This is a genomic window from Bacillus sp. AFS041924 (genome assembly GCF_002577195.1).
Classification (GTDB): domain Bacteria; phylum Bacillota; class Bacilli; order Bacillales; family Bacillaceae_G; genus Gottfriedia.
Genome location: NZ_NULG01000015.1, coordinates 1 through 57,671 on the forward strand (window position 1 = coordinate 1; position 57,671 = coordinate 57,671).

Annotated in this window: 44 protein-coding genes, 4 tRNA genes and 1 pseudogene (1 of these 49 running past the window's edge); 42 read left to right on the top strand and 7 right to left on the bottom strand. The window is 34.0% G+C overall.

The features are described 5' to 3' along the window. Positions 1 to 412: 412 nt before the first annotated feature. From gyrA to dnaA, 6 genes are all read right to left on the bottom strand, one after another. On the bottom strand, positions 413 to 2,926 hold the full coding sequence (gene gyrA / locus COC46_RS04820) for a DNA gyrase subunit A (RefSeq protein WP_176545059.1): 2,514 nt from the start codon (positions 2,924 to 2,926) through the stop codon (positions 413 to 415). A gap of 69 nt (positions 2,927 to 2,995) precedes the next feature. Beyond that, on the bottom strand, positions 2,996 to 4,918 hold the full coding sequence (gyrB, locus tag COC46_RS04825; protein WP_098808695.1) for a DNA topoisomerase (ATP-hydrolyzing) subunit B: 1,923 nt from the start codon (positions 4,916 to 4,918) through the stop codon (positions 2,996 to 2,998). Between the two features lie 98 nt (positions 4,919 to 5,016). After that, entirely contained in the window at positions 5,017 to 6,138 is a 1,122-nt protein-coding gene (recF, locus tag COC46_RS04830; protein ID WP_098808619.1) for a DNA replication/repair protein RecF, read from the bottom strand. 17 nt (positions 6,139 to 6,155) lie between these two features. Beyond that, positions 6,156 to 6,374: a S4 domain-containing protein YaaA gene (yaaA, locus tag COC46_RS04835; RefSeq protein WP_098119093.1), complete on the bottom strand. Its 219-nt coding sequence runs from the start codon at positions 6,372 to 6,374 to the stop codon at positions 6,156 to 6,158. 224 nt (positions 6,375 to 6,598) lie between these two features. Continuing rightward, positions 6,599 to 7,744, bottom strand: coding sequence for a DNA polymerase III subunit beta (gene dnaN, locus COC46_RS04840; protein WP_098808620.1), 1,146 nt, complete (start codon positions 7,742 to 7,744; stop codon positions 6,599 to 6,601). Between the two features lie 156 nt (positions 7,745 to 7,900). Further along, positions 7,901 to 9,247 carry a chromosomal replication initiator protein DnaA gene (dnaA, locus tag COC46_RS04845; protein ID WP_098808621.1) on the bottom strand — a complete coding sequence of 449 codons (1,347 nt, stop codon included), beginning with the start codon at positions 9,245 to 9,247 and terminating at the stop codon, positions 7,901 to 7,903. Positions 9,248 to 9,995: 748 nt separating this feature from the next. On the opposite strand from dnaA, the gene rpmH reads away from it, so the two are divergent. From rpmH to COC46_RS04895, 10 genes are all read left to right on the top strand, one after another. Then, positions 9,996 to 10,130, top strand: coding sequence for a 50S ribosomal protein L34 (gene rpmH / locus COC46_RS04850; RefSeq protein ID WP_000831901.1), 135 nt, complete (start codon positions 9,996 to 9,998; stop codon positions 10,128 to 10,130). Between the two features lie 142 nt (positions 10,131 to 10,272). Continuing rightward, positions 10,273 to 10,653: a ribonuclease P protein component gene (gene rnpA / locus COC46_RS04855; protein WP_098808622.1), complete on the top strand. Its 381-nt coding sequence runs from the start codon at positions 10,273 to 10,275 to the stop codon at positions 10,651 to 10,653. A 60-nt stretch (positions 10,654 to 10,713) separates the two neighbouring features. Further along, the gene (spoIIIJ, locus tag COC46_RS04860; protein ID WP_098808696.1) at positions 10,714 to 11,478 is read left to right on the top strand and encodes a YidC family membrane integrase SpoIIIJ; all 765 of its coding nucleotides are present in this window, start codon (positions 10,714 to 10,716) and stop codon (positions 11,476 to 11,478) included. Next, positions 11,475 to 12,113 (top strand): RNA-binding cell elongation regulator Jag/EloR, encoded by a 639-nt coding sequence (gene jag, locus COC46_RS04865; RefSeq protein ID WP_098808623.1) that lies wholly within the window; start codon positions 11,475 to 11,477, stop codon positions 12,111 to 12,113. The genes spoIIIJ and jag overlap by 4 nt, the downstream gene beginning before the upstream one ends. Positions 12,114 to 12,279: 166 nt before the next feature. After that, on the top strand, positions 12,280 to 13,656 hold the full coding sequence (gene mnmE / locus COC46_RS04870) for a tRNA uridine-5-carboxymethylaminomethyl(34) synthesis GTPase MnmE (protein WP_098808624.1): 1,377 nt from the start codon (positions 12,280 to 12,282) through the stop codon (positions 13,654 to 13,656). 20 nt (positions 13,657 to 13,676) lie between these two features. Continuing rightward, a complete protein-coding gene (mnmG, locus tag COC46_RS04875; protein WP_098808625.1) occupies positions 13,677 to 15,563 on the top strand; it encodes a tRNA uridine-5-carboxymethylaminomethyl(34) synthesis enzyme MnmG in 1,887 nt (628 codons plus the stop codon). A gap of 21 nt (positions 15,564 to 15,584) precedes the next feature. After that, on the top strand, positions 15,585 to 16,304 hold the full coding sequence (gene rsmG, locus COC46_RS04880; RefSeq protein WP_098808626.1) for a 16S rRNA (guanine(527)-N(7))-methyltransferase RsmG: 720 nt from the start codon (positions 15,585 to 15,587) through the stop codon (positions 16,302 to 16,304). An 85-nt stretch (positions 16,305 to 16,389) separates the two neighbouring features. Continuing rightward, on the top strand, positions 16,390 to 17,247 hold the full coding sequence (gene noc, locus COC46_RS04885; protein WP_098808627.1) for a nucleoid occlusion protein: 858 nt from the start codon (positions 16,390 to 16,392) through the stop codon (positions 17,245 to 17,247). Between the two features lie 123 nt (positions 17,248 to 17,370). After that, the gene (locus tag COC46_RS04890; RefSeq protein WP_098808628.1) at positions 17,371 to 18,132 is read left to right on the top strand and encodes a ParA family protein; all 762 of its coding nucleotides are present in this window, start codon (positions 17,371 to 17,373) and stop codon (positions 18,130 to 18,132) included. Next, positions 18,125 to 18,961 carry a ParB/RepB/Spo0J family partition protein gene (locus tag COC46_RS04895; RefSeq protein WP_098808629.1) on the top strand — a complete coding sequence of 279 codons (837 nt, stop codon included), beginning with the start codon at positions 18,125 to 18,127 and terminating at the stop codon, positions 18,959 to 18,961. Before COC46_RS04890 ends, COC46_RS04895 begins: the two co-directional genes overlap by 8 nt. A 71-nt stretch (positions 18,962 to 19,032) precedes the next feature. On the opposite strand, the gene yyaC is transcribed toward COC46_RS04895, so the two are convergent. Continuing rightward, complete coding sequence (gene yyaC, locus COC46_RS04900) at positions 19,033 to 19,620, bottom strand: spore protease YyaC (RefSeq protein ID WP_098808630.1); 588 nt, start codon at positions 19,618 to 19,620, stop codon at positions 19,033 to 19,035. A 193-nt stretch (positions 19,621 to 19,813) separates the two neighbouring features. Here yyaC and COC46_RS04905 point away from each other — a divergent pair, with 193 nt between their 5' ends. The 32 genes and pseudogenes from COC46_RS04905 to COC46_RS05060 form a co-directional block, all read left to right on the top strand. Continuing rightward, the gene (locus tag COC46_RS04905; protein ID WP_098808631.1) at positions 19,814 to 20,710 is read left to right on the top strand and encodes a mechanosensitive ion channel family protein; all 897 of its coding nucleotides are present in this window, start codon (positions 19,814 to 19,816) and stop codon (positions 20,708 to 20,710) included. Between the two features lie 37 nt (positions 20,711 to 20,747). Then, positions 20,748 to 20,945, top strand: a complete 198-nt coding sequence (locus tag COC46_RS04910) for a DUF951 domain-containing protein (protein WP_098808632.1) — start codon at positions 20,748 to 20,750, stop codon at positions 20,943 to 20,945. 156 nt (positions 20,946 to 21,101) lie between these two features. Further along, a complete protein-coding gene (gene ychF / locus COC46_RS04915; protein WP_098808633.1) occupies positions 21,102 to 22,202 on the top strand; it encodes a redox-regulated ATPase YchF in 1,101 nt (366 codons plus the stop codon). Between the two features lie 128 nt (positions 22,203 to 22,330). After that, positions 22,331 to 22,621, top strand: coding sequence for a 30S ribosomal protein S6 (gene rpsF, locus COC46_RS04920; RefSeq protein WP_098808697.1), 291 nt, complete (start codon positions 22,331 to 22,333; stop codon positions 22,619 to 22,621). A gap of 35 nt (positions 22,622 to 22,656) precedes the next feature. Then, positions 22,657 to 23,142 carry a single-stranded DNA-binding protein gene (ssb, locus tag COC46_RS04925; protein WP_098808634.1) on the top strand — a complete coding sequence of 162 codons (486 nt, stop codon included), beginning with the start codon at positions 22,657 to 22,659 and terminating at the stop codon, positions 23,140 to 23,142. Positions 23,143 to 23,221: 79 nt separating this feature from the next. Next, positions 23,222 to 23,455, top strand: a complete 234-nt coding sequence (rpsR, locus tag COC46_RS04930; protein WP_025568960.1) for a 30S ribosomal protein S18 — start codon at positions 23,222 to 23,224, stop codon at positions 23,453 to 23,455. Between the two features lie 132 nt (positions 23,456 to 23,587). Next, the gene (locus COC46_RS04935) at positions 23,588 to 24,517 is read left to right on the top strand and encodes a YybS family protein (RefSeq protein ID WP_176545060.1); all 930 of its coding nucleotides are present in this window, start codon (positions 23,588 to 23,590) and stop codon (positions 24,515 to 24,517) included. An 85-nt stretch (positions 24,518 to 24,602) separates the two neighbouring features. Continuing rightward, positions 24,603 to 26,579 (top strand): DHH family phosphoesterase, encoded by a 1,977-nt coding sequence (locus tag COC46_RS04940; protein ID WP_098808636.1) that lies wholly within the window; start codon positions 24,603 to 24,605, stop codon positions 26,577 to 26,579. Further along, positions 26,576 to 27,019, top strand: coding sequence for a 50S ribosomal protein L9 (gene rplI, locus COC46_RS04945; protein WP_098808637.1), 444 nt, complete (start codon positions 26,576 to 26,578; stop codon positions 27,017 to 27,019). Before COC46_RS04940 ends, rplI begins: the two co-directional genes overlap by 4 nt. Positions 27,020 to 27,046: 27 nt before the next feature. Further along, complete coding sequence (gene dnaB / locus COC46_RS04950; protein WP_098808638.1) at positions 27,047 to 28,408, top strand: replicative DNA helicase; 1,362 nt, start codon at positions 27,047 to 27,049, stop codon at positions 28,406 to 28,408. A 219-nt stretch (positions 28,409 to 28,627) separates the two neighbouring features. Next, positions 28,628 to 29,917: an adenylosuccinate synthase gene (locus COC46_RS04955; protein WP_098808639.1), complete on the top strand. Its 1,290-nt coding sequence runs from the start codon at positions 28,628 to 28,630 to the stop codon at positions 29,915 to 29,917. 141 nt (positions 29,918 to 30,058) lie between these two features. Next, positions 30,059 to 30,131, top strand: a tRNA-Lys gene (locus COC46_RS04960). Between the two features lie 18 nt (positions 30,132 to 30,149). After that, a tRNA-Glu gene (locus tag COC46_RS04965) sits at positions 30,150 to 30,221 on the top strand. A gap of 22 nt (positions 30,222 to 30,243) precedes the next feature. Further along, positions 30,244 to 30,319 (top strand) — tRNA-Asp (locus COC46_RS04970). Positions 30,320 to 30,325: 6 nt separating this feature from the next. Next, positions 30,326 to 30,398 (top strand) — tRNA-Phe (locus COC46_RS04975). Positions 30,399 to 30,746: 348 nt separating this feature from the next. Then, the gene (yycF, locus tag COC46_RS04980) at positions 30,747 to 31,451 is read left to right on the top strand and encodes a response regulator YycF (RefSeq protein WP_088012660.1); all 705 of its coding nucleotides are present in this window, start codon (positions 30,747 to 30,749) and stop codon (positions 31,449 to 31,451) included. After that, complete coding sequence (walK, locus tag COC46_RS04985) at positions 31,451 to 33,286, top strand: cell wall metabolism sensor histidine kinase WalK (RefSeq protein WP_098808640.1); 1,836 nt, start codon at positions 31,451 to 31,453, stop codon at positions 33,284 to 33,286. The genes yycF and walK overlap by 1 nt, the downstream gene beginning before the upstream one ends. Beyond that, positions 33,283 to 34,641: a YycH family regulatory protein gene (locus COC46_RS04990; RefSeq protein WP_098808641.1), complete on the top strand. Its 1,359-nt coding sequence runs from the start codon at positions 33,283 to 33,285 to the stop codon at positions 34,639 to 34,641. Before walK ends, COC46_RS04990 begins: the two co-directional genes overlap by 4 nt. Then, complete coding sequence (locus COC46_RS04995) at positions 34,628 to 35,425, top strand: two-component system regulatory protein YycI (protein WP_176545061.1); 798 nt, start codon at positions 34,628 to 34,630, stop codon at positions 35,423 to 35,425. Before COC46_RS04990 ends, COC46_RS04995 begins: the two co-directional genes overlap by 14 nt. Before the next feature lie 2 nt (positions 35,426 to 35,427). Beyond that, positions 35,428 to 36,222 carry an MBL fold metallo-hydrolase gene (locus COC46_RS05000; protein WP_098808643.1) on the top strand — a complete coding sequence of 265 codons (795 nt, stop codon included), beginning with the start codon at positions 35,428 to 35,430 and terminating at the stop codon, positions 36,220 to 36,222. A gap of 73 nt (positions 36,223 to 36,295) precedes the next feature. Next, positions 36,296 to 36,487 carry a CxxH/CxxC protein gene (locus tag COC46_RS05005; protein ID WP_098808644.1) on the top strand — a complete coding sequence of 64 codons (192 nt, stop codon included), beginning with the start codon at positions 36,296 to 36,298 and terminating at the stop codon, positions 36,485 to 36,487. Positions 36,488 to 36,546: 59 nt separating this feature from the next. Continuing rightward, positions 36,547 to 37,026 (top strand): 23S rRNA (pseudouridine(1915)-N(3))-methyltransferase RlmH, encoded by a 480-nt coding sequence (rlmH, locus tag COC46_RS05010; protein WP_098808645.1) that lies wholly within the window; start codon positions 36,547 to 36,549, stop codon positions 37,024 to 37,026. Positions 37,027 to 37,432: 406 nt separating this feature from the next. Next, positions 37,433 to 37,720: pseudogene (locus COC46_RS05015) on the top strand (family 4 glycosyl hydrolase); the annotation flags it as partial. 452 nt (positions 37,721 to 38,172) lie between these two features. Next, positions 38,173 to 38,859, top strand: a complete 687-nt coding sequence (locus COC46_RS05020) for a response regulator transcription factor (RefSeq protein ID WP_098808646.1) — start codon at positions 38,173 to 38,175, stop codon at positions 38,857 to 38,859. Continuing rightward, a complete protein-coding gene (locus COC46_RS05025) occupies positions 38,834 to 40,912 on the top strand; it encodes a HAMP domain-containing sensor histidine kinase (RefSeq protein WP_098808647.1) in 2,079 nt (692 codons plus the stop codon). The genes COC46_RS05020 and COC46_RS05025 overlap by 26 nt, the downstream gene beginning before the upstream one ends. Positions 40,913 to 41,071: 159 nt before the next feature. Further along, a complete protein-coding gene (locus COC46_RS05030) occupies positions 41,072 to 42,523 on the top strand; it encodes a WD40/YVTN/BNR-like repeat-containing protein (RefSeq protein ID WP_098808698.1) in 1,452 nt (483 codons plus the stop codon). A gap of 550 nt (positions 42,524 to 43,073) precedes the next feature. Next, on the top strand, positions 43,074 to 51,302 hold the full coding sequence (locus tag COC46_RS22995; RefSeq protein ID WP_098808648.1) for a S8 family serine peptidase: 8,229 nt from the start codon (positions 43,074 to 43,076) through the stop codon (positions 51,300 to 51,302). 566 nt (positions 51,303 to 51,868) lie between these two features. Beyond that, a complete protein-coding gene (locus COC46_RS05040; RefSeq protein WP_098808649.1) occupies positions 51,869 to 53,368 on the top strand; it encodes a malate:quinone oxidoreductase in 1,500 nt (499 codons plus the stop codon). 400 nt (positions 53,369 to 53,768) lie between these two features. After that, a complete protein-coding gene (locus COC46_RS05045) occupies positions 53,769 to 55,019 on the top strand; it encodes an ABC transporter substrate-binding protein (protein WP_098808650.1) in 1,251 nt (416 codons plus the stop codon). 91 nt (positions 55,020 to 55,110) lie between these two features. Continuing rightward, positions 55,111 to 56,049 carry a carbohydrate ABC transporter permease gene (locus COC46_RS05050; protein WP_176545063.1) on the top strand — a complete coding sequence of 313 codons (939 nt, stop codon included), beginning with the start codon at positions 55,111 to 55,113 and terminating at the stop codon, positions 56,047 to 56,049. An 86-nt stretch (positions 56,050 to 56,135) separates the two neighbouring features. Further along, positions 56,136 to 56,894, top strand: coding sequence for a carbohydrate ABC transporter permease (locus tag COC46_RS05055; RefSeq protein ID WP_098808699.1), 759 nt, complete (start codon positions 56,136 to 56,138; stop codon positions 56,892 to 56,894). Positions 56,895 to 56,921: 27 nt separating this feature from the next. Beyond that, a protein-coding gene (locus tag COC46_RS05060) for a Gfo/Idh/MocA family protein (protein WP_098808652.1) crosses the window boundary here: on the top strand, positions 56,922 to 57,671 show its 5' portion. The gene runs 510 nt beyond the window's last position; 750 of the gene's 1,260 nt are visible here — the first part of the coding sequence; it begins with the start codon at positions 56,922 to 56,924; its stop codon lies beyond the right edge, outside the window.

Here is a 57,671-nt window from a genome sequence, read left to right on the forward strand (position 1 = left end):
TTCAAAGTTCACTTTGTCGCCTTGTCTCTTGGCGACTTCTATATAATATCAAACGTTTAACTGTTGGTCAATAGTTTTTATAAAATAATTTCAAAAAAAAATACGCTAACTATAATTTAGTAGTATTTCTCTCCATTCGAGCTATTACTGTATTGGATAGAATATGAATATCATAAATACATTTGTCTAAATACTATCAAAAGAATCATAATCTAGTTCAACACATATATTATCATTATATAATTCCTCCCGATCGTATTTGAAACGTAATCGATTAAAAGAATTAATACTATTCTATATCCTACAGTATGATAGAAACGACTAATACACACATGTAGCAGTTTCAATTAGAACTTCCATTAGATAATAACAAAAAAAGAGAGAACATATTTGTTCTCTCTTTACTAATCATCTATTCTTCTGTTGTTTCAGTCACATCTTTGCTTTCTAGAGTTGATGATTCAGCTTCGTTGTCTGCTTCATCTTCAGTTTCAACTTCCTCTTCTTTAGCTGCAATAGCAACAGTAGCAACATGACCTTCTTGATCTAATTTAATTAATTTTACACCTTGTGTAACTCGTCCTAAACGTGAGATTTGACTAATTGGCATACGAATGATTACGCCAGATTCAGTGATTAGCATTAAATCCTCTTCATCGCTAACACATTTTAAAGAGATCATCTTACCGTTTTTCTCTGTAACATTTAGTGTTTTTAAACCTTTTCCACCACGGCTCTGAATACGGTACTCTTCTTGAGCAGTTCGTTTACCAAATCCGTGTTCTGTAACAACTAAAATATCTAAGTGTTCCTCAACTACTTCCATCCCTACAACATAATCATCGTCTGAAAGTGTAATTGCTTTAACACCTGTAGCTGTTCTTCCCATAGATCTAACGTCTTCTTCATTAAAACGGATAATCATCCCTTTTGATGTACCTACCACTATATCTTTAGTACTATCAGTTAAACGTACAGAGATTACATCATCATCTTCTTTTAAATTAATGGCGATTAATCCGTTTGTACGAATATTTGCGAAAGCAGATAATGGAACACGCTTTGCAATTCCCTGTTTAGTAGTAAAGAATAAATACCAGTCATCTAAAAATTCACTAACTGGAATTATAGCATTTATACTTTCATCCTTATCAATTTCTAGTAAGTTTACAATTGGAAGTCCTTTAGCAGTACGGCTAAATTCAGGGACTTCGTAACCTTTAGAACGATATACTTTTCCTTTGTTTGTAAAGAATAATATCGTATCATGAGTTGAAGTAGTCAGTAAGTGTTCTAGGAAATCATCATCATTTGTTCCCATTCCTTGAATACCTCGGCCACCTCTACGTTGAGAACGATAAGTAGAAATTGGTAATCGTTTGATATATCCATTATGGGTTAAGCTAACGATAATGTTTTCTACTGGAATTAAATCTTCATCTTCAATCATTTCAACTCCACCAGGAACAATTGCAGTTCTGCGTTTATCATTATATTGTTCTTTTAACTGTGTTAACTCTTCACGAATAATTTCAAGAACACGCTCTTCATCTGCAAGAATAGCTTTCAATTCTGCAATTAATTTAACTAATTCTTGATATTCTTCTTCAATTTTTTCACGTTCTAATCCAGTTAAACGTTGTAATCTCATATCTAAAATTGCTTGAGCTTGTTTTTCTGATAAAGAAAATGTCTCCATTAATCCATTCTTAGCAATTTCTCCAGTTTGCGAAGCTCTAATTAGGCTAATTACTTCATCTAAATGATCTAAAGCTACTTTTAAACCTTCTAAAATATGTGCACGAGCTTCTGCTTTTTCTAATTCAAATTTAGTTCTACGTTTAATAACTTCAATTTGATGATCTAAGTAATGTTTTAGGCAGCTTTTTAAAGATAATACTTTAGGTTCACCGTTAACTAGCGCTAAAAGGTTTATGCCAAAGCTTGTTTGTATAGCAGTTTGTTTATATAAATTATTTAATAATACATTTGCATTTGCATCTCTTCTTACTTCAATGACAATACGCATACCATTTCTGTCAGATTCATCTCGAAGATCTGTAATACCATCAATTTTTTTGTCACGAACTAGTTCTGCTATTCGCTCTACTAACTTCGCTTTATTTACTTGGTATGGTAATTCAGTAACGATTATTGTTTGTCTTCCGTTAGCTTTTTCTTCAATTTCAACTTTACCTCTGATAATAATAGAGCCTTTACCAGTTTCATAAGCTTTGCGAATCCCAGATTTACCTAAAATCATTCCTGAAGTAGGGAAGTCAGGTCCCTGAACATATTCCATAAGTTCCTGTGTAGTAAGTTCAGGATCTTTACTTAGAGCAAGAACACCATCGATTATCTCGCCTAATTGGTGTGGTGGAATATTCGTAGCCATACCAACCGCAATACCTGTAGCACCGTTAACCAGTAAGTTAGGAAAACGAGCTGGTAAAACAATTGGTTCTCTTTCAGATCCATCATAGTTATCTTGAAAATCAATTGTATTTTTATTAATATCACGGATCAATTCCATTGAAATTTTAGACATTCTAGCTTCCGTATAACGCATTGCTGCTGCAGCATCTCCGTCTACTGAACCAAAATTCCCATGGCCATCTACAAGCATATAGCGGAAGTTAAAATCCTGTGCCATTCGTACCATCGTTTCATAAACCGCAGAGTCACCATGTGGATGATACTTACCAATTACTTCACCAACAATACGAGCTGATTTTTTATAAGCTTTTTCTGCCGTCATGCCTAAATCGTTCATCGCATATAAGATTCTTCGGTGTACAGGCTTTAAGCCATCTCTAACATCGGGTAATGCACGTGAGACAATTACACTCATTGCATAATCTAGGAAGGAATTACGCATCTCATTGCTTATGTTAATTTCTTTAATTTGTTGATTTTCATTCAACATCGGCACCTCCCTTTATTTTACGTTACTACGTAGGAAAAGGAGCATGATTGCTCCTTTTATATTTACTTATTAGATATCTAAATTCTTAACATACTTAGCATTGTCTTGAATAAAATTTCGTCTTGGTTCTACTTTTTCACCCATTAATGTTTCAAACGTTTCGTCCGCTTCAATAGCATCTTGAAGATTAACTTGAAGTAGAGTTCTTGTTTCAGGGTTCATTGTAGTTTCCCATAATTGTTCAGGGTTCATCTCTCCTAAACCTTTATATCGTTGGATAACTGGCTTTGGTACTGCAGATAAATTTGAAAGTATTTCTTCCATTTGCTTATTATTATAGGCGTACTGAACTTTTTTACCTTGCTGAATTTTAAATAAAGGTGGTTGGGCAATATATATATATCCACTCTCAATAATTTGACGCATATATCGATATAAGAACGTTAACAATAAGGTACGGATATGCGCTCCATCAACATCAGCATCTGTCATTATGATAATTTTATGGTAACGTGCTTTTTCTATATTGAATTCTTCACCAATTCCTGTACCAAAAGCAGTAATCATTGAACGTACTTCATTATTTGATAAAATTTTATCTAGACGAGCTTTTTCAACATTTATGATTTTTCCACGTAACGGTAATATTGCTTGGAAATGACGATCACGACCTTGTTTTGCGCTTCCTCCAGCTGAGTCACCCTCTACGATATAAATCTCACTAATAGATGAATCTTTTGAAGAACAATCAGCTAATTTCCCGGGCAAACTTGAAACTTCTAATGCACTTTTTCTTCTTGTTAGTTCGCGTGCTTTTTTTGCAGCCATACGTGCTCTAGCAGCCATTAAACCTTTTTCAACTATTTTTCGGGCCTCAGTAGGGTTTTCTAATAAGAATTTATCTAACTTTTCACCAAAAACTTGCTCAGTGATAGTTCGGACCTCACTATTACCTAACTTTGTTTTTGTTTGCCCTTCAAATTGAGGATCTGGATGTTTAATAGAAACGATTGCTGTTAAACCTTCACGTACATCTTCACCAGATAAATTACTATCTTGTTCTTTAATTAATCCGTTTTTACGTCCATAATCATTTATTACTCTTGTTAAGGCAGTTTTAAATCCAACTTCATGTGTACCGCCTTCATGTGTATTAATATTATTTGTGAATGAGTAAATATTACTTGTATAGCTCTCGTTATATTGAAGAGCAATCTCAACAGTTATACCATCTTTTTCACCGATAACAAAAATCGGTTCTTCATGAATAACTTCTTTTGAACGATTTAAATGTTCAACATAAGATTTAATTCCACCTTCATAGTGGTACTCTTTCTTTTGTTTATTTTCTCTACGGTCTTCGATTGTTAAACGTAGACCTCGATTTAAAAAGGCAAGTTCTCTTAAACGATTTGCTAGAGTATCAAATTCATACACTGTCGTTTCAGTAAAAATCTCTTCATCTGGTTTGAAATGTGTAATTGTACCTGTTATTTCTGATTCACCAACGATGCTCATATCAGCCACAGGAACACCTTTTGCAAACTGTTGGTAGTAAATATTACCCTCACGATGAACATGGACTTCTAATAAAGTAGAAAGAGCATTAACAACTGAAGCACCAACCCCGTGTAATCCACCTGATACCTTATATCCGCCACCGCCGAATTTACCTCCAGCGTGTAGTACTGTCATAATTACTTCTAATGCAGGTCTTCCCATTTTCTCATGTATACCTACTGGAATTCCACGACCATTATCTTTAACAGTAATACTGTTGTCCTCTTCTATAATGACATTGATTTCATCACAATATCCTGCTAATGCTTCATCAATACTATTATCAACAATTTCCCAAACTAAGTGATGTAATCCTTTTCCGCTTGTTGAACCAATATACATTCCCGGTCTTTTACGAACAGCTTCTAGGCCTTCGAGAACTTGTATTTGGCTTTCATCATAATTTTGTTCTTGCATTTGCTTCTGATCCATTGTCATGAACACTCACCTACTTTTCTTATTTTACATAAAAAAATCTATAAATTTTAGCTATGCTTATTAGGCGGCTTAGTAGATTTTAAAAATATTACTTATTGAGAATCATTTACTATTGTTCCATGTGAAACATTTATAATATTAGCTTGCTTTATCGTTTCGTGCTGAATCCCGTCGACACTTGTCGTTGTAACAAAAGTCTGCACTTTATTCTGAATTGCATTTAATAAATGTGTTTGACGATAGTCATCTAGCTCTGAAAGAACATCATCTAATAAAAGTATAGGATATTCTCCAACTTCCTCTTTAATCAGTTCAATTTCTGCTAGTTTCAATGAAAGAGCTGTTGTCCGCTGCTGTCCCTGTGACCCAAAGGTCTGAACGTTTTTATCATTTACCATAAAAACTAAGTCATCTCTATGCGGACCGAGCAATGTTGTACCTCTGGATACTTCACGCTCTTTTTCAGCTTCGAATTGTTTTATGTACTCATCTTCCATTTTCGTCAAATCTGTTAAATCTGATACATTAATGCTTGGTTTATATATAATTTCTAGTTTTTCGGTCTCTCTAGAAATTTGACTATGAATAGGCGATGCCCAATCTTGTAGTAATTTTATAAACGAAATTCGTTTCTCAATTATTTTTACGGCATGTTTTACAAGCTGAGATGTTAGGACTTCAAGCATTAAATAGTTCCGGTCTCGGCTAGTTTGTAATGTTCTTAGTAGTGAATTTCGCTGTTGGAGGATTCTCTGATACTGACTTAGATCATGTAGGTAAACAGGCGAAACTTGTCCTAGTTCCATATCTAGGAATTTACGACGCACTTGTGGACTACCTTTTACTAAATGTAAATCTTCCGGTGCAAACATAACGACATTCATTACGCCTATATATTGGCTTAACTTCATCTGTTCAAGATGGTTGAGCTTTGCTTTCTTGCCTTTCTTTGAGAGGATTAATTGTAGTGTTACTTGCTGGTTTTTCTTTTGTAACGTACCTTTTATTGTACCATATTCTTCGTCCCAACGTATCATTTCTTTGTCATTGCTTGTACGATGGGACTTTGTTAAAGCTAGCACATAAATGGATTCCATTAAATTTGTTTTACCTTGGGCATTTTCACCAATAATGACATTAACATTGTTTTGGAAATTTAACTCAAGGTTTTCATAATTACGATATTGTTTTAGTTGTAAATCTTTAATATACAATGGGATTCCCCCAAAACTTAAGAAGTTATAATATATGAACCTATTCCGGTGATCGAAACTGTATCATTTAAAACTAATTTTTTTCCTCTTCTATTTTCAGGCTCATTGTTTACAAAGATTTCATGCTCCGCTAAAAACCATTTAGCCATTCCACCCGTATCAATTACTCCTGCAAGCTTTAAAAATTGACCTAATGTAATATATTCTGTTTTGATTTTAACTTTTTCGTTTTTCATTTTTTACCACCCTCAGATATCCATTCCTTAATTGTACTAAACTTCTGTAAGAAAAAAAACAGTTAACCCTTATTTTGTCTATTAAGTAAAAAAAAGACTGACCTAAATGAACTATGCATTCCCCAAACTAATTTGTAGAATAAATTTTTTATTTATTCTCTAGATTCATTGGAGATTGCTAGTCCATTCCGTTTAGGTCAGCCCCTTTCTTTAGAATTTACTAACTAGTATGTGCGAACAGGTAAAATTAATTGCAATGTTCTCGAATCATTAACAGTGCGAATTAAAAATGGTCTCATAGCACCCGTAAATTGAATATAAATTTCAGGGCTTTCAATTGCTTTTAATGCATCCATTACATATTTCGCACTAAAAGAAATTTTCAATTCTTCACCTTTAATATCTTCACAAACGATTTCATCTACTACTTTACCAATTTCAGGTGAATAAGAAGAAACATTAATAACTGAGTTACCTACTGTTTCTAAGTGAACAACGTTATTTCTTCCTTCTCTTGCTAATAAAGAAGCACGGTCGATTGCTTGTAAGAACTCTTTTGTCATTACAGTAAGTTCCGTTTTACTTTCACTCGGAATCAGTTTTGATGTATCTGGATAATTTCCTTCTAATAATCGAGTAAAGAATAATAAATGTTTTGTTTTAAATAATGCTTGATGTTCTGTTAAGACAATTTCTACTTTTTCGTTATTATCATCAAGAATTTTACTTAACTCGTTTAAACTTTTCCCAGGAATTACAACACTAGCTTTAAACTCACTTGATAATGAACCATTATCAATTTTAGCTTGTCTTAAAGCAAGTCGATGGCTGTCAGTTGCTATACAAGTTAGCTCTCCATTTTCAATTCTCCAATTAACGCCTGTTAAAATTGGCCTAGTTTCTGAAGTCGATACGGCAAAAACTGTTTGACGAATCATAAATTTTAATAAATCTGCAGAAATAGAAATTGTTTCATGTTCTTCAATTTGAGGAAGTAGTGGATATTCCTCTGAATCAAAGCCATTCAAGCTAAATTCAGTTTTTCCAGCTCTTATTGTTGTTACATAATTGTTATCTGACTCCAATTCGACAAAATCAGATGGTAATTTTTTTACAATATCACTGAAATATCGAGCATTTAATACAATGCTTCCAGTTCGTTTAACATCAACTAATTGCTGATCATCTAATATTGTTGGTAAATAAGATTCTATTGATATATCTGAATCACTGCCTGTGAATGTTAATCCTTCATTTGTAACGACTAATTTAATACCAGTTAAGATTGGGATCGTTGTTCTTGATGAAACAGCTCTCATTACATCTTGTACAGCTTTAACAAGATAATCTTTTTGTACTGTAAATTTCATTGTTTGTACTCCTTATATAATTTATAAAATAATATAGTAATAGTAGTAGGGCCTGTGAATTTGTGGATAACTGTATTTTATTAAAGAAAAATAAGTCTATCAACATGTGGATAGACTGTGTAAAAAAGATAGAAAGTTATGCACAGGTAAATAACTCTACTGATTTAATTTTTCGTTGATCTCTTTAATTTGAGACTGCAGCTGTGAGTCCGTTTCAACTAGTTTTGAAATTTTTTCATGTGCATGAATAACAGTTGTATGGTCTCGGCCTCCAAACTCTTCTCCTATTTTAGGTAAAGAATGGTCTGTAAGCTCTCTTGAAAGATACATTGCAACCTGTCTTGGGAATGCGACAGATTTTGTACGCTTCTTAGCTTTAAAATCCTCTAATTTAATATTAAAAAATTCTCCAACTGTTCGTTGAATATCGTGTATTGATAATGTCTTAGGCTTCGTCGCTGTAATTAAATTCTTTAAGGCTTCAGCGGCTACGCTAGCATTTATATCTTTATTAATTAACGATGAATAAGCAACTACGCGAATAAGTGCTCCTTCTAATTCACGAATATTTGTATCGATTTGATTTGCTATATATAACATTACCTCATTTGGAATATCTAACCCTTCAGCTTTAGCCTTTTTACGTAAGATTGCAATCCTAGTTTCTAAATCTGGTGGTGTAATATCCGTAATAAGGCCCCATTCAAATCGTGAACGAAGTCGATCTTCTAATGTAGGAATTTCTTTAGGTGGTCGGTCACTCGAGATAATGATTTGTTTACTTTCTTCATGAAGTGTATTAAACGTATGGAAAAACTCTTCCTGTGTTTGTTCTTTTCCAGCTAAGAACTGAATATCATCTATAAGTAGCACGTCTACATTACGGTACTTATTTCTAAATTCAATTGCCTTATTATCACGTATGGAATTAATGAACTCATTTGTAAATTTTTCTGATGATAAATAAACGACTTTGGCGTTTGGATTATGCTCAAGTACATAGTGTCCAATTGCGTGCATTAAGTGGGTTTTTCCTAATCCAACGCCCCCATATATAAATAATGGGTTATAGGCTTTTGCAGGTGCCTCAGCAACAGCTAATGATGCTGCGTGGGCAAAACGGTTCCCTGAACCAATTACGAATGTATCAAAAGTATATTTAGGGTTTAACATACTTTGGTTGAACTCTACTGGTTCCTCAAATTTAACTTTAGCCTTAACTGCCGGTATATTCATTTCTATTTCTTCTACATGGTTTTGAGGAAGGATAAATTTGATTTCTAATTCCGCTCCAGTTATTTCTAATACTGTATCCATTATTAAAGAAGAATACTTTGACTCAAGCCAATCACGAGCGAATTCATTCGGGGCAATTATTGTTAGCGTATCATTCTTTAAAGAAAATGCCTTTGTTGATTTTAGCCATGTTTCAAAGCTTGGCTTACTTATCTTTTTTTCTATCTCTGCTAGAACCCTAGACCACAGATCCCCTATATTCTCCAAACAGTAATCCCTCCTTACAAAGCTTGTATAACTTTTGTACAAGCATATAAATTAAGTATTTATTTTTATTCATTCTCCTGAATATGCGGTATTTTATAAATCTGCAAAAATCCACTTTATTTGACAGTATTCACCTATGTGGATAACTTTAAAATGGTACAAGTGTAAAACCTGTCCACAAGTTATTAACATCTGTGGACAATTAATAATTAAAAACAACTTGTCCAAAGTGGAAAACAAATTAATAATATCAAAAAACTTTAGTTATTTCAATGAGTAGTTAATGTTATCCACATGCTAATCCACTTGTTTAAAAAAATTGTCCACAGAAAAGTAACTTGTGTAAAAAGTGTCAATAACTATTGTGGGTAAAAAAAGTGCAGGAAAATATTATCCACAGAGCACTTAACAATTTCTTTAAAAGGGGAAGAAATGCTTTTTTAGTAATTTTTTTATTCATTTAAAATTTAGTTACGAAAATTTTTCGACACCGTTATTTTTTTGCTTTGATTATTTGTTTATAAATTTATTGGAGGGAAATGATAGGAGTAAAACTTATTTTTTTAATTTAAATTAAGTTATTTCATTTTCTTTTTTCCTTTATAAAACTAACTGGATCAACTGTTCTTCAAAAAATGGAAATAATTATTCGTTATGATTTAACTTCTTACATTGACATTAATGGTAGTTATTCTTTATAATTTATAGGACTGTCTATTACAGTAATTCCTCAGGGAGGTGTCATATAATGAAAAGAACATATCAACCAAACAAACGTAAACGTAGCAAAGTACATGGTTTCCGCAGCCGTATGAGCACTGCAAACGGACGTAAAGTTCTAGCTGCTCGTCGTCGTAAAGGAAGAAAAGTATTATCTGCGTAGGCCACTGTCAACAGTGGTCTTTTTCACTAATAAGAAGGTCCTTTTTTGCTTTTATGTCACAATTTGTAAGTAAAAAGGGCCTCATTTTTTATAAAAAAATTGTTATGATAATTGAAGGAATCATTTGAGGTGTCAGTGGAACATGAACAAGAAAAACAGAATAAAAAAGAATGCAGATTTTAGTCGCGTTTTTCAAGAGGGATCGTCAACTGCAAATCGACAATTTGTAATCTACACATTAAAAAAAGAAGATCAAAAACAATTTCGTATTGGATTATCTGTTAGTAAGAAATTAGGTAATGCTGTAGTGCGAAATCACATTAAGAGATATATAAGACAAGCTCTTACTGAATTAAGTGATGATCTTCATATAAATAAGGATTACGTTGTGATCGCCAGGAAGCCCTGTACTGAACTACCTTTTAATGAATTTAAAAAAAGTTTAATTCATGTATTGAAAAGGGCGGAAGCGCTTAAAGTACGTGATTTAAATCATAAATTAGATAAAAATCAAATTAAGTAATTACATATTTAAATGTAACATCTTAAAGGAGGAACTAGTTTGAAGACTAAGAAGTACCAAATGCTGGTTACAGTTCTTTTCTTAGTAGTCGTGTTAGCGGGATGTTCACAGACGAACCAACCGATTACATCCGAAAGTACGGGGATTTGGAATGAGTATTTCGTATATCCACTATCATGGTTAATCACAGCTGTATCAGAAATTTTTGGTGGAAGCTATGGAATGGGGATTATTATCGTAACAATTTTAATTCGTTTAGCATTATTACCATTAATGATAAAACAAATTAAAAGTACGAAAGCAATGCAGTCAATTCAGCCTGAAATGTTGAAACTTAGAGAAAAATATTCTTCTAAAGATCAAAAAACAGTTCAAAAATTAAATGAAGAAACAATGAAGTTATACCAACAACATGGTGTGAATCCTTTATCAGGATGTTTACCTATTTTTATTCAAATGCCAATCTTAATTGCCTTCTATCATGCGATAATGAGAACAATGGAGATTAAAGCACATGACTTCTTATGGTTCCAGTTAGGTCATCCAGATCCAATTTATGCTTTACCTATCATTGCTGGTTTGACAACTTTCATTCAACAAAAGGTATCAATGAATACTGGTACTATGACAGGGCCTGCTGCTCAACAAATGAAAATCATGCTTTATGTAATGCCAATCATGATTTTAGTATTTGCTGTTAAATTACCTTCTGCTTTAGCACTTTATTGGGGCGTTGGTAATACATTTATGATTATCCAAACATTATTGGTTAATAGAGGTAATAATACCGAACAAAATAACAGTGTAGGAGGGGCTAGTAAGTGAGAGAAGTAACTGCTACTGGTCAAACAATCGAACAAGCAGTTCAAATAGCACTTCAGCAACTTAGTTCAACAGAAGAAGAAGTAGAAATCAAAGTAATCGAAGACGGTAAAAAAGGATTTTTAGGATTTGGTGCTAAACCTGCTAAAGTATTAGTTGTTAAAAAGAAGACATTAATCGAAAAAACTTACGACTATCTTCTAAATATCGTTAAGAGTCTTGATGAGACTGCAGATGTACACTTTGAGTTACAGGGTACTAAAGAACAAACTTTCTTATTTACAATTAAGGGTGATAAGGTCGCTCTTATTATTGGGAAAAGAGGAAATACTTTAAATGCTCTTCAATTCTTAGTTCAAACATATGTAAATCGACATTCAAAACAATTAATTCATGTTGTTGTAGACGCAGAGAACTATCGATTAAAACGTAAGGAATCACTTGAAATTCTTGCGAAAAAAACTGCTCAAACGGTTTTGAAAACAAGAAAAGCTGTTTCCTTAGAGCCAATGCCTTCTTTTGAAAGAAAAATTATACATCATATACTGACGGATATGCCGAATATCTCTACAAAGTCTGTAGGTCAAGATCCACATCGTCAATTAGTAATAGATTTTAAGAAACCAATTAAGGGTTAATCCTTAATTGGTTTTTTATTGTTCCACTTTCGAGTCATTTAAGTTTACTTGCACTTTTGTACGGTTATAATATAAAAACATTCATTTATAAAATTCTTTATGCTATGCTATAGATTTAGAAGTAACATGTTGACAAATGTTTAACATGCTCCGAGGTGGTTTTCTAATGGAATTTGATACAATTACAGCAATATCGACACCAAAAGGCGAAGGTGCAATTGCCATCGTTCGCTTAAGTGGTGATGAAGCTGTTCAAATAGCTAATAAATTATTTAAAGAAAAAGATTTAAATATAGTGGATTCACATACTATTCATTACGGACATTTAGTTGATCCAACTTCCGGGAATACTGTTGAAGAAGTTATGGTCTCAGTATTAAGAGCGCCTAAAACGTTCACACGTGAAGATGTTATCGAAATAAATTGTCATGGTGGTATTTTTTCGGTTAACAAAGTACTAGAATTAGTTCTTTCACAAGGAGCTAGATTAGCTGAGCCTGGTGAATTTACAAAAAGAGCATTTCTAAACGGTCGAATCGACTTATCTCAAGCCGAAGCAGTAATGGATTTAATTCGTTCAAAGACTGACCGAGCAATGGCTATTGCAATGAATCAAGTTGAAGGTCGTTTATCTAAGCTAGTTAATAGTTTGAGACAAACATTATTAGAGATACTTGCTCATATTGAAGTGAATATTGATTATCCTGAATATGATGATGTTGAAGAAATGACGAATACCGTTTTAATTGAAAAAGCGAAAACGGTTCGAGTTGAAATACAAAAACTACTAGAAACATCAAAGCAAGGTAAGATTTTGCGTGAAGGACTATCTACCGTCATAATAGGTAGACCAAATGTTGGAAAGTCATCTCTTTTAAATACACTTGTCCAGGAAAGCAAAGCAATTGTAACCGATATCCCAGGTACAACTAGAGATGTAATTGAAGAATACGTTAATGTAAAAGGTGTTCCATTACGACTAATTGATACAGCTGGTATTCGTGAGACGAAAGATGTTGTAGAAGCAATTGGTGTCGAAAGATCTAAAAAAGTATTAAATTTGGCCGATTTAGTTTTATTTGTTTTAAATAATAACGAACAATTAAGTGAAGAAGACCGTAAATTATTTGGTGAGATGAGCGGTAAAGATGTAATTGTTATCATTAATAAAACAGATTTGTCACAAAAGCTTGATATGAATGAAGTAAAAGCATTAATTGGTAATGCTACAATTGTGTCAACTTCATTGAAAGAAGAAAAAGGCATTGATGATTTAGAAAAGGCCATTGCTGACTTATATTTTGAAGGGCAAATTGAGGCTCAGGATTTAACTTATTTATCTAATGCTAGACATATTGCTTTATTAAAACAATCAGAACAGACAATTAATGATGCAATTGAAGCAATGAAAAATGGAATGCCAATTGATTTAGTACAGATTGACTTAACAAGGGCGTGGGAATTGTTAGGTGAAATCGTTGGAGATACAGTTCAGGAAAGTTTAATCAACCAGTTATTTTCTCAGTTTTGTTTAGGAAAATAAAATGGTTAGGAGGAGAAAAAATGAGTTTTGAAGCAGGCAATTATGATGTAATCGTTATTGGCGCTGGTCACGCCGGATGTGAAGCCGGGTTAGCATCTGCTCGTATGGGTGCAAATACATTAATGCTGACAATAAATCTTGATATGGTAGCCTTTATGCCTTGTAATCCGTCAGTAGGTGGACCTGCCAAGGGGATTGTTGTACGCGAAATCGATGCGCTTGGTGGTGAAATGGGTCGAAATATCGATAAAACACATATTCAAATGAGAATGTTAAATACGGGGAAAGGTCCTGCAGTACGTGCTTTACGTGCTCAAGCGGATAAATTTGCGTATCAACATGAATTAAAGAAAACAATTGAAAATACAGAAAACCTAACACTAAAACAAGGTTTAGTAGAAAGATTAATTGTAGAAGATGGGCAATGTACAGGTGTAATTACACAAACTGGTGCTATTTATCGTTCAAAGACAGTGGTCATTACAACTGGTACTTTCTTACGTGGAGAAATTATTGTAGGAGAATTAAAATACTCAAGTGGTCCTAATAACCAACAACCAGCAATTAAGCTTTCTGAGCATTTAGAGGAATTAGGAATCGAGCTTGTTCGTTTTAAAACAGGTACACCTCCGCGTGTAAATAGTCATAGTATTGATTACTCAAAGACAGAAATACAACCAGGAGATGCTGTACCTCGTGCATTTTCATTCGAAACAGAACCGGTTGAAACAGAACAAATTCCGTGTTGGCTAACTTATACAAGTGAAACAACACATCAAATTATCGACGACAACTTACACCGTTCGCCTATGTACTCTGGTATGATTAAAGGAACAGGGCCACGTTATTGTCCTTCAATTGAGGATAAAGTTGTTCGATTTAATGATAAACCAAGACACCAAATTTTCTTAGAGCCAGAAGGTAGAAACACTCAAGAAGTTTATGTTCAAGGATTATCAACTAGTTTACCAGAAGATGTACAAGAAAGAATGCTACGTTCGATTGCAGGTCTTGAGAATGTTCAAATGATGAGAACTGGTTACGCAATTGAATATGATGCGATTGTTCCAACACAATTATGGCCAACATTAGAACTTAAGCCAATTAAGAACCTATATACTGCAGGTCAAATTAATGGTACTTCAGGTTATGAAGAAGCAGCTGGTCAAGGCTTAATGGCAGGAATTAACGCAGCATGTCGTTCTTTAGATAAAGAAGAGGTAATTTTAGATCGCTCTGAAGCCTATATCGGTGTTTTAATTGATGACTTAGTAACAAAAGGTACAAATGAACCGTACCGTCTTCTTACTTCTAGAGCAGAATATCGTCTATTACTACGTCATGACAACGCTGATTTACGATTAACAAAAATAGGTCAAAAACTTGGTTTAATATCTGATGAAAGATATGCTGAGTTCGAACAAAAGAAAATGTTAATTGAAGAAGAAATCGAGCGTTTAAAAGCTACTCAATTAAGACCGACAAAAGAAGTTCAGGAATTAATTGCTCAAAATGGTGGTAGCGAACTAAAAGACGGAATTAAGGCGGCTGATTTACTACGTCGACCAGAAATGCTTTATGAGCATATTGAGATTCTTACTCCATCTGAAAAGGAATTACATCCAGATGTTAAAGAGCAAGTTGAAATACAAATTAAGTATGAAGGTTATATTGAAAAATCATTAAACCAAGTAGAACGTATGAAAAGAATGGATTTAAAGAAAATCCCTGAAAATATCGATTATCAAGCAATTCATGGCCTTGCTACTGAAGCAAGACAAAAGCTTGAGCAAGTACGCCCGCTATCAGTAGGTCAAGCTTCTCGTATATCTGGTGTTAATCCGGCAGATATTTCAATTCTACTTGTTTATTTAGAACAAGGAAAAATTGCAAGAATATCGAACTAATAATAGATAGGGGTATTACTAGTGAATAAAGAACAATTTATCGCTGCACTTAAAGATAAAGGAATTCATTTATCAGATTTTCAATTAAAGCAATTTGATATATATTTCCACACTTTAGTTGAGTGGAACAATAAAATGAACTTAACTGCTATTACAGAAGAAGAAGAAGTGTATTTAAAGCATTTTTATGATTCAATTAGTGCTTCCTTTTATTTCGACTTCAATGATGAAATCACTTTATGTGATATTGGTGCAGGAGCGGGCTTCCCTTCTATACCAATTAAAATATGTTTCCCATCTATCAAATTAACGATCGTAGATTCCCTTCAAAAAAGGATTACATTTTTGAATCACTTAGCGAAGGAATTACAATTAGAGAAAGTAACATTTATTCATGATCGTGCAGAAACTTTTGCTAAAAGAACTGGTATGAGAGAGTCTTTCGATGTTGTAACTGCTAGAGCGGTTGCTAGAATGTCTGTGTTAACTGAATTATGCTTACCACTTGTTAGACCAAACGGATATTTTGTAGCGCTTAAAGGTGCTGCAGGACAAGATGAGTTAGAAAAAGCAAAATATGCAATTAAAACTCTTGGTGGAGAAGTTAAATCAATTAATCACTTTACTCTCCCAACTGAAGATAGTGATCGAAATATTGTTATAGTAGAAAAGAAACGTAAAACGCCATCTAAGTACCCTCGAAAACCGGGTACTCCTGGTAAAGAACCATTAGAAATTTAATATGATAAACTAACAAATGTTTCACGTGAAACATTTGTTATGTTTATTCTATTGTGAACGAAATTCTAAAAGGGTGGGAATCACATTGAAAAGCACATTATCTAGGTTATTTGGCTTATCGGAAAAAGAGAGTAATGATGATGTTCGATCTTCGGTTTCAAGCAATGAAGTTATTCGCCAAATTCCAGTATCAGAAATTGTACCGAATCAGTATCAGCCTAGAACATTCTTTGATGATGAGAAAATTAAAGAACTAGCGCTAACAATTCGAACTCATGGTATTATTCAACCAATTGTTGTAAGGGAAATTAGACCAAACTTTTATGAAATAATTGCCGGGGAAAGAAGATTTAGAGCTGTTTCCTCTTTAGAGTGGGATACAATTCCTGCGATTGTAAAAACGTTTAATGATACAGAGACTGCCTCTGTCGCTCTAATCGAAAATTTACAACGTGAAGAATTATCTCCTTTTGAAGAAGCAGTTGCTTATCAAAAACTAATTGATTTACATAACTTAACTCAAGAGGCACTAGCTCAGCGATTAGGTAAAGGACAATCGACAGTTGCAAACAAATTAAGATTATTGAAACTTCCAGGGGAAATACAACAAGCCTTATTGGACAAGTCAATTACGGAACGTCACGCAAGAGCACTTATTCCGCTTAAGCTGCCTCAGTTACAAATTACTCTTCTCCAGGAAATAATTGAAAAACAATTAAATGTAAAACAAACTGAGGATCGAGTAGTAACTTTACTTACAGAAACAGAAAAAAAACCAAAGGCTAAGCGTAAATTTAAGGCCATTAGTAAAGATATTAGAATTGCGATGAATACAATTCGCGAATCCTTACAGATGGTGACTAAAACAGGAATGAATATTGATAGTCAGGAAGAAGAACATGATGACTATTACCAAATAACTATTAAAATACCAAAAAAATAAATTCTAAATTCACCTCTTTTCAGTGGTGAATTTTTTTTATCATTTTTAAATCTAAACACAATGATGAATCTATTCATGGTAGAATAGAATATAAGAATTGTTGTGGAAGGAGTAGATTACATAGTGGTTAAAGTAATCTCTATAGCTAATCAAAAAGGTGGTGTTGGTAAGACTACAACATCCGTTAACTTGGGTGCTTGTTTAGCTCACTTAGGAAAAAAAGTATTACTTGTCGATATAGATCCTCAAGGGAATGCAACTAGTGGTATTGGAATTGAAAAAGCTGACGTGAATCAGTGTGTATACAATGTATTAGTTGATGATGTTGAAGCGAAAAATGTTATTTTAAACACTGCTATTCCAAATTTCGATATTATTCCAGCAACAATTCAACTTGCTGGGGCAGAAATTGAATTAGTCCCTACTATTTCTAGAGAAGTACGATTAAAGCGTGCTTTAGATACAGTCAAAGGTAACTATGATTATATTTTAATAGATTGTCCCCCATCATTAGGCTTATTAACGTTAAACTCACTAACTGCGTCTGATTCTATTATTATTCCTGTTCAGTGTGAATATTACGCACTTGAAGGATTAAGTCAGTTATTAAGTACTGTTCGTTTAGTACAAAAACATTTAAATAAAAATTTAGCAATCGAAGGCGTATTATTAACGATGTTAGATGCTCGTACAAATTTAGGACTTCAAGTTATTGAAGAAGTAAAAAAATATTTTCAGGATCGTGTCTATAAGTCAATTATTCCAAGAAATGTACGCTTAAGTGAAGCACCGAGTCATGGAAAACCGATCATTACATATGATCCAAAGTCTAGAGGTGCAGAAGTATATCTTGAACTAGCAAAGGAAGTGATTGATAATGGCTAAAGGTTTAGGTAAGGGTATTGGAGCGTTTTTTCAAGATATCAATCAACACGAAGAGTTAGTTCAAGAAATTGAACTTAAAGAACTTAGACCTAATCCATACCAACCTCGTAAAGTATTTGATGAAACTGCAATGTTAGAGTTAACTCAATCAGTAATTGAACATGGGATACTTCAACCAATTATTGCGAGAAAAAGTATAAAAGGTTTCCAAATCGTTGCTGGAGAAAGACGATACCGTGCTGCAAAAAATGCGGGTTTAAATACAGTCCCTGTTATTGTTAGAGAACTTTCTGAAGAACAAATGATGGAATTAGCTGTATTAGAAAATTTACAGCGAGATGATTTAAATCCTCTTGAAGAAGCTGAAGCATATCAAACATTAATTGAACAATTACATTTAACTCAAGAACAATTGGCAAAGAAGCTTGGCAAAAGTCGTCCGCATATTGCTAACTACTTAAGAATTTTAACCTTACCTAATTCTGTTCAAAAAATGGTTGAACAAGGTACGCTCTCAATGGGTCATGGTAGAGCACTTTTAGGTCTTAAACGTAAAGGGTTAATTGAGGGTACTGCGCTAAAAGTAATTGAAAAAAATCTAAGTGTTCGTGAAGTTGAAGCACTAGTTAATGATTTAAATGAAAATGTTTCACGTGAAACACCAAAAAAGAATTTAAATAAGAATATATTCTTTAGTGAGTATGAGGATATGTTACAAGAGAAGTTTGGAACTTCTGTTAAAATTAAATCAGCTAAAGATAAAGGGAAAATAGAAATTCAATTTTTTAATAAAGAAGATTTAGAAAGAATACTTTCTATCATTAAATAAGTTATTCATAGGGAATATTAATTGTGTTGGCTTCCAATGCATTTAATATTCCCTTTTGTTTTTATGGGATGTCAAAAATCTAATTGGCAAGAATGTCTTCTTTCAGTTTCTTTTATAGAATTTGCAATAAACTTTGCCATTTTCATTACGAGGCTTAATCTAGTATTTTGTAAAACGTAGAATTCCATAAAGCCACTAACATTTACCACACCAGTTAAGTTGATTTCACCTACTAAAGGTAATTCTTTTTTCATTGCAGCACCTGGTTTTAAAGGTCCATTAGATAAGCGTATGCTACCAATACTTTTTACTCGACCTAAACAAGCATCTACTGCGATAATAAATGGATTGTTATACTTATTTTTAATTATTTCAAGTTGTTCTGAAAGATTTAACGCATGAATTGGCTCATCAAGAGTACCATAATAATGAAATCTACTTAAGCTTAATTCTCCTAACATGGTTCCAACTAAAGGTCCCAAAGAGTCTCCAGTGGAACGGTCAGTTCCAATACATACAAAAACAATTTCTTTAGTGTGTACACTTGGAAGCGACTTACATAAACGATCTGCAAATCTGTTAATAGCGTTATCATCATCTAGAAATACAGAATAATCATCCTTGAATAGGTTACGCAAAGGATTTGCTGAAAATTGCATAATATCGCCTACTTTTCATTTAAGAGAGTAGTATCAGTTTATGCAAAATTTAAACAATTTATACTTTCGTCATCTAATCTTTGTTATTAAATTAAACTATTATTACATTTGATTATATTTGTAGTTTTAATGTGACATTTCGTTTAGTATTACGTTTGAAGTCATTTGAAATTAAATAGGGGGAAAGAGCAAAATGAATAATGCGGCGGATACAATAGAGACAGCCGAAAAGACAATAAAAAAGAGTATGTTAACGCCAGAACAATGGGATACCATTTTTAGTTCTTCAATAAAAATAGCCTTAATTATCATCGCTTCAGTATTGGCCGTTAAACTTGGAAGAAAGTTAATCCGTAATCTCTTAAAGGTTAATGCTAGGGGCCCACTACAAGTATCAGAAAGAAGATCCGTAACACTTATAAAATTAATGGAAAATATACTTGCCTATGTAGTATTTTTCATTGCTGCCTTGACCATTCTTCCGATATTCGGAGTTGAAATTAAAGGTCTTTTAGTTGGAGCGGGAATTGGTGGTGTAGCAATCGGATTTGGTGCGCAAAGCTTAGTAAAAGATATTATTTCTGGATTTTTTATATTGTTTGAAGATCAGTTTTCAGTTGGAGACTATATAAGAGTTCAAACTTTTGAAGGAACAGTATTATCAATTGGATTAAAGACAACAAAAATTAGAAGCTCAACTGGTGAACTTCATATTATTCAAAATGGAATGATTACGGAAGTAACTAATTTTTCATTACATAATGCGGTGGCTTTGGTAGATATTAGTATTTCATATGAAGGCGATATTGAACACGCACAAAATGTAATTGAAGAACATTTAGAAACAATGCCAGATCGATATGAAGATATGGTAAATGTCCCTGAGTTTCTTGGAATACAAAATTTAGGTCCAACTGAAGTAACGTTACGAATCTCCTCAGAAGTTAAGGCAATGACACAGTTTAAAATTTCAAGAGCAATTCGTAAAGAAATTAAGGAAGTACTTGCAAGAAATAACATAGAAATGCCATATCCAAAGATGGTATTATATAAACAACCAGAAACTAAAAATGAAAATGTGAATGTATAGTTTGTATGATATTATGTTAAGGATGTGAGATTTTCGCGTGGAAGAAAAAGTTTTTAATCTAAATGATATTGTAGAAATGAAAAAACCTCATCCATGTGGTGTGAACAGATGGAAAATTATTCGAATGGGTATGGATATTCGTTTAAAATGCGAGGGGTGTGAACATAGCGTATTAATACCTCGCAGAGAGTTCACAAGAAAATTAAAAAAGATTTTAGTACGATCTGAAGAGTAGAAAGATTTTTAAGTTATAGGTATCTATTAGAGCAACTGGAAGTATTGCTCGTATTAGATACCTTTTGTATGTTTAGAAATAATATTTCCTTGTTATTTTTTTTTGAAATCAATATAATTGTGAAAGATTAACTAAGTTCGTATAGGAGTGAAAATTATGGCATTAACAGCAGGTATCGTTGGATTACCAAACGTAGGAAAGTCGACATTATTTAATGCAATTACACAAGCAGGTGCAGAATCAGCGAACTATCCGTTTTGTACTATTGATCCAAATGTAGGTGTGGTAGAAGTACCAGATTACCGTTTACAAAAATTAACTGAATTAGTTCAACCTAAGAAAACTGTTCCAACAACTTTTGAGTTTACTGATATCGCAGGTATCGTTAAAGGTGCAAGTAAAGGTGAAGGATTAGGAAATAAGTTTTTATCACATATTCGTGAAGTGGACGCAATTTGTCAAGTTGTACGTTGCTTTGCAGATGATAATATTACTCACGTATCTGGGAAGGTTGATCCGATTGCAGATATCGAGACAATCAATCTAGAGCTAATTCTTGCTGACTTAGAATCAGTTGAAAAACGTATTGACCGAGTTGCAAAATTAGCAAAACAAAAAGATAAAGATGCATCTTACGAACATGAAATTTTAGTGAAATTAAGAGAAGCATTCGAAAATGACAAACCAGCTCGTTCAGTAGAATTTACAGAAGAGCAAATGAAAGTAGTAAAAGGGTTACACTTATTAACGACAAAACCGATGCTTTACATTACAAATGTCGGTGAAGATGATATTGCAGATGCTTCAGCTAATGAATATGTTGAAAAAGTAAAAGCATTTGCAGCTGAAGAAGGTTCACAAGTAATTGTCATTAGTGCGAAAATTGAAGAAGAAATTGCTGAGTTAGATGATGAAGAAAAACGTACATTCCTTCAAGAGTTAGGAATTGAAGAGTCAGGTTTAGATCAATTAATTCGTGCAGCGTATTCTTTATTAGGTTTAGCAACATATTTTACAGCGGGTGTACAAGAAGTAAGAGCTTGGACATTTAAAAAAGGTATGAAAGCTCCACAATGTGCTGGCGTAATCCATAGTGATTTTGAGCGTGGTTTTATCCGTGCAGAGACAGTTTCATTTGAGGATTTAGAAAAATACGGTAACATGACTTCGGCAAAAGAAGCGGGTAAAGTACGTCTTGAAGGTAAAGAGTATATTGTACAAGATGGGGATGTAATGCATTTCCGATTTAATGTTTAATAAATGGTAACTCAATTATTGATTTGCTATCTAAAAAAAACTATGCTATAATTTTAACTCGTGAGTGATTAATTAAATTGCTCCTTGCCCTTAACTGGGCCGTTAGACCAAAAGGAGGTGACATTGTGATGAATAAATACGAAATCATGTACATCGTTCGTCCAAACATGGAAGACGAGGCACAAAAAGCATTAGTTGAGCGTTTCAACAACGTTTTAACTGAACAAGGTGCAGAAATCACAAACGTTAAAGAGTGGGGTAAACGTCGTTTAGCTTATGAAATTAACGATTTCCGTGATGGACAATACATGCTTGTAAACGTTTCTGCTAAACCAGAAGCAGTACAAGAATTCGATCGTTTAGCGAAAATCAGCGAAGATATCATTCGCCATATCGTTATCCGCGAAGAAGACAAATAATAATTTTTGAAATGCTTTAGGGAGGTAGGAATCAGATGATCAATCGTGTTGTGCTTGTAGGTCGTCTAACAAAGGATCCAGACTTACGTTATACACCAAGTGGGGTTGCCGTAGCTACATTTACTTTAGCTGTAAACCGTACCTTCTCAAATCAGCAAGGTGACAGAGACGCAGATTTTATAAACTGCGTAATCTGGAGAAAACCTGCTGAAAACGTAGCGAACTTCTTAAAAAAAGGAAGTTTAGCTGGCGTTGAAGGTCGTATACAAACTAGAAGTTATGATGGTCAAGATGGTAAGAGAGTATATGTAACTGAAGTTGTAGCCGACTCTGTTCAGTTCTTAGAACCAAGAAATGCATCAGGTAACCAAGGTGGTTCGTTCGGTTCGAATCAACAAAATCAAGGTTTTAACGCTGGAAATCCTTTCGAGGCACCATCACAAAAGCCTAGCTTTAATGATGATCCATTTGGTGGGACAAGCAAAACAATTGATATTACTGATGACGATCTTCCTTTCTAAAAATAAATACAATGTAATACTGAACGGTAGGTATTACTAAAAACTAATTTTTAAGAAGAGGAGGGAAATAACAATGGCAATGGGTGGACGTAAAGGTGGACGTGCTAAGCGTCGTAAAGTTTGTTACTTTACTTCAAATGGCATCACTACAATCGACTTCAAAGATACTGAGTTATTAAAACGTTTCGTTTCTGAGCGTGGTAAAATTTTACCTCGTCGTGTAACTGGTACTTCTGCGAAATACCAACGTAAATTAACGATCGCGATCAAACGTGCTCGTCAAATGGCATTATTACCATACGTAGCTGAATAAGCTAAGTAATAAAAAGTACAGCATTCTCGTGCTGTACTTTTTTTGTATTTATGAAAAAATAAGTTTTATGGTAAAATAAGAAATAGTATGCTTATCGTGAAATAAGTAGGGGTAGTTGAAAGGAGCTTTATTTTGAAATCGACTCGCTTTATTACTGAGGGTGCTGTACTTTTAGCAATTTACTCAGTATTGCTATTAATTTTTAGATTTGTACCATTTCTCTCGTTTATTATGGCTTTCCTTATGCCATTACCATTTATTATTCTTAGTATTAAATACTCGATAAAGGAATCACTTCTAATTTGTTGTGTAGCGCTAGGATTAACACTTGTCATTACCTCTGTTTCTTTAGTTCCAGTTACATTAATGTACTCAACAGTAGGTATAGCATTTGGTTATCTATTGAAAAATGAACGAAGTAAAGGCGAGATATTAATCACTAGTACTTTTTTATATTTAATACATACCGTACTAATGTACATACTATTTAAAGCAGTTTTTCATATTGATCTAGTTAACCAAAATATTGATCAGTTAACAGATGCAATAGAAAAAAGTAAAGAACTTAGCGCTAGTCTAGGCACTCAACCTAATGATAAAGCTCTAAAAAATCTTTTAAATGCTATTAAGTTAATACCTACCTTACTCCCTTCATTACTATTAATGAGTAGTTTTATACTTGCCTTTTTAACACAATTGATAACTTTTCCGTTAATAAGAAGACTTGGTTATAAAATTCCCAAATTTAAGCCATTTAGAGAGTTTAGGCTTCCTGTAGGATTTATGTGGTTATTTTTAATTGTAATGATTGTTTCATTTTTTCAGTTAACACCAGGTAGTTTCCTCAATACCGCAGTTACTAACTTAATTTTTGTTCTTCAAATTTTACTAGTCGTACAGGGATATGCATCAATTTATTATTTTAGTTATATAAAACAATTTTCTAAAGCGGTACCAACCGTAATAATGATTGCAAGTTTTATTATCCAACCATTAACCAGTATTATTTTACTAATTGGGATCGTTTCTATTGGAATATTTAATAGAAGAAGAATAAATTAATATTCACCATGTGCTATTTAACTAATTAGGTGCGAATAATCTTTAAAATGGAAGTTAGATCTTATTTGATTTAGGGGTTGAACTTATGCAAGATTTTCATAAGAAACAGATGTTTCTTATACCCGTCTATCTTTTAACTGCTCTTTCAATATTTCTAATCGGAACTGTAGTCTATATTGAACCTAAAATAGGGATAATTTTTATTGTTATCTTTTTATGCGTTATTGTTCTAGTTGTAAAGTTAGAAATAAAGTATCGCTACGTTTTGGATATGTATATAGAATCAGTTATGTCGAGAGTGAAGAATTTAAGTAACGAAGCAATTACAGAAATGCCAATTGGCGTATTACTTTATGATAGAGAGTATCATATTGAATGGGGCAACCAATATATTTTAAATATTTTAGACGACCGTTCATTAATAGGTAAACATATTTATGATCTATCTGAAGGATTAATGTCTTTAATTTCTAAAAAAGAGAAAAAAGAAGATGTATTAATTATCAATAAAAGAACTTATCGTGTCGTAATTAAAAGAGAAGAGCGATATATTTATTTATTTGATGTAACTGAACAGGCGCAATTGGAAAAGTTATATGAAGACCAAAGAACAGTAATCGGAATTATTTTACTTGATAATTATGATGAAATGACACAAGGATTAGATGATCAAGAACGTTCTAGTGTGAATGGTGCAGTTACAACTATGTTAAATAGCTGGGCCAATAATCATGGTATTTTCTTAAAACGTGTTTCATCAGACCGATATAGTGTTGTTTTAAATGAAGGAATTCTGGCAGTATTAGAAAATAATAAATTTTCTATTTTGGACCAGGTAAGAGAAGAGACTAGTAAACGAAATTTACCCCTTACATTAAGCGTTGGTGTCGGAGTTGGAAGTTTAAATTTAACGGAGCTTGGACAACTAGCACAATCTGGTTTGGATTTGGCGCTAGGCCGTGGAGGAGATCAAGTAACTGTTAAAAATATTAATGGTAAAGTAAAGTTTTTTGGTGGGAAAACAAACCCAGTTGAAAAGAGAACGAGAGTTAGAGCGAGGGTAATCTCGCATGCTTTAAGAGATTTAATGAAAAGTAGCGCCAACGTTATGATAATGGGCCATAAGTTACCTGATATGGATGCACTTGGTTCTGCAGTAGGGATTCTAAAAATGGTTATGCATAATGAAGTGGATGGTTATGTAGTAATTAATAAAGAAGAAGTAGATAAAAGTGTTAATCGTTTGATGAGGGAAATGTATAAAAACGAACAATTTATGTCTTGTTTTATATCACCCGAAAAAGCAAAAGAACTTATTTCCGAAGATACATTAATCATTGTAGTAGATACTCACAGACCAACTATGGTTGAAGTAGAAGCTCTTTTAAATGAGACAGATAAAATTGTAGTGATCGACCATCATCGAAGAGGAGAGGACTTCATTAAAGACGCGATTCTTGTCTATATGGAGCCATACGCTTCTTCTACAGCAGAATTAGTAACCGAGTTATTAGAGTATCAACCTAAGAAAATAAAATTAAGCATGCTTGAGGCAACGGCCTTACTCGCGGGAATCATTGTTGATACAAAAAGTTTTACTTTCCGTACAGGTGCACGAACTTTTGATGCAGCATCATACTTACGTTCTAATGGTGCTGATACGATTCTAGTTCAAAATTTATTAAAGCAAGATATGAATGAATATATCAAAAAAGCGGAGTTAATAGAGGAAGCATATATGTACAAAGATGGCTTTGCGATTAGCTTTGGGAAAGACAATATAAGTTATGATCAAGTATTAATTGCAAAGGCTGCTGATACATTATTAACGATGACTGATGTTATTGCGTCTTTTGTCATTGCAAAAAGGTCGGATCATACTGTTAGTATAAGCAGTCGTTCATTAGGAAATGTAAATGTTCAATTAATAATGGAAGAGCTTGGTGGTGGTGGGCACTTAACAAATGCTGCTGCACAAATTGAATCTTCTTCCATTAAAGAAGTAGAAAAACGTTTACTTAGAATAATCGATGAATACATTGAAGGGAGAACGAACAAATGAAAGTAATTTTCTTAAAAGATGTTAAAGGAAAAGGTAAAAAAGGAGAAACTAAAAATATTGCAGATGGCTATGCAAGCTTCCTAATCAAAAATGGAGATGCAATTGAAGCAACTGCAGGTAATTTAAAAACTCTTGAAGCGAAGAAAAATAAAGAATTAAAAGATGCACAAATCGAGTTAGAAAACTGTAAAAAACTAAAAGAAACAATCGAAGCTCTGACAGTAGAATTAAAAGCTAAGTCAGGTGAGGGTGGCCGTCTTTTTGGTTCAATCACAAGTAAACAAATTGCAGATGAGCTTCAAAAAGTTCATGGTATTAAATTAGATAAGCGTAAATTCGAAATGAACGATGCGATTAGAGGACTAGGTGTAACAAACATTAAAGTTAAATTACATCCAGAAGTAAGTGCAACTTTGAAAGTACACGTAAAGGAACAATAAGAAAAACAAGCATCTGGAGGACTATAAATGAGTGATTTGCTAAATGATCGTACTCCACCACAGAATATAGAAGCTGAACAGGCTGTATTAGGTGCCATATTGTTAGACTCAGAGGCTCTAATACCAACTTCAGAACGGCTTTTACCAGATGACTTTTATCGAGCTGCCCATCAAAGAATATTTGAAGCGATGCTTAAGATTTCTTCAAGGAATGAGCCTCTAGATGTTATCACACTAACTTCAGAGCTAGCTAACCAAGGCGTGCTAGAAGAAGTAGGAGGAGTATCATACTTAAATGATTTGTTGGCTTCAGTACCAACGGCATCTAACGTTGAATACTATGCAAAAAGTGTTGAAGAAAAAGCTACTTTAAGAAAACTAATAAGAACTGCTACAAATATTGTAACGGAAAGCTATGCGCCAGAAGTTCCAGTAGATGTGATTCTAAACGAAGCTGAAAAAAGTATTTTACAAGTATCTCAGCGCACAAACGTTTCGGGTTTTCAAAGCATTAAGGATGTAGTATTTACTACATTTAGTAAAATCGAAACATTATTTAATCAACGAGGCGAAATTACAGGCGTACCAACAGGATTTACTGATTTAGATCGGATGACCGCCGGATTTCAGCCAAATGATTTAATTATAGTAGCAGCGCGTCCGTCAGTAGGTAAAACGGCCTTTGCATTGAATATTGCACAAAATGTAGCTACAAAAACAGATGAAAACGTAGCCATTTTCAGTCTCGAGATGGGAGCGGATCAGCTTGTTATGCGTATGCTTTGTGCGGAAGGGAATATTAATGCACAGGCATTACGTACAGGTAATCTAGAACAAGAGGACTGGAATAAGCTTACAATGGCTGCTAGTAGTTTAGCTGGTACAGGTATATATATCGATGATACACCTGGTATAAGAGTAAATGACATACGAGCTAAGTGTAGAAGGTTAAAACAAGAGCATGGCTTAGGTATGATCCTGATAGATTATTTACAGCTAATTCAAGGTAATGGAAAAAGTGGAGAAAATCGTCAACAGGAAGTATCTGAAATTTCACGTTCGCTTAAAGGACTAGCAAGGGAACTAAAAGTACCACTAATAGCCTTATCTCAGCTGTCACGTAGTGTGGAATCGAGACAAGATAAACGTCCGATGATGTCTGATATTCGTGAGTCAGGGAGTATTGAGCAAGATGCGGATATTGTCGCGTTCTTATACCGTGACGATTACTATGATAAAGAATCAGAGAATAAAAATATTATTGAAATCATTATTGCTAAACAAAGGAATGGTCCAGTAGGTACCGTTTCATTAGCTTTCGTAAAAGAATATAACAAGTTCGTAAATTTAGAACGAAGGTTTGAGGATGAGCATGCACCTGGTGCTTAACGGAGACTCATCTAAAAATAATCACATAGTGAATCTATGTGATTATTTTTTTTTGTTAGGGCAAACTATTTTTATCTATTTCTTTAGTAGGTATTTACGAACGAATTAAACTTAGAATAGAAATAACCAATGAGATTTGTTGACAAATCCCGTAAGTTTGATATACTAGTTTTGGTTTTAGTTCGGAAATAGCGTATTTTTAATCGGAGGTGCAGTACATTGTCATCAGTAGTTGTAGTTGGTTCTCAATGGGGAGACGAAGGGAAAGGAAAAATTACTGACTTTTTATCACAACAAGCAGAAGTAGTTGCTAGATATCAAGGTGGTAACAATGCAGGTCATACAATCGTTTTTAATGGTGAAAAGTATAAACTTCATTTAATTCCATCAGGTATTTTCTTCTCAGAAAAAATCTGCGTAATTGGAAATGGTATGGTTGTAGATCCTAAAGCTTTAGTTCAAGAGCTAGCTTACTTACATGATAAAGGTGTTTCAACTGATAACTTACGTATTAGTAACCGTGCTCATGTTATCTTACCTTATCATTTAAAACAAGATGAGCTAGAAGAAGAGCGTAAAGGTGATAATAAGATTGGTACTACTAAAAAAGGTATTGGACCGGCTTATATGGATAAGGCTGCTCGTGTGGGGATCCGTATGGCAGACCTTTTAGATAAAGAAGAGTTTTATGAAAAATTAAAACGTAATCTTGAAGAGAAAAATAATTTATTTGAAAAAATGTATGATTCAAATTCATTAAATATTGAAGAGATTTTTGAAGATTACTATGAGTTCGGACAACAAATTAAAAAATACGTGTGTGATACTTCTGTTGTATTAAATGATGCGATTGATGGCGGAAAACGTGTATTATTTGAAGGTGCACAAGGTGTAATGTTAGACATCGACCAAGGTACATACCCATTCGTTACTTCTTCTAACCCAGTTGCAGGTGGAGTAACAATTGGTTCTGGTGTTGGCCCAACAAAAATTAATCATGTTGTTGGGGTTTGTAAAGCTTATACTACACGTGTTGGTGAAGGGGCTTTCCCAACTGAACTTTTCGATGAAATCGGAAATACAATTCGTGAAGTAGGTCGCGAATACGGTACAACTACTGGAAGACCAAGACGTGTTGGTTGGTTTGATAGCGTAGTAGTTCGTCATGCTCGTCGAGTTAGCGGTATTACTGATTTATCACTTAACTCTATTGACGTATTAACAGGTCTAGAGACTGTGAAAATTTGTGTAGCATATAAATTCCGTGGGGAAACAATTACTGAGTTCCCAGCTAGCTTAAAACAGCTTGCAGAATGTGAACCAGTTTATGAAGAACTTCCAGGTTGGACAGAAGATATTACAGGAGTAAAAACACTTGATGAACTACCAGTTAATGCAAGACATTATGTTGAACGTGTGTCTCAATTAGTAGGTATTCCATTATCTGTATTCTCAGTAGGTCCAGACCGTAACCAAACAAATATCGTACGTAACGTTTACGGAGCTTAATTAAGAAATAAAAGCCCTTAAATGAAATTTAAGGGCTTTTATTATTTTTTTCTAAAAAAACTATTGTAAAACTGTTGGGAAGTATGATAAGATAAATCTTGTCGTCATAACTAGTACATAGTTTATGAGTTTAAATATTTTGAGCCATTAGCTCAGTAGGTAGAGCATCTGACTTTTAATCAGAGGGTCGAAGGTTCGAATCCTTCATGGCTCATCTTTTCTTAAATATCATGGCCCGTTGGTCAAGCGGTTAAGACACCGCCCTTTCACGGCGGTAACACGGGTTCGAGTCCCGTACGGGTCATCTTTTATATAAAACTAATTTTGGTCCCGTGGTGTAGCGGTTAACATGCCTGCCTGTCACGCAGGAGATCGCCGGTTCGATCCCGGTCGGGACCGCCATAAAATGGCTCGGTAGCTCAGTCGGTAGAGCAGAGGACTGAAAATCCTCGTGTCGGCGGTTCGATTCCGTCCCGAGCCATCATAAAAACTACTGTTTAAACAGTAGTTTTTTATTTTATATCAACCTTTTGAAAATGTATTTCTAGATTTAATAAAACAGTTCGATTTTACAAAAAAACCTACTTAATTTAAAATAGAAATAAGTGGCATAGACCTCTAGCAACAAGCTAGAGGTTTTTTTCAAAAATCTAGTGTTTATATAAAAACAATAACACGTAAGATAGTAGTCGTATTATATTTAGAGAGAAAGTCCACAAAACGAAATTGCTATGAATAGTTTATTTGATTGCCTAATTTAATATTAAATTGCAAAAGATATGTATAGAATTGATGGCAGCAAAAACTTACTAGAAAAGGAGTGCGGGGAATGAATAAAAAAATATTAATAGTCGATGATGAAAAACCAATTGCTGATATACTAAAGTTTAATTTAGAAAAAGAAGGTTTTGAAATTGTTTGTGCGTATGATGGAGAGGAAGCACTACAAAAAGTAGATGAGTTTCTTCCTGATCTAGTTTTATTAGATATCATGTTGCCAATAAGAGATGGATTAGAAGTTTGTAGAGAAATTAGAAAGAATCATGAAATGCCAATCATTATGATTACGGCAAAGGATTCTGAATTAGATAAAGTATTAGGTTTAGAAATGGGAGCAGATGATTACGTGACGAAGCCTTTTAGTACAAGAGAGCTGCTTGCCAGAGTAAAAGCGAATTTAAGAAGACACCAAACTGGTACTACATCTGAAAAAGAAGAGTCTGTTGAAGTTATTATTGGATCTCTTGTTATTAACCCGAACGCTTACATTGTAACGAAACGTGGCGAGAAGATTGAGTTAACTCACCGTGAATTTGAATTACTTTATTATTTAGCGAAACATATTGGACAGGTTATGACGAGAGAGCATTTACTTCAAACTGTTTGGGGCTATGATTATTTTGGAGACGTTCGAACTGTCGATGTAACGATTCGACGACTTCGCGAAAAAATCGAGGACAATCCAAGTTATCCACTTTTCATTGTAACAAGAAGAGGAGTAGGGTATTATCTGCGTGATCCGGAGCAAGATTAATGGCAGCTTATAATAAGGTTGGTTTATTTAAATCAATTGTATTTAAATTTGTACTTGTTTATATCTTACTAATATTAGTCGCTATGCAAATCATTAGTGTTTATTTTTCGAGAGAGCTTGAAAAGCAACTTGTAAATAGTTTTACTGTGGCTATAAATGAACGTGCTAAGCTACTAGCTTATAATATAAAAATTGAGTATGAAAAAAAGAAAACTTTGGATGATCCTGAGGTAAAAGCAAACATCCAAAAAATTGTTTCTGACTTTGGTAAGAATATCGGAATATCAGATGTGAGGGTTATTAACCAAAATAGTGAAGTCATTGCTACATCAGATTCTAACAATCGATCGATTGTTGGTAAAAGAACAACTGATATTTTGATAAAAAGAGCGCTTTTAGTTGGTACTAGAACTGAAAAAGTATTAATTGATCCTAAAAATGGTCATCGAATGAAAATCATTGTTACGCCAGTAATGGAAGGGGACGAAATTGTTTCAGCCATTTACACGAGTGCATCAATGGAAAGCACTTATGAAAGAATGGAGTTAATTAATCGTATTTTTTCAACAGGTACACTTATTGCGGTAGCAATCACATCAATTTTAGGATTTCTATTAGCCAAAGCAATTACGAAGCCAATCTCTGAGATAAGAAGACAGGCTCAAGAAATGGCTAAGGGAAATTTCTCACGTAAATTAAAGGCTTATAGTGAGGACGAGATTGGTGAATTAACGATTTCATTTAATAATCTTTCACGTAACTTACAGCAAGCTAGGGCTTTAACGGATGGAGAAAGAAGAAAGCTTCAATCTGTTTTGGAGCATATGACTGATGGAGTAATTGCAACTGATCGTAGAGGGAATATTATTCTCTTAAATGATCCAGCTGAAACAATGCTTAATGTTTCACGTGAAACAGTACTAAATAAGTCTATATTAGATGTGCTAGGAATCGGAAAGATTAATACGCTAGAGGATTTATACGATGAGCCGGATTCAATTATGTTAGATTATGGTGAAAATAAGAGACCAATGATTTTACGAGCTAGCTTCTCTACTATTCAAAAAGAATCTGGTAAAGTTAACGGTCTAATCGCTGTACTTTATGATGTAACTGAACAAGAAAAAATAGACCAAGAACGTAGAGAGTTTGTAGCAAATGTTTCACATGAATTAAGAACTCCGTTAACAACGATGCGGAGTTATCTAGAAGCATTATCAGATGGAGCTTGGGAGAACAAAGAAATTGCTCCTAAGTTTTTACAAGTAACTCAAGATGAAACGGAACGAATGATTAGGTTGGTAAATGACTTACTACAATTATCTAAGTTAGACAGTACTGAATACCGTTTAATGAAGGATTGGATTAACTTTACAGAATTGTTTAATCGTATAATTGATCGACATGAAATGAGTAAGTCACAAGAAGTATCGTTCAAACGTGAATTTATGAATAAGACAAGATTCGTCTTTATAGATGAAGATAAAATTACACAAGTGTTAGATAATATCATTTCAAATGCATTAAAGTATTCACCAGAGGGTGGAACTGTAACCTATCGCATCAAAGAGTCTAGAGATCAAATTCTAGTTAGTATTACTGATGAAGGTATGGGAATTCCGAAAGAAAACCTATCAAAGATATTCGATCGTTTCTACCGTGTAGATAAGGCTAGATCGAGACAAGTTGGAGGTACTGGACTAGGACTTGCATTAGCAAAAGAAATGATTTATGCGCACGATGGTCATATTTGGGCTAAAAGTGAAGAAGGAAAGGGTACAACAGTCTATTTCACACTTCCAGTGGCTGATGACCAAGAGGATGAGTGGGAATGAGAAGAGAACATATAAAATCGGTTATATTAACTACTCTTGTTATAGTAAGCTTAGTACTTTCATATAGCTTATGGTCATATCAACCAACATACGATGTTATTCAAAATCAAGACTATGTGCAAAAAGTTTCTATAGGTGCAAAAAAGGACTTTAAGGATATAGTCATTCCAAATTTACTAGTTGTTCATGAATCGAATAAAAATAAAAATTATTTAACTACTAAACAGAGTAATATTTCAACAATTTATAGGGCATTGCAGAAAACTGAAATTACAAACTTTGAAAATTTAACGAATAAAACATCCCAAATGGCTTACCAAACTATTACAAAAGGAAAAAATAAAGTAGAAATTATTTTTCCGACTGTAGTGCCAATTGAGACATTAAGTAAAGTTCTTAAGTTAGATGCAAAAAGATTACAAAATGTTTTATTTGACCGGATTATAATCAATTTATCTACAAAACCGGATTCTTCAGCAAAAGTATACTTTTCAAATGAAGTACAAAACATTCTTTACGTAGCAACTTTTGATAACTCTTCAATTATTTCATCGGTTGAAAAGTTAAGAGATAATTACGAAAGCTTTATTGAAAGTGAGCAGTATAAGTTAGAATCAGGTAAAATAATTTATTTACCCAAAAAAACATTAAAATCATCAACAATGGAGTTTCTTACAACAGATGTTGATGTTGATAAATTAAAGGATGCTATTTTTAGTGATCCTTCAAATGTTCGAAAAGAAAGTACCGACTCTGGAGATACTTTTACGGATGGTACTAGATTAATGTCGGTGTCACCTTTAAATCGTTCGATTTCATTTGTTAATCCGACGACGCCTGAAAATAATAACAACCAAAGTCCTAATTTATTAGTTCAAAGAAGCGTTGATTTTATCAATGCTCATGGTGGATGGACTGACGGGTATATTTTATCGGGTGTTAAACCTGAAAATAATGAGGTTGCATTTAGACTTTTCGTAAATAACTTACCAGTATATAATAATTCAACGATTACGACGAGCTGGGGAGTAGACGACATAGAAACTTTTAAACGTCCTTTGTATAAATTTAGAATACAAGTGGATAAAAATGAAAGCCAAATGGAGTTAATGTCTGGTTCTCAAATTTGGGATATTATTTCAAATAATAAGTCGATAAATAAATCCCTTATTAAAGATATTAGCTTAGGGTACGAGACAATATTTGACGACAATAAAACGTCAATAAATCAACCGTACTATAATAGAGCGATCCAGTTGAAACCTGTTTGGATAATAAATTACGGTGACTCATATAAGAAAATTGATCAAGATATGCTAAGCAGAACTGGGGTGAATATTGTTGGATTGGAGTAGAATCAAAACAATATTTATTTTAACTTTCTTAGTATTAGATATATTTTTGGCGATTCAATATTACCAAAAGAGAAGTAGCGATCAGTTTGATACGATTGCTGAATCAAGTATTGAGGAGCAATTGAAGGAAAATGATATCACGTATGTGTCATTGCCAAAAAATTCATTAAAAGAATCGTATATTTCGGGTAATAGTAAAGATTTTTCAAAGAAAGTTATGGAAGATCGAAAAGGACAAGATATCGAAACCTATAAAGACGTATTACAGAGTCGTTTAAAAAAACCAGTTCCAATTGCAAAAACAAATAAAATTCCCTTTCTAGAGAATTTTGTAAAAGAGTATATTTGGAATGGTGGCAGCTATCGTTATTGTCAAATAGATCAAAATTCAAAGACAATATACTTCTGTCAAACTTATAAAGATCGTCTAATTTATAATATCGAAAGCTCAGTAGTTGAAATAAAGTATAATGATAAAAATGAGATATATGCTTATCGCCAAAGATATTTAGAAAACCTTAAAGAAATGGTCGATAAAAAGAATATACAAGAGGCCTTACCCGCAATCAAGGCAATTGAAAATCTATTCGTCAAAGATGAATTAAAACCTAGTGATCGGATTACAAAAGTTGATTTTGGCTATTATACAGTAATTCCATTATCTACGGGAGTAAAATTTATTGCGCCAGCATGGCATATTGTTGTTAACGAGCAGCAGGATTACTTTGTAAATGCAATAGAAGGACAAATAATTAAGATTGATAAAGAACAATGGAGTGAATAGCGATGAGTTTGCATTTTAGTGTACTTGCAAGTGGAAGTACCGGAAATGCGTTATACGTTGGGACGGAGAAAACTAAACTTTTAGTTGATACAGGACTAAGCGGTAAAGCGATGGAGTCTCTATTTAAAGATATCAACAGGGATATAAAAGAGGTTTCTGGAATTCTAGTCACACATGAACATAGTGATCATATAAAAGGGCTTGGAGTTCTTGCCAGAAGATATCAAATCCCAATCTATGCGAATGAAAAAACATGGAAAGCAATGAATCATTTAATTGGAGAAATTCCAACAGAGCAAAAGTTCATTTTTAACATGGAAACGACAATTCAATTTGGGGATATAGAGGTTGAATCATTTGGTGTATCGCATGACGCTGCTGAACCAATGTTTTACGTATTTCATCATAATGAGAAAAAATTTGTAACAATTACAGATACAGGCTATGTAAGTGATCGGATGAAAGGAATCATTTCAAACGCTGACATGTACATTTTTGAAAGTAACCATGATGTTGAAATGCTACGTATGGGTAAATATCCATGGAGTATTAAACGTCGTATATTAAGCGATGTCGGTCACGTTTCAAACGAGGATGCGGCACTTGCAATGGCAGATGTAATTGGAGATAAAACAAAACGTATTTATCTTGCTCATTTAAGCCAAGATAATAACATGAAAGAGCTTGCCAAAATGTCTGTAACGCAAACTTTAGAAGGAAAGGGCTATGAAGTTGGAATGCAGTTTGAACTTCATGACACAGACCCTCAAAAGCCAACGGACATAGTGTATGTATAATCATAAACGTATACTTAAGGGGAGAGTTTACTTTCTCCTCTTTTTTTTGTGTTAAAAAAGGAGTTGTGTATAAGTGGAAAAGTTAATTTTAAGCTGTGATGAGCACGTAGAATGGGCTCTTGACGATTTTGTGGATAAGTATAGTGAGACACCGTTGTTGAATATAGTCGAAAAAACGCATAATATATCCACAACCTGTGAATATTGTCAAAATGATGCCATATATATTGTATCGAACATAGATTCCCCTACTAAATGTGGATAGAAATTGTGGGTATGTGGATAACTTTTGTGTATAACTTGTTTGTAAAGTGAGGATATAGTGTGAATATCTCAATTATCAGTGTAGGAAAGTTAAAAGAGAAATATTTAAAGATGGGGATAGATGAATACATAAAGCGATTATCCAGCTATGCCAAAATAGAAGTAATTGAAGTCGCTGATGAAAAAGCACCAGAGAATTTAAGTGACGCGGACATGCTAATCGTAAAGGAAAAAGAGGGCGAAAGGATTTTAAGTAAAATAGCAGACGATGCATATGTGATTGCACTTGCAATAAAGGGGAAGGAACACACGTCTGAATCCCTTGCCAAGAAAATAGATCAACTTGCTACATATGGAAATAGTAAAGTAGCATTTGTAATAGGCGGATCATTAGGTTTAAGTGATGCTGTAATGAAAAGAGGAGATGATACATTGTCATTTTCAAAAATGACGTTTCCGCATCAGTTGATGAAATTGATCTTAGTGGAGCAAATTTATCGAGCTTTTAGAATTAATAGAAATGAACCGTATCATAAATGATGGTAAAGCAGGATTTTGAGTTAACTATTAATAAATCATTATTATGTTTTTAAATTTATAGAACGACAGATGTTTAACTGTCGTTTCAGACTGTTGACAAACGCTCGCTTTCTTCGTTGCTTCGCCTGCCTGCGGTGCTCATTACCGTTCAAGGTAACTCCGCTCCTCATCAGGCNNTGCAATCAGTCTGAAAATCACATTTTTGGGACTTTGTCTACACACAGAAACGACAGATGTTTAACTGTCGTTTTTTTTATTATTTTTGGTATTAAAATGTCCACTAGTACTTGCATATGAAAAAGTTTGGGGCATGGACCTAAATAATGTTCCATTTTTAATAGAAGCTGTGACGAATTATGTTATCAAAATTTAAAATGATGGGATTAAAGAAGCCACAAAATATGTTTCAATTGCTAACTTTGATGATGATGCGATGGTAGAAGTTCCATGTATTGTTGGAACAGATGGACCAGAGCCGTTAAGTCAAGGTAGGATCCCAGAATTCCAAAGAGCACTAATGTACCAACAAGTTACAGTTGAAAAATTAGTCGTTCAAGCTTATATCGAAGGCAGTTACCAAAAACTTTGGCAGGCATTAATCCTATCAAAGACTGTACCAGGCGCTAAGGTAGCAAAAGAGATTTTAGATGAATTAATCGAAGCTAATAAAGAATATTGGCCTGAGTTAAACTAATGTAATAGGAAGGCATAGAAAAGGGGAATGTGTTACCAAAATATTTTTGGAACACATTCCCCTTTTTATTAATTTTTCCTTAATTTATATAGTTATTATATTTACCTTACTTATTTCAAGAATATTGCAATTGCTTTTTGGAGAATTTCAATTTTAAGTAAAACTATGGACATTCTTTAATTAAGTGCATTAATTGATCTTGATCTATTAACTCAAAAAATTTATGTCGATGAAATAATAAGTAGAAACTATGTTAAAATGCACCTCTTAAAACTAAGAGGCCATTAATGTAAATGATGTTTCAATAGTAAAAAGTTGTCTTTTTAATAATCCTAAGAAAATCTTAAGATTTACATTAGGAGGTTATTAAGATTTTACTGATATCATCTTCTTAACACGCAGGCTAAAGAGGTGATACAATTTTTTGAAAAAGTATATGGGAGAGAGTTTACATGAACATATTAGTTTGTGACGACGATCAGTCAATCGTAGAAGCTATTTGTATTTATTTAGAAAATGAAGGTTATAGCATGTTTAAGGCTTTTAACGGAGAAGAGGCTTTAGAAGTTATTGAAAACGGTGAGATCCATCTTATTATTATGGATATTATGATGCCTAAGTTAGATGGAATTAGGGCTACGATGAAGATTAGAGAAAATCATAGCATACCTGTCATTATGTTGTCTGCAAAGTCCGAGGACTCGGATAAAATTTTAGGCTTAAATTTGGGAGCAGATGACTACATAACAAAACCATTTAATCCGTTAGAGTTAATCGCCAGAGTTAAATCACAACTACGCAGATATACAAGCTTAGGGAGTCTTGAAACTAAGCAAAATATTTATCGAAGTGGTGGTCTTGTAATTGATGATGAACGTAAAATCATTACGGTTGATGGGGAAATTGTTCATCTTACTCCAGTTCAGTATAAGATTGTGAAACTCTTGACTGAAAATGCTGGTAGGGTATTTTCTATTGAGGAAATTTATGATAGGGTTTGGAACGAAACTGCGTTTAATCCAGAAAATACAGTATCTGTCCATATTCGAAAAATTAGAGAGAAGATCGAAATAAATCCTAAAGAACCAAAATATTTGAAGGTGGTGTGGGGAGTTGGATATAAGGTCGAAAAAATATAGTCATTCGCTAGCGACAAAAATAATTGTTTTTATGATTGTCGTTCTATTTACTTCAGGTATTCTGAAGTCTATTGCGAATGTGTCGGATTTAATAGACGATGATTTTGGAATAGTCTTTGAAGATAATTACTTCCTAAGCAAATCCTATATACAGGAAGTTGAACCGGTAGTTAATAGTCTGACTCAATTAGTAGTTGAATATAAGAATGAAGAGAATATTACAAAGGGTGGAACAATTAGCACAGAGGATATGAGGACAATTGAAGAATCTTTATATCCTGACTTTGAGGCACAGCCGAAACTATATAATCCAAACTTAAGTGATGAAGAGAACTTTAAAAATTTTAAAAAAGCTTATGCAAAAGAAATTAATCAAGCTAAGAATCAGATGATTATGGATGACCTAAAAAGTTATCATGTATTAATGCAAAATTTAGCTGAACAGAAAGATTTATTATTTTATGCCAATGATGGTGGTAATGAATTTACGAATAATACATTAAAAGGTCAATTCAAAGGGAACCCTTCTTATATTATTTATAAAGGCTACAAAAGAGAAATTTATCCAGCTCAAATTGAAAAGAATAAGCGTTTTAATTGGATAACAGAAAATTTAGATCAGTTAGATGCAAAAAATATGGAAGTTTCTGTGACGTTCACGCAAGACACTTTGAATCAAAAAATAAAAGAATGGAAAGAAAATAAAGCAATTGCAACGAAAGCATTTATTCTTTTCATAACTTGTTCAGCAGGTTTTTTACTATCAATTGCATACTTAGCACTCATTATTGGTAGAAAATCATTTAAAGATCGAGAACTCCATTTAAATACAATTGATAAACTATTTAATGACGTGAATGTTGTATTATTATTTGCTCTAGTTATATCATGGGTAGCATTAATAGAACCTCTAACAATTGAAGTCATTAATAAATTAATTTTCTTCCTTACAATCCCATTTTTTATTGTAGTACTAGTGCTGTTATTGTCTTTAATAAAGCACATTAAAAATGGAACACTGTTAAAACATACTTTAATCTATCTCCTATTAAGTAAGCTTTTTACATTTATTAAAAATGTATATCAGAGTGGCAATATTGGCGTAAAAACTGTACTACTAGTAGTAGGTTATCCGATATTAATCGCGTTGACATTTTATATATTCCCAATCACAATCGGCTTTGCCGCGTGGTTTGCATATAAACAAATTAAAAAATTTAACGCAATTAAAGAAGGGGTTAAACAAATAAAAGCAGGTGATTTCCACCATCGAATAGAGATAGATGGGAAAGGTGAGTTTGCAATCCTATCTAATCATATTAATAGCATTACAGATGGTTTGAATACTGCGGTTGAACGAGAGTTAAAAAGTGAGAGGATGAAAACGGAACTCATCACGAATGTCTCACACGATATAAGGACACCACTGACGTCAATCATCACGTATGTCGATTTATTGAAAAAGGAAAGAGACCCTTTAAAAGTAGAGGAATATGTTGAAGTTTTAGATCAAAAGTCACAGAGATTAAAACTACTAACGGATGATTTATTTGAAGCAGCAAAAGCTTCTAGTGGAACGATTCCCGTTCATCTTGAGCGTATCGATATTTTATCACTATTAACCCAGGGCTTAGGGGAAGTTAATGCAAAAATTGAAGCCTTAGATTTAGCATTTAAAATAAACCATCCTCAAGATAAACTATATGTTTCTGCAGATGGAAAACTATTATGGAGATCTGTGGAGAACTTATTATCAAATATATTTAAATATGCACTTAGAGGATCTAGAGTATATATAGATATTGAAGATATAGGTAATGATATTCTTCTTACTTTTAAAAACATTTCTGCTTATGAATTAAATATATCGGCTGACGAACTAATGGAACGATTTAAACGAGGCGATGAATCGAGAAATAGCCAAGGAAGCGGGTTAGGGCTTTCAATCGCTAAAAGTCTTATTGAAATCCAAAAAGGACAGTTTTCAATTCAAGTTGACGGCGATTTATTTAAAGCGATGATTAGAATACCTAAACATAATAATTTAGTATAATTAAGAATTAAAAGCACTCCATCCTTCATATTGGAGTGCTTTTTTCATTGAATGATAGGATAATCACGATTCATGCGGAAGTCTAGTAAAACAAAGTATACTTAATTTAAATAATTGGACAATCATAGTCAATAGGGGGACTACATATTGAGGGGAAACATTAAGAAAGTACTTCTATCCATATTAAAAAATCCAATTTTCTTAATTGGATACTTTATTTTTAGTCAAAGGTTAGCTTTAATATGCAAATTCGGCAATATCAATAAAAATCTGCCAATTTTATTATTAAGCGCGGCTTTATTAATAGTGATCATTTTATTTACCACAATTAAAACCATAAAAAAAAGTGAACATAAACTCAATAAATTAATGGATTTAAAGGCATGGAAATCTATTTCTATCATCCTTTTTATTTTAATTACATTTATTTATGGAATGAACATATATAAAAGTGCAACAAATTTTGGTGGTAAGCTGTCATGGTTTATAGAACGACTAAAAAATGAAAGATCAGTTAAATTTGAGCATAGCAATCTATATCAATATGGTGTAGAGGGTATTTTTGAAGATATTAATAAAAAACATACTTTGCCTAAAAAACTATATATTGTAAATAATTTTTCCCTTGAATTTAGTTCAAATGGAACAATTACATCTCTTGATACATTTGTACATGGGAAAAATGACAATGGAAAAGAAGAAAGCTACCTTATAACTTACGATAAAGACAAGTCAGACAAGATTACGATTCATTTAAACGGATATGCAGGTACTAACTATAATGATGACAAATTGTTAGAACCCTTAATAGAAACTGTAAAAGTGATCCCAATTAAACAAGCAGTTAGTAAATGGAATGAAAGCGAATATGGGTTGGTCTACTACGGAAAAAGAAGTTGGGGATACAATAAAAATGGAATTATTAATATTGATAAGGACGGAAGAGAATATAACCTAGAAGAAGTAAATTCTGAAATTATTGGCTATACCGTATCTTTATTTGTCCCTGGTATAGAAAAAGTGATTACACCTGCAAGATATAACTTAATTGGTGATCCGAATTGGAGTAAGCCATCTACTACTCCTAATCAAGGTCGTTCTAACGAGAAGAAGAATGAGAAAATGAATACTAGCGAACAATTTTTTCAATCTAAAGATATCGGATATAAACTAAATGTTGCAGATAAAGCATTAGGAAGCACGTTTTATTCATTAAGTAAGACTATGGATGGTGGAAGTATATGGACTGTTATTAATAATGACCCATATAGCGGAACAGTTGGAGGTGCATCAGGAATCATCTTTTTTGATGATAAACTTGGATTTTTAGGGGCAGTCAATCCTTCAGGAAACGAAGGAGCATTATATCGTACAGATGATGGAGGCAGTTCCTTCAAAAAAGTAAATTATAAACCTCACGAAGTAAAGTTAGATAATGGGCAGTCTATAAGACCTTTTGATACCCCGAGTGTGCCTTCTGAGATAGATGGCGTTTTAAGTATGTTAGTCGGTCAAGGTTCAGATGGAGATTACAACGGTAATAGTAGCGAACTTTATCAATCTGAGGATAAAGGGCTAACTTGGAAATTTGTGAAAGAAGTAAAAAAATAGTGTTTAGACAAACAGATACTTATAAAATCACGCTTTGTTTTAAATTAAATAAGTTCAAAGAGATCAGATCTCCCAGAAATTTGGGAGGTCTTTTTATATGTTCTTCTTTATAGTGAGCCTTTAACTAAAAGGGTGAGAACAAAAAATGAACGAATTTCACTTTCGAAGAGGAGAATCAATGATAAAAAGTAAGAGCTAAGAAAGCAGATTAATCATTACTAATTTAATCCAGAAAATTGAAGTCTCCAAAATTTAGAATAACAAGTCGTAAAATCCCCCAAATCAATATCTATAAAAAACTCAGATAAAACAATGAAAAAAGAAAGATCATTCCTAAATTTTAACAAAATATGACAAATTTTTTTCTGCATCTTACGCTAAAATTCCCCAATTTACTGTCCCTATAACCCAACTTATAATGAAGAATGGCGATATAATTGTCGTAAAATTTATAAGAATATTAAAATTCTGTTATTAAAAGGGGGAATGGCTAGGGGTGAATAGAGCTTTTGCTCTATAAATTAAATTAAAGAAGGGAAATGTGTAAAGTATGAGCCATCGTAAAATGAAAAAGATGGTCATGTCAACGTTTCTTGCAACTTCAACACTGCTCGGCTACACAGCTCCAGCATTTGCCATGACAGGTGGAACATTTGCAAGTAAGAGACAAACTGTTCAGTTAGACAGTAATAGCAAACTTGACTTGACTCAAGCACAACAATTGCAAAATTTATATTTAGAGAAGCTTCAATTTGATCCTAAGCTATTAAATTCTTCAGACCAACTAGATTTAATTATTCAATTTAATGTTGATCCAGCCCCAATTCAAATGAAAAATCAACAGAATAATAGATCTTCTGAAAAGCGCTCTGTTAATCAAGAAAGCACACCGGCTGTTACGCTTGAAAGTGCCCAAACAGCAGTAAATCAAACACATAGTGACTTTAAGAGCTTCGTTAGCAACGAGTCTAAAAAATTGAAAGCTACAGGCGAATCTAGCTCTATTCATATTGGAAGAGAGTTTACTCAAGTCTTTAATGGGTTAGCTGTCAAAATTCCTAAAAGTTCACTTAATGATATATTAGCATTACCATACGTAAAGAGTATCTACCAAAACGTTAAATATGCTCCGATTCCAGCTTCTCAGTCAATCGATGTTCCAGCGAGCGTAACAGGTGACGGAAAGATTTCAGATCAAAAAACAAATCCAAATGTATTACCTACTATTCGTTCAAATCGTTCTAACATACAATCAGCAAGTAGTACTTCAGATAGCTCTTCTGTATCAGAAAAAACAGTTAATACGCAGTCTGGAACTGTTCCACCTCCAGGTCCAGAAGGCCCACAATCTGGTGAAACAGCAGTTCTTGATTGGTTGAAAATACATGATCTACAAAATGAAAATATTACAGGAAAAGGCGTAAAAGTCGGCGTTATTGACACTGGCCTTGACTATAATCATCCAGATCTTGTAGGAGAATATCAAGGTGGTAAGGATTTTGTAGATAATGACAACGACCCGATGGAAACGGTATATTCTGACTGGTTGGCTGCAAAGAATGCCAACGATTCACTTCCATCTGATCAACAAGATCCAAATTTTCCAACAGATTACCGTAATTATATAACTTCACACGGAACCCACGTAGCCGGAACAATTGCAGGCCAATCAAGAAGCAGTTCTCCGTACGCTCTTAGGGGAGTTGCTCCTGAGGTACAGTTATATGCTTACCGTGTATTAGGTCCTCATGGTGGTACTGATGAGGCAGTTATCGGAGGTATTGAGCAATCATACAAAGATGGTTGTCAAGTCATTAATCTATCACTTGGTGCACAAGTTAACGATTCATTATCTCCAAATGCGGTTGCTATCAACAACATTACAGATCTTGGTGTAACAGCTGTTATCGCTGCTGGAAATGCTGGTCCAGGTGCTGCAACATTGGGAACTCCTGGCGTAGCGGCAAAGGCAATAACTGTCGGCGCAATTGCTACACCTACCAAAGTTCCAACGTTTGATATCCACTCATATGGAGCATCAGGGGAAGATTCATTTGCGATTACAAATACTCGTTTAATCGGAAAGGATTTCTCGGAATCAGATTCAAAGCTTAGTGGAGCGACTCAGTATGATATCGTAGATGCTGGATACGGCACACCTGCTTGGTACGATGATCTTCGTAATAAAAATATTGATGTTAAAGATAAGGTTGTTATTGTCAAACGCGGTGCTGCATCTATGGACCAACTAATGATGTACGCGACTAATGAACATGCTAAGGCGATGATTTTGTGGAATCCATCAGACAATCCTAATCTTTTATTTGATGATCAAGGGTATTATCCATTTTATTTTGGTTCTAAGGGTAATACGGTTTACACTTTGCAAATAGGCAAGAATGATGGAACAAAATTTTATAATGCTTTTAAGGCAGGTACGATTAAGAAAATATCTGTATCGAATGCTGGAAATTATACAATGCCAGGGAATTCACTTGCTAGTTTTAGCTCTACCGGTCCTGTTACAGGTTCATTAGCAATTAAACCTGATGTTGTTGCACCAGGTGTAGATATTTTCTCAACAGCTCCTTATGATATATGGGAACCAGATAACAAAGATTATTCGTATGCTTACCAAACAATGTCAGGTACATCAATGGCTACTCCTCATGTTGCTGGTATGGCAGCATTGATTTTATCAGCTCATCCAAATTATAAGCCTGAGGATATTAAAGTAGCATTGATGCAAACGGCTGATGCTATAGACTCACAAAAAAGTTTATTTCAAATCGGCTCTGGTAAAGCTGATCCATATCAAGCAGTGCATTCTGATATGCAATTTAAGGTAAAGGATTTTATTCAATCACGCTCCTCAACTGATGATTCATCAAGTTCAAATATCATTAACATAGCAAATACAACAGGTTCATTTTCGTTTGGTTATACAGCTCGTTCAGTAGATGGTTCTGTTACGAAAACAGGAGATTTGTATATTACTAATAACGGGAATGCTGCTAAGAACTTTGACGGATCGAGCGCTTTCTTTAAGGATGCGTTCATGATAAATGGACAAGACGGGGTAGAACAAGGCGCTAAAATTAGCATAAGTAATGCAATATCCCCTGAGACTGAATTAAAGTCAATTACAGTTCCAGCAGGAGGAACAGTTCATCTAACCGTAAAATTTACTGCTCCTGCTTCAGCTGCAAGTGGATATTACGAGGCATATATTAACTTTGTTAATTCAGCTAATCCTGATGAAACTTACCGTATGCCCCTTGCTATTAACGTTCAAAGTAGAGGATTAGATTTTAGAATTCAAAGAAAAGCTTTTACGCTAAGTGGTAATAAAAACTTTAATCCGAATACATTTGCTGTTGCTCCTCAATCTTGGGCAGAGGTTCGAGTGAAAAGTCCACTTGATCCTTCATTTGGCTTTAAGCTTTATATTATGGATATAACAGGAAGTAAATATATAGGATATATTGCTACATTTAATCTTTCTGCTTTTACTCTTGGTAATTTGGTTTATGCACCGTTATTACTTAATGGTAGTTATTACCCTTATAAAGATCCTATTTCCAAGGATGACCCTAATTTATCAGTTAAACTGACACAACAACAATCAACTCAAAAGCAACTTGGAGAAGGTGGCTATACAATACAAGCTCGTGCTTTAGACGCTTCTAGTGGTCAGTTATATGAAAAAAACAGCACAGTTTATGTTGATAACATTGCACCAACAGTACAAATGGATAAAGGTAGTGAACCTGGCATTTATGAAATTGATCCAAACGGTCCAATGACTGATGGAGCGCTAAAATGGTTCTCAGGAAAAGCATACGATTCAAATGTTGACTATATGAAACATGTTGGGCATGAAACGCAAGTTCCTGCACCGCCGAACTATGGTACTGATACAAATGTAAGTCAATCTTTAGGTAGAATCGACGGGATGCTTGGTGATTCAAACTCAGCACCATACGTCAACTACTTCCTTAATCTAAGTGGAGATGGACAATTTAAATTTGGTATTAGTAAAGAGGACCTTGTGAATACTGATGCTGACCCACAAAAAGAAAATTACGGAGTACAGTTTAGAATTTATCCTGAAGATTATTCATTTGCAGGTAATCTTGAAACACAAGGACAATTTTATTATTTTGTTAAAAAAGGTAATGAGTATGTAGTTAATCGCTTTGCACGACTAGATACACCAGGTTCAACTACATTAAATGGAGTCGACCCTAACTTCCTTGTTGATAAAACATTAGTCTCTAAAGGAGATAACTTTAAATCAACACTATCTATTAAATATCCAAAAAATCTTGTTGGAGCAAAGTTCTATATTGATAAACTTCCTTTTGCGGATATAAATGATATTGATTTTAGTCCGGAATACAAAGCCTTTTTAGCAACAAAAGGTATTACAGCCGATAAGACTTGGATTCATCAAGACAAGGATACAAATGGAGATTTTATATTCAATTTCAATCTTCCAAAAGAGGTACAAGCTCAAGGTGTATTAAATACAACAGACACATTAAGCAGTGGTGTTGCTAGGGAACTGCCTCTTCTTGACATAAAATACAGAGTAACAAATGACGCAGGGTACGATACTTTATATCTTGTAGGTTCTGCGAATATCCCTGAAATCACAACGTATGACGGTGGAAAAAATGGGATGGATCGAGTCCCTACATTCCTAGATAAAAAACTTTATATTAAGGGTTCAGCATATATTAGTGGAAGTATTAGACCTGAAGGATTCCAAAACTATCCGACCTCTAATACATTCGGTAGATCAACACCAATAACAGCTGATGCTTCTGGTGTTGAGGTTAAGTTTGAAGATCCTAATGAAGGTGGTATTACATCTAAATTGCCGATAGTCCAGGATACTACTGCCAGCGCATCAAGTGCAAATCCGGGGATTATTCAGAATGGTTTATTTACAACTGATCTTCCTATGCAAGCTGGAGAGAAACCATACAACTTTACAATGAAAATGCCAGGTCATTTAACTTTCTATGGTACATTAGCTGTTAATACGACAGGACAATATAATTACGCAGCAGGAGGAAATTATTCTGTTCCGAATGCAATTATGCTTGCAGGTGACGTGAATGATGACGATGTTATCGATATGAAAGACATTGAGGCTGAAAGCGCAGCTTACAATAACTTTGTTGACACATCATCAACTTACACAAGAAATGCTGATCTTAACTTTGACGGTACAATTGATTATAACGACTTTGAATATATCATCAAAAATTTTGGAAAATACAATACGACTGCACCAAATGCATCAACTTTAGAAAGTAAAATTATTTTAACTACAAGTAAAACAATAACAATTACTGGATTTGGTACGTTACCAAGCGGTTCAGATCTTACTGCTTTTAACACTGTTGTAAAAACAGTGCCTTATATTAAAACAAGTGATAGCAACGCTTTTGTAAATTATGGAAAAGTCAATCCGTTTCAATTATTTTCTGTAGGCTACAAAACACCAGACGTTGTAACTGGCGCTTCTACACTTACACAAATTGAAGATTCAGCTTGGCGAGCTGCTGTAGACGGGGCTGGTGGACAAATTCTGATTGATGGAGTTGACCGAAAAGCATCTACGAATGTATATAATGGTGTTTCAACAAATTCTATTATCGGAAAAGTTGTAAATGGGAAAGGGCAATATGAATTTGACCCAGCATTGTTCAAAAAAGCAGGAGTTCACACAATTGTGTTCAAGGCTCCAGGGTATATGGATCGCTCTTTAAAATTTAAAATGATAAATGGTGGAGGAAACAGCTTTACACTCCTTTCACCAAATAATGTTGCAACAATTGGAAAAGCGTTGACATACACTCGATCAGATACGACGGGCTCAACAGCTGCGCACTATCGTGATATTTGGCAGCCAAATATTAATTCAATAACAGTAACTGACCCAAATAATAATGTTGTTAAAAACTATACAGGAGCTGAATTAGCAGGACTCTTTAATCAATTGACGCCTGCAAACGCAACAACATTTAACTTTACTATCCCGGCAGGTGTTTTCTCGACGCCATCGTTAAGTGGGAAAGATTGGAAGATTACGATCGCAGCGGACAATTACGAATCGTACACATTCGCACAAAGAATTAATGCGTTCCCGACACCAACATTGACTGCTGAAGCAAATCGTTATTTTAATGATAGCAATTCAAATCCAATTTCGATTGGAGTTGGAGCTACAAACGATACACAAGCGTGGAGGGATGTAATTACAGCCATTCAAATTGGTAATACTACAATCAACAAAGCGGATTTTGAAGCTAATAAAATCACAGTTGGTGCTCCTGGAACACCAATTAAGATTGATAAAGCGTTAATCACTGCTCCAGGAAGTATAAAAATCAATATCATTGCATCAAATTACCAAACCACGTCTGTTGATCAACCTTTCTACAAACAAGGAGTAGCACTTACAAGTCCGGCAGGTACGATCTATGCTGGAAAAGACCTTGTAATGACATTTAATCCAGGTACAGCTGCATCTGATTGGATATCTGTTATGAAGGCTAGCGGTGATATTAAATTTGGCGGAAATTCGATTAAAACTAGAGCTGTGGTTGATGAAACAGCAGGAACATTAACGATTCCATATGATTTAGTAAGAACAAATGGTGGCGCTGCAGTTTCAAGGAGCTTAGTTGTTTTTGCTCCGGGTTACGCTGATGTTAATGTAAATGCAACTGTTACACCACAAACTGCACCAGTAATTTCACTTTCGTCAACTACAGGAACACCTCAGTTTGGCGATACCATTACTTACTCTATTAATGGGGATGATAATCCATTATGGAGAAGTTCAATTTTACTTGCACCAACGTCAGATCAATCGGTAGATAACGGTGATGTCACTATTCAGTTCTCATCGGTTACATCAGTAAAACCTTATGTCACAACAACAGTAAAAAATGGTACAGGTTCAGTAACGATTGATGGAAATGCGACTCAGTCTAATACAGCAGAAGGTAATAAGAATGTTAAGTTCATATCGCCTTACTTTTCACCGATTACAATTGCTCAACCATTCGTTAAAAGAACAGCGCCAACGCCTACATTGATACCAAGTGGAGTTGGCAAGTCAGTCATAATGACTGTTCCTAAAAATAATGAAAATATGAGATGGGCAAATGCTACAAAGGCTGTTTCAGGAGATATTACGGTTGATGGAGTGTCAATTAAATCGGATACGACAATCTCTTCAGATGAGAGCAATATTACAATTACACTACCAGGTACTGCGTTCTCAACGATAGGTAATAAAGAGATTAAGTTTACGGCATACTGCTATCCAGATACAACAATAACTCAAGTAGTTAAGAGCAATCCACCAGTGTTTGCTTCAAAAATTGCTTATATTCAAGAGGATACACCGATTACAGTTAATCATGATCAAGATTCAGATTGGCTTTTAGCATCGCCCGTTGTTTCATTAAATGGAAAAGTGGTTGATTCTAGCAAGTACACTCTTACAGCTAAAGAACTGACATTTGCTGATCGATCTTTATTTAAAGACTTAGGTGATTATAAGTTTACAATTTCAGCGAGTGGTTATGTTGACACTTCATTTACGATTATTATTAGTGATGATTTATCACATTTGATTTCAGCAACAACAGACAGTAACGGAACAATTGATCCGAATGGCTTCGTTGCAGTAAAACATGGATCAAATCAAACGTTTAAAATCACGCCGAATACCGGTTTTGAGATTGGAAGCGTTAAGGTTGATGGACAAGAGGTAAAGCTAACAAACAACGAATACACATTTACAGATGTTACGAAAAATCATTCAATTAATGTAACGTTCAAGCAAATTGTTCATATCATCACGGCAACTGCTGGAAGCCATGGAACAATTAGTCCGAATGGCAGAATTACTGCGAATTACGGATCAGACCAAACATTTTATGTGACGCCTAATGAGGGCTATGAGGTTGCATCATTTAAAGTGGACGGTGAGGATGCGAAGTTAACGGACAATTCTTACCTGTTTACAAACGTAACAAAGGATCATACGATCAATGTCACATTCAAGCAAATCGTACACACAATCACAGCGACTGCAGGGAGCAATGGTACAATTAGTCCGAGCGGCAAGATTTCTGTGAATCATGGAACGAATCAAGTATTTACGATTACACCGAAAAAAGGGTATGAAATCGCTACATTTACAATTGATGGTGTAAGTGCGAAACTTACAAATAACTCTTATACATTTACGAATGTAAGGAAGGATCATACGATTAATGTAACGTTCAAGCAAATCGTACACACAATCACGGCATCGGCTGGAAGCAATGGTACGATAAGCCCGAATGGTAGAGTTTCTGTAGGCGAAGGAACAAGTAAAGCATTCAAAATCACTCCAAAAACTGGTTATGAAGTTGCTTCATTTAAAGTGGATGGAGTAAATGCTAAGTTAACAAACAATACCTACACATTTAAGAATGTAACGAAAGATCACACAATCAGTGTAACGTTTAAGAAAAAAGTTCACACAATCAAAGTAACTTCAGGTGATCATGGTACAATTAGCCCAATCGGAAAAGTTTCAGTAATAGATGGGTCTAGTAAGACGTTCAAGATTACACCGAAAAAAGGTTATACAATTTCCTCATTAAAAGTGGATGGTGTGAAAGTGAAAGTAACAAATAATACGTACACGATCAAAAACGTAACAAAAGATCATACAATTAGTGTAACGTTTAAGAAAAAATAAAATAATTAGAAAATATATTTTTATCAATGAGGAATTAAAGGGCTCATTTTGAGTCGCAACAGGCTGTCGGGATCTTTTCGACAGTCTTTTTTTCATAACTCATTTGTCACCGGAGTGGATTTTGAAAGATTATTAACTCAATTTTTGATGAATTAAATGATTTTAAAATAATAAGCAATTTTATTTTTTATCGAACACGAGTTATATTTAAATTAAGCGCTTACTATTTATGCGTATAGTTCATTAATAATAGAGATTTAAAATTTATTTTTCTAAAATAAGGACCTTAATGATAGATTTTTAACTTTTTTACATTCTTTAAATAGTTTATAATTATCAGATAAAGAAAAAAATTTTTTAGGGCAATTAATAATAGAAATATACTATTAAATGGATATAATTAAAAAGTGATATACTATTATTAAAAAGTAGATTAAATGTGTTATACTATTAATAAGATATAATTGAGACAGAAAAGGTGTGTTCCTAGGTGGTGCCTTGCTTTTTGTGACACCTAAGCAGGAAAACCTACTTTTTTGCGAAAAAAGGGGAAAAGGAAGGTTATTATGAGCAACAGACAAACTAGAACAGACATTATCTTAATTGGTGCCGGAGTCATGAGCGCGACTTTGGGATCATTACTAAAAGAATTAGCACCGGAAATGGAAATTAAAGTATTTGAGAAATTAGAAAAAGCGGGAGAAGAAAGCTCGAATGAGTGGAATAATGCAGGTACGGGACATGCTGCATTATGTGAGCTTAACTATACATCCGAAAAATCTGATGGATCGATAGATATTAGTAAGGCAATTAAAATTAATGAACAATTTCAACTTTCAAGACAGTTTTGGTCATATCTTGTAAATAACAATCGCATTCGTAATCCACAAGAATTTATCATGCCAATTCCTCATATGAGTTTAGTGCAAGGTAAAGAAAATGTGGAATTTTTGAAAAAACGATTTGAAGCGCTTTCTAATAATCCTTTATTCAAAGGGATGGAGTATTCAGAGAACGCTGAAAAACTGAAGGAATGGATTCCGCTAATCATGGAAGGACGCACATCTAATGAACCAATAGCGGCAACAAAAATCGATTCAGGTACTGACGTAAACTTTGGAGCTTTAACACGTATGATGTTTGAGCACTTAGAAAGTAATAATGTAGAGATAAACTATAGACACAGTGTTGAGGATATTAAGCGCACTAGTGACGGCTCATGGGAAGTAAAAGTGTATAATATGAGCACTGGTAATATTGATTCTCACATTGCAAAATTCGTATTTATCGGAAGTGGAGGGGCTAGTCTACCTTTACTGCAAAAAACTGGTATCCCTGAGTCAAAACATATTGGCGGGTTCCCTGTAAGTGGACTATTTTTAGTATGTAACAACCCAGAAGTTGCGAAACAGCACCATGCGAAAGTATATGGAAAAGCTAAAGTTGGTGCACCACCAATGTCTGTTCCGCATCTTGATACAAGATATATTGATAACCAAAAATCACTATTATTTGGACCTTTTGCAGGATTTTCACCTAAGTTCTTAAAAACAGGTTCAAATATGGATCTGATTAGTTCTGTAAAACCAAATAACGTCATGACTATGTTAGCAGCAGGCGTAAAAGAAATGGCATTAACTAAATATTTAATCCAACAAGTCTTATTATCGAATGAAAAACGTATGGAAGAATTACGTGAGTTTATTCCAAATGCTAAGAGTGAGGATTGGGATATCGTAGTTGCTGGTCAACGTGTACAAGTTATTAAAGATACGGCAGCTGGAAAAGGAACTCTTCAATTTGGTACTGAGGTAGTTAGTGCAGCTGACGGTTCAATTGCGGCATTACTTGGAGCATCTCCAGGTGCTTCAACTGCTGTTCACGTCATGCTTGAAGTATTAGAAAAATGCTTCCCTGAGCACATGATGGAGTGGGCGCCAAAAATTAGAGAAATGATTCCTTCATTTGGATTATCTCTAGAAGAACACCCAGCCCTACTTGAAGAGCTTCAATCTTCAACTTCAAATACGCTTGGGTTAACTGAAAAAGAACTAGCTTATAATTAATTTAAATAATAAGGAACCTTTAATCGCTACTTGATTGAAGGTTCTTTTTAATTAAGATTAATAATAAGTGACCACTGATAATTAGGGCAAGATAACGCGTAGTATGATGAAACATGTCGATTTAATTTTTTGAAAATTTTAAAAAAAAGTGTTCAGCATTTAAAAAAGAGGTGATATACTATCTACAACTGGTAATGACATCATTACTAATTGGTTTCATTAAAGGGAAAAGAGGTGATAAAACTTTTTGTATAGGACAACTAAATTTTTATGTAAGCCTTTACAAATTAACTGGTAATAACATCATAACAACAAGGTGTAAAACTCCAAAAGATGTCTTTTGAAGGAACCTACTAGATTGAAAGACTATTAAACTTTTAAGAGAAAGAAGGGGAATGGGATGAAAAAATGGCTTATTATGCTATTAACCTTGGCTTTAGGCTTACTAGGGTTAGCTGGATGTGGTAGTAATAACACATCAGGGGATGCAAAAGATGGAAAAGTTGAAATTACCTATGGTTTTTGGGACAAGAAACAAGTGCCCGCGATTGATGAAATTATAAAATTATTTAATGAAAAGAACCCTAATATTAAAGTAAAAACGGAACTTACTCCATATGCTCAATACTTTCAAAAGCTTGAAACAGCTGCAACTGGTGGTGCCCTACCAGATGTTTTATGGATGAATGGTCCGCATGTAGTCCAATATGCAGAAGGTAAAGTAATTGTCCCACTTAGTGATTTAGCATCAAAAGATAACTATAGTCTAGACAATTATCCTAAGTCATTAATCGATCTTTATACAGTTGATGGAAAGCTTTATGGGGTCCCAAAAGACTTTGATACAACTGGACTTTGGTATAACAAAAAGATTTTTGATGAAGCAGGTATACCATATCCAGATGATACTTGGGATTGGAATAAGTTAAAAGAGGTAGCAAAGAAGCTTACAAATAAAGAAAACGGAGTTTATGGCTTTGCGGCTTTAATGGGTAATCAAGGTGGATACTATGACTTCATTTGGCAAAATGGTGGACATATTATTTCCGATGATGGCAAGTCGGTCGGATTTGATCAGCCTGAGGCAATTGAGGCACTTAAATATAACATTAGTTTTATAAAAGAAGGGCTGTCTCCAACACAAGCTCAAATGACGGAAACAGCACCATCAGAGTTATTCGCTTCTGGAAAAATTGCAATGATGTTTGATGGACCTTGGATGGTACCTGAATATAAGAAAAATCCAGATTTAAATGTAGCTGTCGTACCTAAAGGAAAACAGCGTGCAGTTTCTATACATGGATTAGCAAACGTTATTGCGGCAAATACGAAGCATAAAGAAGCTGCTTGGAAATTTGTTCAGTTCCTAGGTTCTAAAGAAGCAGCGGAGGTATATGCAAAAACAGGTACAGTAATCCCTGCTTATAATGGAACACAAGATGCTTGGTTAAAATCCGTTCCAAATTTGAATCTGCAAGCATTTATTGATGGAGTTAACTATTCAGTTCCATTACCTAGTGTGAAAAATACAGGAGAAATCTGGCAGTATGAAACAGATATCTTGAAAAAAGCTTGGAGTAATGAAGAAAGTGTTGAAGATGCTGTTAAGGAATTATCAAAAAAAGCAGACGAGGCACTATCTAAGAACTAGAAAAAATGAAGAGAAGAAGTACTCAGGAAATGGCTAAAGTAATTACTTCTTCTCTTTATTTTCCTTAAAAGGAGTGAATACAGTGAAGGAAATGCCTCTACAAGTTGAAGTGAAATCAAAAAGTAAATTAAAAGTACCAAGCTTAACGAAGACAAGAAAACGATCGGATTACTTTTGGGCTTATCTTATGATTGCTCCAACAATGATTGGTTTAACAATATTCTACTTGTGGCCAATCATTCAAACGATTTACTTCAGTTTCACTGAATGGGGAGCATTTGGACAATATGAGTGGACGGGTTTAGATAATTATAAACGAATGCTTGGGGATTCTAATCTTTTACAGTCATTTAAAAATACGGGAATTTATATTATTTTTACAGTTCCGATCGGTATTTTTTTATCAATTCTTATAGCAGTTCTCTTAAACCAAAAAATTAAGGGCAAATCTGTTTATCGAACATTATATTTTTTACCTGTTATTACCATGCCAGCAGCAATCGCCATGGTTTGGAGATGGCTATATAATTCTGACTATGGGCTTCTAAATTATCTTTTATCTATTTTTGGAATTAAAGGTCCACAATGGGTAAGTGATCCGAAAATAGCATTGTATTCAATAATTGTTGTAGCAATTTGGAGTGGACTTGGTTATAACATGGTTATTTTTCTTTCTGGACTTCAAGGGATTCCAAGAACGTATTACGAAGCAGCGGAGATAGATGGTGCTGGGCCAGTCAAGGTCTTCTTTAAAATAACACTGCCGTTACTTTCCCCAGTTATATTCTTCGTAACAATCATGTCCTTTATTGGGGCATTCCAAGTATTTGATTTAATTTTCATGATGATAGGGAAGAGCAGTACAGCCTTAGAAAATACTCAATCGATCGTGTATTTATTTTACCAGCATGCATTCGTATTAAATGATAAAGGTTATGCTGCCGCAATTGCAGTTTTGTTGTTAGTTATTATTTTAATCATTACAGCACTTCAAATGGTTTTACAAAAGAAATGGGTTCATTATGATTGAAGGAGGAGAAACCATTGGAGAAAGCAAGTCAGATTACAAGTAAAACATTTCTTATTCATTTCATTCTAATTGTCGGCTCCTTGGCGATGATCTTCCCTTTTATATGGATGTTACTAACTTCATTAAAAACTTATGCCGAGTCGATTCATGTTCCACCTGTTATTGTTCCAAAGAATCTTCAATGGGTGAATTATAAAGATGTTTTTGACCTATTACCATTTTTAAAATTTATGTTTAATACGCTAATCATTACGGTAATTCGTACCGTTGGACAATTATTATTATGTTCTTTAGCTGCCTATGCTTTTGCTAGAATTGAATTTCCAGGAAGAAATATTCTTTTTTTAATAGCCTTATCGGTTTTAATGGTACCTGGGCAAGTCTTCTTATTACCCCAGTATATGATTATGGTGAAATTGGGCTGGTTAAACACATTACAGGCAGTAGTAGTTCCTGGGTTATTTAGCGCATTTGGTACATTCTTATTAAGACAATTTTTTATGGGGCTACCAAAGGAACTAGAGGAAGCAGCTAGATTAGATGGTTGTAATCATTTTCAAATTTATTGGAAAGTCATGCTTCCATTAGCAAAGCCGGGTTTAGTTGCTTTAGGTATATTTACAACTCTATGGAGTTGGAATGAATTAATGTGGCCAATGATTGTTAATAGCTCGCCAGATTCAATGACATTATCGGTTGGCTTATCATCATTACAAGGTCAATACCTAACGAATTATCCAGTTTTAATGGCAGGGTCATTTTTAGCAATTTTACCAATGCTTATTTTATTTATCATTTTGCAAAAACAATTTATTGAGGGAATTGCAATTACAGGAAGTAAATAAAAACTTTACAAGGGTTGGAGGAAACTGATTATGAAAGCAGCATTAATAGGGGCAGGAAGTAGAGGATTTTATGCATACGGATCTTACGGGCTACAGTATCCACATGAAGTACAATTTATTGCCGTAGCTGAACCAAATAAAGAAAAAAGAGAAAAATTTGCTGAAGCTCATAATATACCTGAAAACATGAGATTTGAAGATTGGACTGAGTTGCTAGAAAAAGAGAAACTATGTGATGCACTCTTAATTTGTAGTCCAGACCGTGACCATTATAAGCCCGTTATGAAGGCAATTGAAAAAGGATATAGCATTTTGTTAGAAAAACCGATGTCACCAAATCCTATTGAGACATTAGAAATAGCTGAAGCGGCAAAAAGACATAATACATTATTAACAGTTTGTCACGTTATGAGGTATGCACCATTTTATCAAGCATTAAAAGAAGTAGTTGACCGAATCGGCGACATCGTATCAATTCAATGGAATGAAAATGTAGGGTATTTTCACCAAGCTCATAGCTTTGTACGTGGTAATTGGCGAAATTCAGCTGAGTCAAGCTCAATGCTTTTGCAAAAAAGCTGTCATGACATGGATATGCTTGCATGGCTCATTGGTACGGAGTGTAAGAGCGTATCTTCATACGGAAGTTTATCTTACTTTAAAAAGGAAAATGCACCAGAAGGTTCAACACATCGTTGTTTAGATGGTTGCAAGGTTGAAAAGGAATGTCCTTATTCAGCAGCTAAATGGTACTTACATGAGCGTGATGTATGGCCA

Excerpts from the sequence above, each read along its gene's own strand:
- gyrA (WP_176545059.1), bottom strand. The coding sequence starts at position 2,926 with ATGTTGAATGAAAATCAACAAATTAAAGAAATTAACATAAGCAATGAG.
- gyrB (WP_098808695.1), bottom strand. The coding sequence starts at position 4,918 with ATGGATCAGAAGCAAATGCAAGAACAAAATTATGATGAAAGCCAAATA.
- yaaA (WP_098119093.1), bottom strand. The coding sequence starts at position 6,374 with ATGAAAAACGAAAAAGTTAAAATCAAAACAGAATATATTACATTAGGT.
- dnaN (WP_098808620.1), bottom strand. The coding sequence starts at position 7,744 with ATGAAATTTACAGTACAAAAAGATTATCTTGTTAAAGCTGTACAAGAT.
- rpmH (WP_000831901.1), top strand. The coding sequence starts at position 9,996 with ATGAAAAGAACATATCAACCAAACAAACGTAAACGTAGCAAAGTACAT.
- rnpA (WP_098808622.1), top strand. The coding sequence starts at position 10,273 with ATGAACAAGAAAAACAGAATAAAAAAGAATGCAGATTTTAGTCGCGTT.
- spoIIIJ (WP_098808696.1), top strand. The coding sequence starts at position 10,714 with ATGCTGGTTACAGTTCTTTTCTTAGTAGTCGTGTTAGCGGGATGTTCA.
- mnmE (WP_098808624.1), top strand. The coding sequence starts at position 12,280 with ATGGAATTTGATACAATTACAGCAATATCGACACCAAAAGGCGAAGGT.
- mnmG (WP_098808625.1), top strand. The coding sequence starts at position 13,677 with ATGAGTTTTGAAGCAGGCAATTATGATGTAATCGTTATTGGCGCTGGT.
- COC46_RS04895 (WP_098808629.1), top strand. The coding sequence starts at position 18,125 with ATGGCTAAAGGTTTAGGTAAGGGTATTGGAGCGTTTTTTCAAGATATC.
- yyaC (WP_098808630.1), bottom strand. The coding sequence starts at position 19,620 with ATGCAATTTTCAGCAAATCCTTTGCGTAACCTATTCAAGGATGATTAT.
- COC46_RS04905 (WP_098808631.1), top strand. The coding sequence starts at position 19,814 with ATGAATAATGCGGCGGATACAATAGAGACAGCCGAAAAGACAATAAAA.
- ychF (WP_098808633.1), top strand. The coding sequence starts at position 21,102 with ATGGCATTAACAGCAGGTATCGTTGGATTACCAAACGTAGGAAAGTCG.
- rpsF (WP_098808697.1), top strand. The coding sequence starts at position 22,331 with ATGAATAAATACGAAATCATGTACATCGTTCGTCCAAACATGGAAGAC.
- ssb (WP_098808634.1), top strand. The coding sequence starts at position 22,657 with ATGATCAATCGTGTTGTGCTTGTAGGTCGTCTAACAAAGGATCCAGAC.
- rpsR (WP_025568960.1), top strand. The coding sequence starts at position 23,222 with ATGGGTGGACGTAAAGGTGGACGTGCTAAGCGTCGTAAAGTTTGTTAC.
- COC46_RS04940 (WP_098808636.1), top strand. The coding sequence starts at position 24,603 with ATGCAAGATTTTCATAAGAAACAGATGTTTCTTATACCCGTCTATCTT.
- rplI (WP_098808637.1), top strand. The coding sequence starts at position 26,576 with ATGAAAGTAATTTTCTTAAAAGATGTTAAAGGAAAAGGTAAAAAAGGA.
- dnaB (WP_098808638.1), top strand. The coding sequence starts at position 27,047 with ATGAGTGATTTGCTAAATGATCGTACTCCACCACAGAATATAGAAGCT.
- yycF (WP_088012660.1), top strand. The coding sequence starts at position 30,747 with ATGAATAAAAAAATATTAATAGTCGATGATGAAAAACCAATTGCTGAT.
- walK (WP_098808640.1), top strand. The coding sequence starts at position 31,451 with ATGGCAGCTTATAATAAGGTTGGTTTATTTAAATCAATTGTATTTAAA.
- COC46_RS04990 (WP_098808641.1), top strand. The coding sequence starts at position 33,283 with ATGAGAAGAGAACATATAAAATCGGTTATATTAACTACTCTTGTTATA.
- COC46_RS05000 (WP_098808643.1), top strand. The coding sequence starts at position 35,428 with ATGAGTTTGCATTTTAGTGTACTTGCAAGTGGAAGTACCGGAAATGCG.
- COC46_RS05020 (WP_098808646.1), top strand. The coding sequence starts at position 38,173 with ATGAACATATTAGTTTGTGACGACGATCAGTCAATCGTAGAAGCTATT.
- COC46_RS22995 (WP_098808648.1), top strand. The coding sequence starts at position 43,074 with ATGAGCCATCGTAAAATGAAAAAGATGGTCATGTCAACGTTTCTTGCA.
- COC46_RS05040 (WP_098808649.1), top strand. The coding sequence starts at position 51,869 with ATGAGCAACAGACAAACTAGAACAGACATTATCTTAATTGGTGCCGGA.
- COC46_RS05045 (WP_098808650.1), top strand. The coding sequence starts at position 53,769 with ATGAAAAAATGGCTTATTATGCTATTAACCTTGGCTTTAGGCTTACTA.
- COC46_RS05050 (WP_176545063.1), top strand. The coding sequence starts at position 55,111 with ATGCCTCTACAAGTTGAAGTGAAATCAAAAAGTAAATTAAAAGTACCA.
- COC46_RS05055 (WP_098808699.1), top strand. The coding sequence starts at position 56,136 with ATGATCTTCCCTTTTATATGGATGTTACTAACTTCATTAAAAACTTAT.